Origin of the sequence: Rhizorhapis suberifaciens (assembly GCF_014200045.1) — a bacterium.
Taxonomy (GTDB): Bacteria; Pseudomonadota; Alphaproteobacteria; order Sphingomonadales; family Sphingomonadaceae; genus Rhizorhapis; species Rhizorhapis suberifaciens.
This window is the reverse complement of the sequence record NZ_JACHOV010000004.1, coordinates 226,628-268,105: the sequence shown is the minus strand read 5'-3', so window position 1 is coordinate 268,105 and position 41,478 is coordinate 226,628. Positions and strand designations below refer to the sequence as shown.

The 41,478-nt window shown below is 58.3% G+C and carries 43 protein-coding genes, 1 tRNA gene and 2 pseudogenes (1 of these 46 running past the window's edge); 22 read left to right on the top strand and 24 right to left on the bottom strand.

The features are described from left to right. From HNQ99_RS16615 to cofC, 4 genes and pseudogenes are all read left to right on the top strand, one after another. Positions 1-93 (top strand): annotated as a pseudogene (locus tag HNQ99_RS16615) (NADPH-dependent F420 reductase); the annotation flags it as partial. A 49-nt stretch (positions 94-142) separates the two neighbouring features. Next, complete coding sequence (gene cofE, locus HNQ99_RS07215) at positions 143-901, top strand: coenzyme F420-0:L-glutamate ligase (RefSeq protein ID WP_184474953.1); 759 nt, start codon at positions 143-145, stop codon at positions 899-901. Then, a complete protein-coding gene (gene cofD, locus HNQ99_RS07210; RefSeq protein ID WP_184474952.1) occupies positions 898-1,833 on the top strand; it encodes a 2-phospho-L-lactate transferase in 936 nt (311 codons plus the stop codon). Before cofE ends, cofD begins: the two co-directional genes overlap by 4 nt. Beyond that, complete coding sequence (gene cofC, locus HNQ99_RS07205) at positions 1,830-2,414, top strand: 2-phospho-L-lactate guanylyltransferase (protein WP_184474951.1); 585 nt, start codon at positions 1,830-1,832, stop codon at positions 2,412-2,414. The genes cofD and cofC overlap by 4 nt, the downstream gene beginning before the upstream one ends. A gap of 192 nt (positions 2,415-2,606) precedes the next feature. On the opposite strand, the gene HNQ99_RS07200 is transcribed toward cofC, so the two are convergent. Further along, complete coding sequence (locus tag HNQ99_RS07200; RefSeq protein WP_184474950.1) at positions 2,607-3,269, bottom strand: TetR/AcrR family transcriptional regulator; 663 nt, start codon at positions 3,267-3,269, stop codon at positions 2,607-2,609. Between the two features lie 164 nt (positions 3,270-3,433). Next, positions 3,434-4,408 carry an AraC family transcriptional regulator gene (locus HNQ99_RS07195; protein WP_184474949.1) on the bottom strand — a complete coding sequence of 325 codons (975 nt, stop codon included), beginning with the start codon at positions 4,406-4,408 and terminating at the stop codon, positions 3,434-3,436. Between the two features lie 221 nt (positions 4,409-4,629). On the opposite strand from HNQ99_RS07195, the gene HNQ99_RS07190 reads away from it, so the two are divergent. Then, positions 4,630-6,828, top strand: a complete 2,199-nt coding sequence (locus HNQ99_RS07190; protein ID WP_184474948.1) for a TonB-dependent receptor — start codon at positions 4,630-4,632, stop codon at positions 6,826-6,828. 14 nt (positions 6,829-6,842) lie between these two features. Further along, a complete protein-coding gene (locus tag HNQ99_RS07185; protein WP_184474947.1) occupies positions 6,843-7,328 on the top strand; it encodes a cupin domain-containing protein in 486 nt (161 codons plus the stop codon). Positions 7,329-7,368: 40 nt separating this feature from the next. Here HNQ99_RS07185 and HNQ99_RS07180 read toward each other — a convergent pair whose 3' ends face one another. The 5 genes from HNQ99_RS07180 to dgcA form a co-directional block, all read right to left on the bottom strand. Next, positions 7,369-8,241, bottom strand: a complete 873-nt coding sequence (locus HNQ99_RS07180; protein WP_184474946.1) for an SDR family NAD(P)-dependent oxidoreductase — start codon at positions 8,239-8,241, stop codon at positions 7,369-7,371. Positions 8,242-8,447: 206 nt separating this feature from the next. Next, positions 8,448-9,200 carry an SDR family NAD(P)-dependent oxidoreductase gene (locus tag HNQ99_RS07175; protein ID WP_184474945.1) on the bottom strand — a complete coding sequence of 251 codons (753 nt, stop codon included), beginning with the start codon at positions 9,198-9,200 and terminating at the stop codon, positions 8,448-8,450. Positions 9,201-9,443: 243 nt separating this feature from the next. Beyond that, entirely contained in the window at positions 9,444-10,193 is a 750-nt protein-coding gene (locus HNQ99_RS07170) for an SDR family NAD(P)-dependent oxidoreductase (RefSeq protein WP_184474944.1), read from the bottom strand. Positions 10,194-10,236: 43 nt separating this feature from the next. Further along, positions 10,237-11,658 carry an aldehyde dehydrogenase family protein gene (locus tag HNQ99_RS07165; protein ID WP_184474943.1) on the bottom strand — a complete coding sequence of 474 codons (1,422 nt, stop codon included), beginning with the start codon at positions 11,656-11,658 and terminating at the stop codon, positions 10,237-10,239. 150 nt (positions 11,659-11,808) lie between these two features. Beyond that, complete coding sequence (gene dgcA / locus HNQ99_RS07160) at positions 11,809-12,792, bottom strand: N-acetyl-D-Glu racemase DgcA (RefSeq protein WP_184474942.1); 984 nt, start codon at positions 12,790-12,792, stop codon at positions 11,809-11,811. A 26-nt stretch (positions 12,793-12,818) separates the two neighbouring features. Between dgcA and HNQ99_RS07155 the strand changes: the two genes are divergently transcribed. Continuing rightward, entirely contained in the window at positions 12,819-13,211 is a 393-nt protein-coding gene (locus HNQ99_RS07155; protein WP_184474941.1) for a YkvA family protein, read from the top strand. Between the two features lie 108 nt (positions 13,212-13,319). Here the strand turns inward: HNQ99_RS07155 and HNQ99_RS07150 are convergent, their stop codons facing one another. Continuing rightward, on the bottom strand, positions 13,320-13,802 hold the full coding sequence (locus tag HNQ99_RS07150; protein ID WP_184474940.1) for a pyridoxamine 5'-phosphate oxidase family protein: 483 nt from the start codon (positions 13,800-13,802) through the stop codon (positions 13,320-13,322). A gap of 197 nt (positions 13,803-13,999) precedes the next feature. Between HNQ99_RS07150 and HNQ99_RS07145 the strand changes: the two genes are divergently transcribed. Both HNQ99_RS07145 and HNQ99_RS07140 read left to right on the top strand, forming a co-directional pair. Further along, entirely contained in the window at positions 14,000-14,551 is a 552-nt protein-coding gene (locus HNQ99_RS07145) for an NADPH-dependent FMN reductase (RefSeq protein ID WP_184474939.1), read from the top strand. Positions 14,552-14,676: 125 nt separating this feature from the next. Continuing rightward, a tRNA-Gly gene (locus HNQ99_RS07140) sits at positions 14,677-14,750 on the top strand. 112 nt (positions 14,751-14,862) lie between these two features. Here HNQ99_RS07140 and HNQ99_RS07135 read toward each other — a convergent pair. Beyond that, positions 14,863-16,599, bottom strand: coding sequence for a fatty acyl-AMP ligase (locus HNQ99_RS07135; RefSeq protein WP_184474983.1), 1,737 nt, complete (start codon positions 16,597-16,599; stop codon positions 14,863-14,865). Positions 16,600-16,757: 158 nt separating this feature from the next. Here HNQ99_RS07135 and HNQ99_RS07130 point away from each other — a divergent pair, with 158 nt between their 5' ends. Both HNQ99_RS07130 and aat read left to right on the top strand, forming a co-directional pair. Then, positions 16,758-17,288, top strand: coding sequence for a regulatory protein RecX (locus HNQ99_RS07130; RefSeq protein WP_322790335.1), 531 nt, complete (start codon positions 16,758-16,760; stop codon positions 17,286-17,288). Positions 17,289-17,375: 87 nt separating this feature from the next. Next, positions 17,376-18,131 carry a leucyl/phenylalanyl-tRNA--protein transferase gene (aat, locus tag HNQ99_RS16610; protein WP_184474938.1) on the top strand — a complete coding sequence of 252 codons (756 nt, stop codon included), beginning with the start codon at positions 17,376-17,378 and terminating at the stop codon, positions 18,129-18,131. Positions 18,132-18,166: 35 nt separating this feature from the next. Here the strand turns inward: aat and HNQ99_RS16945 are convergent. The 7 genes and pseudogenes from HNQ99_RS16945 to HNQ99_RS07090 all read right to left on the bottom strand — a co-directional run. After that, a pseudogene (locus HNQ99_RS16945) lies at positions 18,167-18,334 on the bottom strand (DUF2155 domain-containing protein); the annotation flags it as partial. A 224-nt stretch (positions 18,335-18,558) separates the two neighbouring features. Then, entirely contained in the window at positions 18,559-18,942 is a 384-nt protein-coding gene (locus HNQ99_RS07115; protein ID WP_184474937.1) for an NADH:ubiquinone oxidoreductase subunit NDUFA12, read from the bottom strand. 40 nt (positions 18,943-18,982) lie between these two features. Next, the gene (locus tag HNQ99_RS07110) at positions 18,983-19,909 is read right to left on the bottom strand and encodes an EamA family transporter (protein WP_184474936.1); all 927 of its coding nucleotides are present in this window, start codon (positions 19,907-19,909) and stop codon (positions 18,983-18,985) included. A 15-nt stretch (positions 19,910-19,924) separates the two neighbouring features. Further along, entirely contained in the window at positions 19,925-20,566 is a 642-nt protein-coding gene (gene queE / locus HNQ99_RS07105) for a 7-carboxy-7-deazaguanine synthase (RefSeq protein WP_184474935.1), read from the bottom strand. Further along, positions 20,563-21,252, bottom strand: a complete 690-nt coding sequence (gene queC / locus HNQ99_RS07100) for a 7-cyano-7-deazaguanine synthase QueC (protein WP_184474934.1) — start codon at positions 21,250-21,252, stop codon at positions 20,563-20,565. Before queC ends, queE begins: the two co-directional genes overlap by 4 nt. A gap of 217 nt (positions 21,253-21,469) precedes the next feature. Next, positions 21,470-21,820, bottom strand: a complete 351-nt coding sequence (locus HNQ99_RS07095; protein WP_184474933.1) for a DUF3617 domain-containing protein — start codon at positions 21,818-21,820, stop codon at positions 21,470-21,472. A 214-nt stretch (positions 21,821-22,034) separates the two neighbouring features. After that, positions 22,035-23,552, bottom strand: coding sequence for a fumarate hydratase (locus tag HNQ99_RS07090; protein WP_184474932.1), 1,518 nt, complete (start codon positions 23,550-23,552; stop codon positions 22,035-22,037). 329 nt (positions 23,553-23,881) lie between these two features. Here HNQ99_RS07090 and HNQ99_RS07085 point away from each other — a divergent pair, with 329 nt between their 5' ends. Continuing rightward, on the top strand, positions 23,882-25,144 hold the full coding sequence (locus tag HNQ99_RS07085; protein WP_184474931.1) for a serine hydrolase domain-containing protein: 1,263 nt from the start codon (positions 23,882-23,884) through the stop codon (positions 25,142-25,144). A gap of 164 nt (positions 25,145-25,308) precedes the next feature. Here the strand turns inward: HNQ99_RS07085 and dxs are convergent, their stop codons facing one another. The 3 genes from dxs to HNQ99_RS07070 are packed head-to-tail and all read right to left on the bottom strand — an operon-like array spanning position 25,309 to position 28,177. Then, entirely contained in the window at positions 25,309-27,234 is a 1,926-nt protein-coding gene (dxs, locus tag HNQ99_RS07080; protein ID WP_184474930.1) for a 1-deoxy-D-xylulose-5-phosphate synthase, read from the bottom strand. A 49-nt stretch (positions 27,235-27,283) separates the two neighbouring features. Beyond that, positions 27,284-27,742: a Fur family transcriptional regulator gene (locus HNQ99_RS07075; RefSeq protein ID WP_184474929.1), complete on the bottom strand. Its 459-nt coding sequence runs from the start codon at positions 27,740-27,742 to the stop codon at positions 27,284-27,286. Positions 27,743-27,790: 48 nt separating this feature from the next. Continuing rightward, complete coding sequence (locus HNQ99_RS07070; RefSeq protein ID WP_246414697.1) at positions 27,791-28,177, bottom strand: MerC domain-containing protein; 387 nt, start codon at positions 28,175-28,177, stop codon at positions 27,791-27,793. 97 nt (positions 28,178-28,274) lie between these two features. Here HNQ99_RS07070 and HNQ99_RS07065 point away from each other — a divergent pair, with 97 nt between their 5' ends. From HNQ99_RS07065 to HNQ99_RS07040, 6 genes are all read left to right on the top strand, one after another. After that, the gene (locus tag HNQ99_RS07065; RefSeq protein WP_184474928.1) at positions 28,275-29,312 is read left to right on the top strand and encodes a COX15/CtaA family protein; all 1,038 of its coding nucleotides are present in this window, start codon (positions 28,275-28,277) and stop codon (positions 29,310-29,312) included. Beyond that, positions 29,309-29,623, top strand: coding sequence for a divalent-cation tolerance protein CutA (gene cutA / locus HNQ99_RS07060; protein WP_184474927.1), 315 nt, complete (start codon positions 29,309-29,311; stop codon positions 29,621-29,623). Before HNQ99_RS07065 ends, cutA begins: the two co-directional genes overlap by 4 nt. 137 nt (positions 29,624-29,760) lie before the next feature. Continuing rightward, positions 29,761-30,240: a 50S ribosomal protein L13 gene (rplM, locus tag HNQ99_RS07055; protein ID WP_184474926.1), complete on the top strand. Its 480-nt coding sequence runs from the start codon at positions 29,761-29,763 to the stop codon at positions 30,238-30,240. Then, the gene (gene rpsI, locus HNQ99_RS07050; RefSeq protein ID WP_184474925.1) at positions 30,240-30,761 is read left to right on the top strand and encodes a 30S ribosomal protein S9; all 522 of its coding nucleotides are present in this window, start codon (positions 30,240-30,242) and stop codon (positions 30,759-30,761) included. The genes rplM and rpsI overlap by 1 nt, the downstream gene beginning before the upstream one ends. A 286-nt stretch (positions 30,762-31,047) precedes the next feature. Then, the gene (locus HNQ99_RS07045) at positions 31,048-32,133 is read left to right on the top strand and encodes a hypothetical protein (protein WP_184474924.1); all 1,086 of its coding nucleotides are present in this window, start codon (positions 31,048-31,050) and stop codon (positions 32,131-32,133) included. Beyond that, complete coding sequence (locus HNQ99_RS07040) at positions 32,134-32,811, top strand: hypothetical protein (RefSeq protein ID WP_184474923.1); 678 nt, start codon at positions 32,134-32,136, stop codon at positions 32,809-32,811. It abuts the gene before it with no gap. A gap of 167 nt (positions 32,812-32,978) precedes the next feature. On the opposite strand, the gene HNQ99_RS07035 is transcribed toward HNQ99_RS07040, so the two are convergent. Continuing rightward, positions 32,979-33,800: a diacylglycerol/lipid kinase family protein gene (locus HNQ99_RS07035; RefSeq protein ID WP_184474922.1), complete on the bottom strand. Its 822-nt coding sequence runs from the start codon at positions 33,798-33,800 to the stop codon at positions 32,979-32,981. A gap of 96 nt (positions 33,801-33,896) precedes the next feature. On the opposite strand from HNQ99_RS07035, the gene HNQ99_RS07030 reads away from it, so the two are divergent. After that, the gene (locus HNQ99_RS07030) at positions 33,897-34,706 is read left to right on the top strand and encodes an NTP transferase domain-containing protein (RefSeq protein ID WP_184474921.1); all 810 of its coding nucleotides are present in this window, start codon (positions 33,897-33,899) and stop codon (positions 34,704-34,706) included. Positions 34,707-34,776: 70 nt separating this feature from the next. Here HNQ99_RS07030 and HNQ99_RS07025 read toward each other — a convergent pair whose 3' ends face one another. Next, positions 34,777-36,108, bottom strand: a complete 1,332-nt coding sequence (locus HNQ99_RS07025) for a lipopolysaccharide biosynthesis protein (protein ID WP_246414689.1) — start codon at positions 36,106-36,108, stop codon at positions 34,777-34,779. A 161-nt stretch (positions 36,109-36,269) separates the two neighbouring features. Here HNQ99_RS07025 and HNQ99_RS07020 point away from each other — a divergent pair, with 161 nt between their 5' ends. Then, entirely contained in the window at positions 36,270-37,028 is a 759-nt protein-coding gene (locus HNQ99_RS07020; RefSeq protein ID WP_184474920.1) for a phosphocholine cytidylyltransferase family protein, read from the top strand. Here HNQ99_RS07020 and HNQ99_RS07015 read toward each other — a convergent pair. From HNQ99_RS07015 to HNQ99_RS07005, 3 genes are all read right to left on the bottom strand, one after another. Further along, complete coding sequence (locus HNQ99_RS07015) at positions 37,010-37,444, bottom strand: HIT family protein (protein ID WP_184474919.1); 435 nt, start codon at positions 37,442-37,444, stop codon at positions 37,010-37,012. The genes HNQ99_RS07020 and HNQ99_RS07015 overlap by 19 nt on opposite strands. After that, a complete protein-coding gene (locus tag HNQ99_RS07010) occupies positions 37,441-38,499 on the bottom strand; it encodes a CDP-alcohol phosphatidyltransferase family protein (RefSeq protein WP_184474979.1) in 1,059 nt (352 codons plus the stop codon). Before HNQ99_RS07010 ends, HNQ99_RS07015 begins: the two co-directional genes overlap by 4 nt. Positions 38,500-38,734: 235 nt before the next feature. Further along, complete coding sequence (locus HNQ99_RS07005) at positions 38,735-39,892, bottom strand: glycosyltransferase (RefSeq protein ID WP_184474918.1); 1,158 nt, start codon at positions 39,890-39,892, stop codon at positions 38,735-38,737. A 218-nt stretch (positions 39,893-40,110) separates the two neighbouring features. Here HNQ99_RS07005 and HNQ99_RS07000 point away from each other — a divergent pair, with 218 nt between their 5' ends. Together HNQ99_RS07000 and zapE are read left to right on the top strand one after the other, a co-directional pair. Beyond that, on the top strand, positions 40,111-40,896 hold the full coding sequence (locus HNQ99_RS07000; protein WP_184474917.1) for a succinate dehydrogenase iron-sulfur subunit: 786 nt from the start codon (positions 40,111-40,113) through the stop codon (positions 40,894-40,896). Positions 40,897-40,902: 6 nt separating this feature from the next. Further along, on the top strand, positions 40,903-41,478 hold the 5' portion of the coding sequence (zapE, locus tag HNQ99_RS06995) for a cell division protein ZapE (RefSeq protein ID WP_184474916.1). 537 nt of this gene lie beyond the right edge of the window; only the first 576 of its 1,113 coding nucleotides appear in the window; the start codon lies at positions 40,903-40,905; its stop codon lies beyond the right edge, outside the window.

The window sequence follows — 41,478 nt, the reverse complement described above, 5'->3', positions numbered from 1 at the left end:
GCCGCCGCAGAAGCCCTCACCTCCATCCTCATCTTCATCAACAAAAACTACAACGCAGGCGACGCGGGTATTCGGATTACGGGCAACCTGTGATAGCAACGGGCAAATTCAAGCACCCCCGCAAGTCGAGCCAATTTGCCCAATGATACAAATCCATCCGCTGACCGGAATTGACGAAGTTGAACCAAATGCTTCGCTCGATGACCTTCTCGCCGACAGAATAATCGCCCTGGGCCTGGCGCCCTTCCAAGAGGGCGATATTCTAGTCGTAACTCAGAAGATCGTGTCGAAGTCTGAGGATCGTTTTGTCGATCTGGCGAAGGTCGAGCCCGGGGCCGAAGCCCTTCGCCTGGCGGAAATCACCGCCAAGGATCCGCGACTGGTCGAAGTCGTGCTCTCTGAATCTAGCGCCGTGCTTCGGGCGGTTCCCCATGTGCTGATCACGCAGCACCGATGCGGTCATATAATGGCCAATGCGGGTGTCGATCGCTCGAATATTGGCGGCCGGGACGGCGATCTTGCCCTGCTGCTTCCACAGGATTCAGACGCCTCGGCCGAACGCCTGAGGGTAAGCTTGTCGACGCGGTTCCCGCAGGCGCCCGCCGTGGTGATTTCAGATAGCTTCGGACGCCCTTGGCGGATGGGCGTCGTCGGCGTTGCGCTGGGGGCGAGCGGGCTGCCAGCACTTCTCGACAAAAGGGGCGAACATGACCGCGACGGCCGGGCGCTCGAAGTGACCCAGATCGCGCTCGCCGACATGGTGGCTACGGCCGCCGGGCTGGCGATGGGCGAGGGAGCAGAGGGGGTGCCCGCGGCGCTCGTGAGGGGATTGAGCTGGCCTGAAGGGGCACGCCCCGCATCGGCGCTAGTACGGCCCTTGCAGGAGGATCTGTTCCGATGACGGGGCGGGTTGTAGTCCTTACCGGCGGCGTTGGCGGGACCAAACTGGTTCTTGGCCTCTACCAGGTCATGCCGCCCGAGCGGATCACGGCAGTTGTGAATACCGGCGACGATTTCGAGCATCTGGGCCTCTACATCTCGCCCGATGTGGACACCCTGCTTTACACTCTGTCAGGCAAGGCAAATGTTGCTCAGGGTTGGGGCCGCGAGGATGAAAGCTGGAGCTTCATGACGGCGCTACGCTCGCTGGGCGGGGAGGACTGGTTCCAGCTGGGCGATGGCGACCTTGCCCTGCACATGCTGCGCACAATGCGGCTGCGCGGGGGCGAAACCCTTTCCCAGATCACCGCCGACTTCGCACGTGCCTGGGGGGTAGGGGTGGACATATTGCCCATGAGCAACGATCCCGTTTCCACGGTCGTGACCACCGGCGAGGGCGATCTGCCGTTCCAGCGCTACTTCGTCGAGCGCCGTTGCGTCCCGGCGGTGAGCGCGATACGGTTCGATGGCGCCACGGCGGCCCGGGCCGCACCCGGTGTGGTTGAGGCAATCACTGATCCAGCCACAGACGCCATTTTGATCGCGCCGTCCAACCCCTATCTCAGCATCGATCCCATCCTCGCTGTGCCCGAGATCCGCACAGCCCTGGAAAAACGAACGGCACCCGTGGTCGCGGTCACCCCGATTGTCGGCGGTAAGGCCGTCAAGGGGCCCACTGCGAAAATGATGGCCGAACTGGGTGTTCCCGTCTCGCCGGCCGCTATCGCCAACCATTATGCCGGGATTATCGACGGAATGCTTGTCGACGAACGCGATGAGGCCGAGGATATCGGCATTGAAATGAGTGCGGCGGACACATTGATGATCACGCTCGCGGATCGCAGCAGGGTTGCGGAGGCGGTGCTGGCGCTCGCCCAAAGACTGCGCCGATGATTTGGACCGCGGTAATTCCCTTCAAGGGAGCCGCCGAACGCAAGACCCGCCTTGCCGGTATCCTCTCACCCGATCAGCGGCGAAAGTTCAGTCAGCGCATGTTCGAACATGTGCGCGATGTCCTTGCCGCCTGTGTCGAGGTCGATGAGGTGGCCTTGCTCTCGGATGTTCCTGCATCGGGCTGGGGAGGCCTCTTTTTTCTGGATGAAGGCCGCGGTCTGAACGCGGAGCTTACCGCCCTGGCCCTCAGTCGACCGGGCCGGCCAATGCTGATAATACATGCGGACCTGCCGCTCCTTCACCCGCCGGACATTTCTGTTTTGCTCGCGGAAGCCGAGAAGGCAGGCTGTGCGATAGCGCCGGATCGCAACGGCAGTGGCACCAACGCGCTTGCCTTCGTCGACCCGGCGGGGTTTGCCTTCCATTTCGGGACGGACAGCATGGCACGCCATCTCCGCGCGAGCGGCGGTCGGGCCAGCATCGTTAAGCGCGAAGGTCTCTCGTTCGATATCGACACGCCGGAAGACTATCGTGAGGCATGCCGCATCGCGCCGGACGTTATGAAACAGGCGGTGTCATAGCGCCCTTGGCGCGCCGGCTGCGAGGTAAGTAAACGCTCGGCTTTACCCGTTCGACGCGCGCAGCGCCTCCCGCAGATGCGGCCGGCGGCAGCGTGGCGTCTTTCCTTGTCTTCGCGTGCGATTCTCATCGACTCCTCGGCACCGTGATTAGGTAATATATTTTCACGAAGACGAAGCCGACACCTTATGGCGTCAAACCAAAGCCTCTGCCTTTGCCTCTGCGTCCAATATTTCCCGGACAGCCTCGTGCAGGCGGGAAATATAGGTTTGGCTGGCATAAGGTTGAACGAGACTGATATGGTGGATGCAGCAATCGTAGACAGCGGCAGCACGGCCTCGGGCTTCATCAAAGCCTGAACGCACCGTCCCAAGACGGTTTACCCAGACGGCCCACATGTTTTCGCCAAGGACCCGCGGGCTGTTGGGCGCAATCATCGGGGAAATATCGCCGCAGGCAATGGCATCTTCGATGCGCTGTATGGACCCTTTTATAGCGGTTCTCATAATGCGCTGATAGCTTTCGGCGATGCGCGCATCGGTCGCTGTGAAATAGGTGAGCGATTCGAAAAAGAAATGATAACGCCACATCAAGCTGAACAAGTTCACGACATATCGCGCCAACTCTTTGGAGCCCGGGTTTCGGGGACTGGCAAGCACTTCGGCTGCTTCCGCTTCCAGCCTGTCGATCAAGGAGTAGAGAATGTCCTGCTTTCGCGCAAAATGGTAGGTCAGGTTCCCCGGACTTATCCCCAGGTCCGATGCGATTTTGTAAATAGGAACCCTGTCGACGCCATTGCAGTTAAAAAGCTTCAGGGCTGTTGAGAGTATCCGTTCAGGTGTGGATTCGCCGCTCAATTCTGTGCCCTTATTTTACTTGGATTTAGTACCCAGGTTTATCGATAGATATGGTCGCGTCAACCTTGATGGGCGATCCCGCGGTCGAGATTTGGCGCCTGGAGCGCATTTCCGAAACGCTGCTTCAGGGTGCGGACTTCTTGTCCAAAATGGGTTGTCGGTCTTCAATGTTCATTGAGCCATTCAGAGACAGATGCTCCGGTCCAGCGCCTGAACGACCGCCGGAAGCTGCCGCAGTCTTCAAAGCCAAGCTCGTGCGCGATCACCTTGCTTGCCTTGCCTTGGCGAAGCAAATACAACGCCCGCACATGTCGGTAATCGTCCAGAACTTCATGATAGCCATTGCCTTCGGCCGCGAGATGCCGCTGCAGTGAGCGGACACTCATGCCGAGTAAATTGCTGGCCCGAGAGAGGTCGAGCGGTCCTTCTGCACGAAATAGAGCGCCCAGCCGATCTGTAAGTGATCCCTCGAAGCTGCTCCAGCTTTGACGGCATAGCTCGTCGCATATTCTAAGCAGATTGACATCGGCCGCCGCAATCTGCCGATCCAGATCGGCCCGTGTCCCTTCGACGAAGGGAACGGGACAGTCGAACATTAGCTCGTCGGCCTCCAGTTGCGCATAGGCCTCCTGTCGTCGCGGCTCGGGACCTTGAAACCCGATCCGGCGCAACCGGATGCGATGTCCGCTCAAGTTGAACACTGACTGCGTAAAGCCGGCCAGAGTGGAGGACACGCAGAAATTTTCCGCGTTCAGCGGCAGCGGATAACGAGCATGGAACGTCATGCGCCATTCGTCGCCCAGGACTTCGAAGGCGCCGCTCAAAGGATATCCGATATGGCCGCAATATTCGACCCAGTCCGCCAATAGCTCGCCGACCGTGCCACAATTGCTTAGCCGGTAGCCAAGCAAGCCCAGATATTGCAGCTTGATCGATCGGCCACATAGGATTGCGAAGTCCTCAGGAGCGTTCTCCGCGACGATGGTGTACAGCTCCGCCATTTTAGTGTGCGAAACAGGCTGCTGGGCTAGGATTGCCTCGAAGCTGACGCCTGAATCCTTCAGGAATGCGCGGGGATCCAATCCCAGTTCGGCCAGGCTAAGCAGATCGCCTCGTAATTTCGTGGGCGCAACCAGCATAGTTGTTCCTCCCTAAATGCGCTTCGGTGATTGCTTGGCGCGTTCTGCACTATTTTTGGCGTCTAGGACCTAGATTGTAAAGTTGCCTCTGATTGCCTCTCGCACGATTGTCACGGCGAAATTGGTCATGCCGTTTTCATGGGTTTTCAGGCCCTCGTGAACCAGCACGTCCGCCACTTGAAAACAAGCGAAATATTGCGCGTAGTGAGGAGAGGGGGCAAATGAAATATATCCTGGGGGGCAGCCTGATGCTGCTGGGTATCGTTCCGGCAATGGCGCAAGAAACACCTGAACAGGCTGCGCAGCCGGAGGAGATCGTTGTCACCGCCACAAAGGCAGGCCAACGGCTTGATCGGGCTCCGGTCGCCGCCAGCTCAATCGACGCAGGAGAGCTCGCGCGATTGCATGTTCAAAGCGTGCGCGATGCACAGGTTCTGCTGCCCTCGGTCGTCTATAATGACAGCGGCGGGTCGGCGCAGGTCTATATCCGCGGCATTGGTTCCAACTCAGCCTATGCGGGCCTGGAATCGAGTATCGGCACTTATGTCGACGGTGTTTATCTCCAGCGTCAGGTCGGCGCTTCGGTCGATGTCGTGGACCTCAAGAGCATTGAGGTGCTGAACGGGCCGCAGGGATCGCTTTATGGCCGCAACGCAACCGGCGGGGTCGTGCTCGTCAACACTAACGACCCCACCCAGCGCTTCGAAGGGATGGTCAGGATAGAAGCCGGGAATTTCGGACGTCTGGGCAGTGAAGCCATGCTGAACATCCCGATCAGCAGTGACCTGGCTCTGCGCGTGGCTGGAAAATATACCCACCTTGCAGGCTATACCCGCAATGTCGCCAATGGCGATCGGCTAAGTGGCTTCGATGCCGGCACGGTGCGTGCGAAACTCAAATGGACACCTGGCAGCCGTCTAACGGCGATCGCTTCGGTGGAATATCACAAGGAGTTGAACGATCCGCTGGCCCGCCGCACGCTGGTGACGGCGCCTCTGTGCGTGTCCTGCGCCGCGTATGGCACCACTCCCCCGACGGATTTCTACAAGGTCGATCAGACGAAGACGCGGAAGACCGACATTCATTATCTCGCCGGCACACTGAACCTGAAATATGAAGGCGACGGTTTCGACGTTGTCAGCGTTACGGGCGTTCGCGATTTTCATTATGCCATCTTCGTCGATCAGGATTTCGCGCGCGGCGACCTCTACAACAGCCGTGCCGAGGAATTTGGCACGACCTTGACGGAAGACGCCTATGTCCGCACCCGCTTTGACGGACCGTTCAACTTTCTTGCCGGCTTGAGCGGCGAACTTGACAAGGACAGCCTGCTGATCCGCGTTTTTGGAAGCGCATTCGGCCCGCTGCAGGATGCAGGCGGCACCACCCGGGTGAAACTCGCGTCAATCTCCCCTTATGGCGAAGCCTATCTGAAGCTTTCGGATTCCCTTAAGCTGACCGTCGGTGGCCGTTACAACATCGACACCAAGAAGCTGCGGGCGATCAACAATGCAGGCAGCACCATCGCATTCGGCGCCGTGCCGTTCGTGGAGCAGAAGATCACATTCCGCAACTTCACACCGCGCGTCGTGCTGTCCCGCGAAACCCCGACCAGCACGATTTATGCAAGTTACAGCAAGGGCGTAAAGAGCGGCGGCTATAATAGTCCGGCCTTCACGCCGCTCGACCCGCTGCGGCCGGAAGAGCTAACCAGCTATGAGGCCGGGTTGAAGGCGAATGGCCTTAATGGACGCATTCAATTCTCCGCCGCCGCATTCTATTATGACTACAAGGATATCCAGGTCAGCTACGTCAATGCCGCAACGGGCGGCATCGGCGCCCAAAATGCCGCGAGCGCGCGCATATACGGGCTGGAAATGAACACCTCCTTGCGGGTTACGGACGCATTGACGCTGCATGCCGGCGGCCTCGTAGAAAGAGCACGCTTCCGCCACTATACCGGGGCGGCGATCTACTGCCCCAAGGCCGATGCATCGCCCGGCTATCCTGGCTGCCCAGCACCCGTCGATGACGTGGGCCTAGCCCCGGGTACGGCCGATCTTTCGGGCGGCCGAATACCACGTGCACCCGAACTGTCCTTTTCGGTCGGTGCGAATTATGGTTTCCCGATCACAGATGAATGGAAGGGCACCATCACTGCCAATGATCGTTATACGAGCGACTATGACTTGTTGCCCGGTGCGGGCGGGCCGCTGCGCCTCAGCCGACAAAAGGCTTATCATTTCGTGACCTTGGGCCTGTCATTCGAAAATGAGCAGTCCGGCGTGGAAGCTCGCCTTTTTGTCAACAATGTAACGAAGGCTCGCTATTTTCTGGATGTGACGACTTCGGCATTCGGGGTCGCCGGATCGGCAGCCGCGCCGCGCACTTTCGGCGGCTCGCTCGCCTATCGGTTCTGATGAGGAGTATGAGTATGAACGCCTCTACAACAGAAATTCACGACGAGCATGCCGTCCGGCGCATCCCATCGGACGACGTGCCCTGGCTGCCTTACGCGTTGATACCCAATACCTTCTTCCGCGTGTTGCAGGTGGATGAGGAGAATAATATCGTTGTCCTCAACTTTAAAATGCCACCTTGGACGGTGACCCCCATACATGGCCACCATTGCACGGCCACGGCCTATACGCTGGAGGGTGAGTGGTTCTACGATGACCTATGCTTTCGCGAGGGCGATGTCGCCTTTGAAACGACGGTCGAGGTTCATCAACCGATCACGCGGGAGAAAGGGGCCGTGCTGCTCACCACGCTGATCGGCGGCAAAGGCAATGATAAGCTGCTGGAGGATCACAATGCCGACGGCACCACAACATTGCTGCGCACCCGCCTGTTCAAGGCATGCGAGCGGATCACTCCTGAAGCCTATTCCGCGCTGGATTTTGAGGCGTTGCTCGGCTGACACCGGTCACCCAGGCCAATGCCCCAGGTCAGTCGAACATTTACGCGTTGGCACGACATCCCGGAAGCAACTGGTTCAGCATCGCATCTACCTCTCGATCCGATGACAATCGCCGTTTTTCAAGGAGATCCACTGCTCCACCAAGGGGATAGCGTGTTTCCGGATTTTTGCTCTCGAGCGCTCCGACGATCGTCGCGGCAACCTCGTCTGGCGTAAGCGCTATCGCATCGGCGGCTGCCGAAAAGGCTTTTTGCTGTGCAAAATAGTCGCCATAATTTTCTCGCCCCTGTTCATCCAACTCGGCCAGTCGAGAATCGAGCAGGGCACCGAAACCATGCACCATGTCTGTGGCGATCGCGCCGGGTTCGACAAGCGACACGGACACGCCCCACTGACCAGCTTCGAGCCGCATGGCATCGGCCAGTCCTTCCAAGGCATATTTCGAGGCCGTGTAATATCCTAGAAGCGGAAATGCGACCTTGCCCGCCATCGAACTGACGAAGATGAACCGACCTTTGCTCTCTCTCAAATAGGGCAGGCATAGCTGGTAGATCACAAGATTGGCGACCGCGTTGATTTCCATTGCGCGGCGAAACACTTCAATCGGCGTCGTTTCCAAAGGACCACAAGGGTTCACGCCAGCGCAACCAACCACGGCAACGAGCGGGCCGCCGCTGCGATTAAGAGCCTGGCTCACCTGGGCCCTGCCGGTTTCAGCATTGGAAAAATCGGCGACGAACCAATCAGCATTCTCCAGGCCCTCGGCCTTTGCATTGTCGAGATCGGCTTGGTTCAGCGCTGAACCAAGCACCCCATATCCTCGCTCCAGCAATTGCCGAACGAGGGACCTTCCTACGCCCCCCGAAGCACCTGTCACCAGAATCTTGCCCGAAGATGAACCCGTATCAGCCATGATTATCTCTCTTCTCAGTTTCTTGTTCGAACAAAGGGAAAGCCTTCGACCGTGCCGGAGTCCGGTAGCCCACTGCCGCCGAAATTAGATGTTCGGTAGAAGGGCGGCTGCGCTTAATATCGTTGTCCTCAGTCCCCTTAGCATGCACATAGGACCTATATACTACCGAAAATTGGCAGGCAAGAGTCGGTACCGTGTGCCCGCTCCTATTTGGAGCGCCAGCCTCCGTCGACACGAAGCACCGTGCCAGTGATGAAGCTGGCGGCATCCGAAGCCAGGAACAACACCGGCTCAGCTATCTCTTCTGGTTCCGCAAATCGACCCAGAGGCGTGACTGCCTTGACCATTTCCTCCATTTGGGAAACATTTTCCATTTCATCGAATATATTCGTGCGGACTCCCCCAGGGGCCACTGCATTGACCCGTATACCAGCGGCGGCTGCCTCGCAGGCGAGTTGGTTGACCAGCCCCGCAACACCGTATTTTGACGCCGTGTAGGCCGCGCCGCCAGCCATGCCGCCGAGGCTGGCAACCGATGCGGTCATGACAATGTTGCCCTTCGTCCGACTGAGATGCGGAAGGGCGGCGCGAGCGCCATAGAAGCAGCCGGAGAGATTAACGTTGATAATCTTGTGCCACAACTGATCCGTGATTTCGTTGCATGAAGCCCCTTTGTCGATAACGGCGGCGTTGCTGAAAAACACATCAACTTTTCCGAAATGCGAGACCGCATTGTCAAACATGCCCTCGACTTGGGTGGCGTCGCTTACATCGACCTTGTAAGCTTGAACCTTGTCCGACGTTTTCTTGATGAATTCAGCCGTTTCGAGGGCGCGATCTTCGCGTATATCGGCTACCAACACATCTGCGCCTTCCCGTGCGAACGCGATTGCCGTGGCCCGACCAATCCCCGATCCGCCACCGGTGACAATCACCGACTTATTCTTGAACCGTTGCATTGGCATCTTTCCCTCCTTCGGCATGTATCGTCGATGACGATGCAGTCGTCTCGAACATTTGCCTTTCTGCCTTCGCGCAATTGCATTTGCCTTTGCAAGCGTTTCGACCGTGGTTCTTCGAAATTGCTGCTGACATGTTGAGCGCTATAGCGGGGTAAAAATCTGCTTGGGGCAGTGGCTGGTCGAGAAGGAAGTGCTGGCTTGTAAGATCACACAATTCTTTGGTGCTAACGGATCAGCGTTTTATAATTCCACGCAACCACCGTCGACAAAAAGGTCGACGCCGGTGATGAAGCTTGCCTCCTGGGAGGACAGGAATAGAACGGCGCGCGCTACTTCATCGGCCTCGCCCATGCGCTTCATCGGAACCGCCGCGATCATCGTCTGGCGCAGACCATCGACGGCAATGCTGTCCATGCCGGCATTCCGATTCATCAGGGGTGTCTCGATTGGGCCTGGACTGATCATGTTGACCCGGATGCCGTCATCCACCAGTTCCTTGGCCATGATCCTGGCGACGGCTCGTAGTCCGGCTTTAGCGGCGGCATAGGCGGTATTGCCTGGCAAGGCGAGTACGCTGCCGATGGACCCGGTGAACAGGATCGATCCGCCCTTTGTCATCAGCGGCAGCGCCTTTTGCGCCGCGAAGAAGCAGCCCCGGCAGTTGATGTCGTTGATATGATCCCAAAGCTCAGGCGTCAGTTCACGGGCGGGCGAAAAACCTCCAACGCCGGCATTGACAAAAAGGGCGTCAAGCGTGCCGTGCCTTTCCTTGATCGCCGCTATTACCGGATCAAGGCTGTCCGGATCGGAAACGTCGGCACGGAAGGCCGTACAGGCACCGCCGATTTCAGTTTTTGTCGCGTCCAGCGTCCGCTGATCCCGACCGGTGATGAAAAGATTTGCCCCTTCTCCGGCAAAGGCTCGCGCTGACGCCTGCCCAATGCCACTATTGCCGCCGATGACAAGCACGGTCTTTTCGTGAAAGCGCAACGACGCCTCCTCTGTTGTTAGGGAAGGCGCCGCCACCGGATTATTATTGCGCTGGTTCCAGCGCAACGGCGTTCACGATCCGCGCCTGGGTATATTCATGCAGGCCTTCCTGCCCCAACTCGCCGCCGAAGCCGGACTGCTTGGCGCCGCGGAAAGGAATATTGGGGTCGATTGCCAGATGCTGGTTGACCCAAACAGTGCCGGATTCGATCTGCATCGCCACTTCCATAGCTCTGTCCAGATTCCGGCCCCAGACGGTGCCAGCAAGACCATATTCGGAGTCATTGGCCCGAGCGATAACGTCATCTATGTCGCTATAGGACAGCACCGGCAGCACCGGCCCGAACTGTTCCTCTTGCACCAGTCGGGCATCTTCCGGCAGATCGCGAACGATCGTAGGCGGAATGAAATAGCCTGGGCGGTCCAGCGCTTCGCCCCCGGCGATGACATTGCCCTTCTCCCGGGCATCAGCCAGGAATTCCTTGATCTTTTCAAACTGCATACGGTTTTGAACGGGGCCTATTTGCGCGCCCTGGCGCGCGCCGTCGTCCACCACGGCCGCGTTGGCCAGCCTTGCTAGTTCGTCGCAGAACGGATCATAGATGGACTCCGGCACATAGGCGCGCTTGACGGCCACGCAGATCTGGCCGGCATTGGTCATCGCTCCCTGGAAAACCTTGCCGGCGATCTCCACCGGATCGACATCGTCAAGCACGATAGCGGCGTCGTTTCCGCCCAATTCCAGGGTGACCCGCTTTACCGTCCCGGCCGCGGACTGCATCACCTTCTTGCCGGTAGCGGTGGATCCGGTGAACGCGACCTTGGCCACATCCGGATGGCTGGTGAGGGCGGAGCCGAGATCGTTCTCGTCGCAAATGATGTTCACCACGCCGGCTGGCAGGATCTCGCGGCAAATATCGCCGAACAACAATGACGTAAGCGGCGTGGTCGGGGCCGGTTTCACAACCATGGTGTTTCCGGCAAGCAGCGCGGGACCAAGCTTATTCATAAGCAGGATAAGGGGAAAGTTCCAAGGCGTGATCGCGGCGACGACGCCCAGCGGAGCACGGTGCTCAACGACGGTGGAACTGCCTTCCTGCCGCAGCACTTTAGGTTCAAGCCGCATGGAAGCGAAAGCTTTGAGCGTGAAGACACTGCCCATTACCTCATTCATCGCCTGATTCAGCGGCTTGCCCTGCTCCTGGGTTAGCAACCGGGCAAACTCCTCCGCTCGCGACTGCAGTTGATCGGCAAGAGCGTTTATGGTCCCCGCCCGCTCCTCTATAGGCTTGCGCGACCAAGCCGGGAATGCGGCTTTGGCTGCCTCAACTGCTTCATTCAGAAGAGCTTCGTCGGCACGGGGGCATTTGGCAAAGGCCTCTCCTGAGGCAGGGTTTACAATATCGAAGGAAGCTCGGCCGCTTTCCGCGCGACCCGCCACCAGCATATGAAAAGACTGAGTCATTCGATGTGCTCTCCCATTCTCCAACGGCAGATCAGTCCCTGGATCTGACTTTGTACGCAACATATACGTTTCTAAAACAATATCTAGCGCAAATGAGCCGTTCCAATATTCGGTTCGCGCTCGAATGACCGCCAGCACACCGAAAAAACGCTATTCGCCGTCGCCCCAAAGAGTGCCGGGATGAAGCAAGCCACCCTCCTGGCCAAGCCGTCCCTGACGATCCTTGGCCAATAACAACGCGCCGTCCAGATCCACCCATTTGGCCTTCTGCCCCAGCAGAAAGGCCGGAGCGATGCTCAGCGACGTGCCCAACATGCAGCCGACCATTATGTCCAACCCGCGCATCCGCGCCTTTTCCGCAAGCAACATCGCCTCTGTTAAGCCTCCGGCCTTGTCGAGCTTGATATTGACGGCCTGATAGCCCTCCAGACGGTCGAGGTCCTCATGCGTATGGCAGCTTTCATCGGCGCAGAAGGGAATGGGAGATTTGAGGCCGATCAACAGATCCTCCTCGCCCGCCGACACCGGTTGTTCGATCAATTCCACGCCGAATGCGGCCATGGCGTGGGCTTCCGCCTCGATATCCAGATCGTCCCAGCTTTCATTGGCATCAACGATAAGCCGCACATCCGGGGCGCCCTTACGAACCGCCGCTACCCGTTCCCGGTCGCCTTCGCCAGTGAGCTTGCATTTAAGCAGCTTGTATGTCTTTGCCGCTTCCCGCGCATCGGCTTCCATCTGGGCAGGGTCGGCGAGGCTGATCGTGAAGGCGGTGACAAGCGCCTTGGGCTGTGGAAGCCCGGACAGTTGCCATACTGGTTTGCCCGCCTGTTTCGCCTCCAAATCCCACAAGGCACAATCGAGCGCGTTCCGCGCTGCGCCCTCCATCATGCTGTCAAGGAGGTCCTCGCGCGTGATCTTCCGTCGCTGCTTGCCCCGCATCAAAATAGATTCGGCGCACAACTCCGCCGTTTCGCCCTCATAGTAGATCGGCGTGCCTTCGCCCCGGCCCACATAGGCGCCGTCGGTCACTTCGCAAACGACGACATCGACGTCCGTTTTTGCGCCTCGGCTGATGACAAACGCGCCGTTGACTTTCCAGCGCTCGACCTTTGCGGAAATTATTTCAATCATGGTTGTGCAGCCTTAAAGGAGAAGGAATGGAAGGCAAACCCAAAGCCGGTCTTAAAGGATTTATTCACGGCGTGCGCGTCGATGCACATGCGGTATGGCTGGCGGTTCGTGATCCGCGAACTCCAATGCCGATACGCATATTCGGCGCATTGGTTGCCGCCTATGCGCTGTCCCCTATCGACCTTGTTCCCGACTTCGTGCCTGTGCTGGGGCTGGTGGATGATCTTTTGATCCTGCCCATTGGCATTTGGCTGTTCACGCAACTGATACCGCCACGGCTCTGGGCCGAGTATAAGGCCGTCGCTGAAGCAGAGACCAGACGGCCGGTCAGCCGCGCCGGCGCCGTCATCATTGTCGCGGTGTGGACCGCGCTTGCCATATTGATCTTCTTTATCGTAGCGAATTGGCAGTTTTATTGACGCTCAGTCACGAGTCTAGGAATCAGACGCCCAGGCCATGAAATGCTGCTTCGGCGAATTACAGGCATCCTCTGATCAAAGGTCGGCAAGTCAAAGGCTTAGTTGTCGCTATTCCTTTATCACGGTTGTGCCCACGTGGGCGTGGCTGCCTTCTTCGCCAGTATTGATCTTGCCGCCGAACAGCATTTTCAGCCTGCCGGAAAGGGATATGTCAGTTTCCCATAGTTCGGCGTCTTCAATGTCAAAGCGCAGGAGCGCCAGATTGGGATCATTCTTTCCTCCGGAGAACCAGGACTCGGCCTCATTGGACCAAAGCTTGTCTATGATCGCTCGATCATTATCGATGCGGGCGAGGCCGGAGAGACAGGCGAAAAAGTCCTGACCCTTGGACACGAACTGCGCCATTGCCTTTCCGCCTCGGGCCATCCGATTGTCCTTGCCGATGAAAAAATACAATCGGTCGGCCTGATCCTTGTCCAGTTGCACCGTCAGGGGTTCGCTATGCCCGCCGCCCTCCAGCCCTATCATTACATAGGGTCCTTCCTCCATATTCTTCCAGAGATGTTTCTTTAATTCGCCAATATCCGACATCGTCATCCTCCTGTAGGGTTCGAATTTCAGAACGCAGCTTGGTGGGAATGTTTCCGCTAAGCTGAGATGCAGGGCGTGCGCGGTCGTTGCCGCCAATGATTATCCCCCATAGCGTTCCATGGCTGGACTCAGGATGAGCGGACGTTACTGGACAAAAAAGAATATTGGAGCCACTGTCTCCCAACGATGGAGTATTTATGACGGCTATCTTAGGCCTATCAGGCAGCCTTCGGCGCTATTCCTATAATTCCGGACTGCTTCGCGCCGCCCAGGCGCTAATGCCCGAGGGCGCCAATCTGGAGATTGGATCGATCGCCGCGGTGCCGCTCTATAATGGCGATGATGAAGAGGCGAGCGGCATCCCGCTGGCGGTATCCCAGATTAAGGATGCAATCGCCAAGGCGGACGGCCTTCTATTGGCTACCCCGGAATATAATAATAGTGTCCCCGGGGTGTTCAAGAACGCCATTGACTGGTGCTCGCGACCGCCGGCGGATATCAAACGCGTCTTCGGCGGCAAACCAGTCGCCGTCATCGGAGCCTCATTGGGAGGATTCGGAACGATACTGGCGCAGAATGCGTGGCTACCGGTGCTCAGAACCCTTGGAATGGAATTGTGGACAGAAGGGCGTTTGATGCTGTCAGGTGCGGGCAAAGCGTTCGACGCCCAGGGGAACCTCACCGATGAGACTGCACGCGAGCGCCTCAGGGAATATGTGGAAGGGTTTGTGACGGCACTTTCCAGATGACTGAAATTCACAATGTATATGTTGACGACGCGGCCATAGTCGTGGCAGTTGGCGGTCGTCTTGCAGGACGGCATGTGAACCGCCCTGAAAACGGATGAAGCTGAAGGGTCAACGCCCTTTGAAATGCGGGTATAGCTCAATGGTAGAGCACTAGCCTTCCAAGCTTGTGATGCGGGTTCGATCCCCGCTACCCGCTCCAGCTTTTCCGTCATATTTGATGCACGAACCGCCCTTATGCCGATGCGGCTCCGTCGGAATCCCGAAAATAATGTACAGGGCGGCAGACTGCCCACACCGCGCCGGCTGTTCCTTCAGGCTGCGACGTCGTAAGGTTGAATTTCGCCCGAAAGGTAGAGGTTCCTTGCCTTTGAGCGGCTGAGTTTGCCTGAACTTGTCCGGGGCAAGGTGCGCGGCGGGACCAATTCCACGACGCAGTTCATGCCAGTGATCGAGCGGACCTTGTCGCGAATCTGGTCACGCAGGCGGCTTCTTTCTTCATTGTCCGACGTGCGGCAATGTACCAGAACGGCAGGGGTTTCTTCCCCGCCCGGCGTCGTGATCGAAAAGGCGGCGATGTCGCCTGCCTTGAACCCAGGCAATTGCTCCACGGCCCATTCAATGTCCTGCGGCCAATGGTTTTTGCCATTGATGATGATCATGTCCTTGGCGCGGCCCACGATGTAGAGATACCCTTCGGACATATATCCCATGTCGCCGGTATCGAGCCAGCCGTCGACGAGGCAGGCTGCCGTGGCCTCTGCGTCACGGAAATAGCCGGTCATGATCGAGGGCCCTGCGGTCCACACCTTGCCGATCGCTTTTTCGGGAAGAATGGCGCCGTCCTCGTCGCGAATCTCCACGACCATGTCCTTTGCGGGTTTGCCGCAGTTGACGATGGCGCGGTAGCGGGGTGGGCGATCCTCTGCTTTGTCCCCGCCCGAAAGGTCGGTTTCCTCAACCAGTTCCACGACAATGCCTTCACCCGGCGGCATGATTGTGACCGCCAGCGTGGCTTCCGCCAGGCCATAGCTCGGCAGGAAGGCAGAGGCGGAAAAGCCTGCATCCGAAAAAGCGTCGACAAAGCCCTGCATCACGTCAGGCCGGATCATGTCCGCGCCGTTGCCGGCTATCCGCCAGCGCGACAGGTCGAAACGGTCTGATGCCTTGGTTTGGCTGGACATGCGGCGTGCACAGATGTCGTAGCCGAAAGTCGGAGAATAGCTGATGGAGGTGCCGGAATTGCGGCTGATAAGATCAAGCCAAGCAAGCGGACGCCGCGCAAAATCCTCCGTTTTGAGATAATCCACCGACACCTGATTGGCGACTGGCGAGAGGAAGCAGCCGACCAGCCCCATGTCATGATACCAGGGCAACCAGCTGATGCAGCGGTCGCTGTCGGTCAGTTGCATGCCATGGCTATGTGCCGAAAGATTATTCAAAAGCGCATGGTGTGTTACCGCAACCCCATGGGGGAAACGCGTGGAACCGCTGGAATATTGCAAATAGCAAATATCGTCGGTGCTGGCCTGCGGCAGGGGCGTCTGGTAAGCCTCAAGCGCCAGGAACCCTTCATAGGTGCGGCCTTCGACCTTGCAGGCGCGGGCGGCGTCCCCGGCCATGTCGGCCAGTTCGGCTGGATAGAACAGCATCCGGGGGTCGCAGCTTTTCAGCTGAACCGATAATTGATCGATGTAACTTTCCTTGCCGCCAAAGCTGGTGGGCAATGGCAATGGCACCGGCCACGCGCCAGCATAGACAATGCCGAAGAACATCGCCGCGAAATCCGTCGCGGTCTCAGCGACCAGTGCGATCCTGTCCTGTGGACGAACGCCATGACCGATCAGGCGATAGGCACATTGCAACGCATCTTCGCGAAGCTCGGAAAAGGGGTAGGGACGAGCGAGATTGCCGCGCGGATCATGAAAGTTGAAGCCGCGCTGGCCACGCGCGGCGTAATCCAGCGCTTCACCGAGCGTTTCGAAATCGGAAAAGCGCCGCGGCAGGCCGTCAATTGTCGGCGTTGCAGACGGTGCGGCGTCCCGAACCATCACTTTGGCATTCTGCAATTCCGGTCGCTCCCTTTAATATCCGAAACCGGCTGTCTTCCTGCGCCATGGCGTTGAAACTGTCCAGCCTTTGCTAATGTGCGCTTTTAGACCGGAAGCCGCGTTCAAATTCCGGCCCGACTGTGGCATAATCGTGGCGCGTGACCAGAGACTATATCAAGAAGCAGAAACCTCCCCTGAACAGCGAACGGCTGGAGCAGTTGGCGCTGCATTATGCGGGCCGCTATGCTACGACGCAGGCCAAGCTGGGCGCCTATTTGCAACGTAAGATACGCGAATGCGGCTGGGACGGGGAAAGAGCGCCCGATGTGGTGTCGCTGGTCGCCCGCTTTGCCGATCTCCGCTATGTCGACGATGCCGCGTTTGCGGCCATGCGGACCGCTTCGCTTGGTCGCCGGGGCTATGGCATGCGTCGGGTCGAAGAGGATCTGCGCGCTGCCGGAATAGCCGAGGACGAGCGCGAGGTGGCCAGGCAGCAAGCGGCGCAGGAGCGGTGGCGCGCTGCCGAAACCTTTGCTCGCAAGCGGCGGATCGGGCCGTTCTCGACAGAAGCTGCGGACCGAGAGTTACAGAAGAAGCAGATCGGCGCGTTCCTGCGCGCAGGGCATGATTTCGAACTGGCGCGCCGTTTCGTAAGTGCGCAGCCAGGCGAGGTGCTGACGGAGGAATAGGCTTGACCTTGCAGGCTACCCAAATAACCAGGCCAATTGCTACCCTTGCTACTGGCGCGCATCTGAATCTTTGCTACCCTTTCAGGAATGACGATTGACCTCAATATTCTGCTGCGGGCCTATGCGATGGGGATATTCCCCATGGCCGACAGCAGGGATGATCCTGAGATTTTTTGGGTAGAGCCCAAAAAACGCGCTATTTTACCGCTGGAGGGGCTGCATCTTTCCAGGTCGCTGCGCAAAACGATCCGTTCCGACATATTCCGCGTCACCGCCGACCGCGACTTTCCCGCGGTGCTCAGCGCTTGTGCCGAGGCGACGCCGGACAGGCCGGAAAGCTGGATCAACAGGCCGATCGAGGAAGCCTGTCTTACACTTTATTCGATGGGCTATGCTCATAGCATCGAGTGCTGGATGGGAGAGCGGTTGGTGGGCGGTTTATACGGCATATCGCTGGGACGCGCCTTCTTCGGAGAAAGCATGTTCAGCCGGGAAACCGACGCTTCCAAAGTCGCTTTGGCCTGGTTGGTCGCCCGGTTGAAAGCCGGAGGCTTCGAATTATTGGATTGCCAGTTCATGACCGATCACCTCCGCTCGCTGGGAGCGGTCGAGATTAGTCAGGCGCGCTATCTGTCGTTGCTGGATTCCGCGTTGGCCGGTGCAGGGGCAGCGGCGGTGGGTGCGGCAGGAGGCGCTTCATTGGCATCAGTGCTGCCTTCCGCCGGTAATTTTTCGGCGCTGGACTCGCTTGCCCCGGAGGTTCCTCCAGATTTGCCGACCTTGAGGGTGTCGGGGCCGGCATCGGGCCAATTCATCGTGCAGCTTTTGACCCAGACATCGTAGATTTCGTGCTGTACGACATTGCGTTCGGGGCGTTCCTTGAACAACCAGCCTGAAAAGGCGCGACGCCATTTCTTGTCATTACCTTGCACGTCCAGCTGAACAAAAGCCCCGGTTTCGGGCACTTCTTCCCAGGGGGCAGTCGCTTCGCAGGCGCGCAGGCGGACAATGGCCTTGCCCACGCGAAGGGCTTCGCCAGGTTTCATATTGAGATCGCGTGTCAGGCCGTTGCGCTTGTTGAGAATGCCGATCACAGCTTCCCGTTCGGCCATTGGAGTGCCCGGCAGTCCGGCAATCTGATCGTGGTTAGTGAAGCCAGCGGCATTTTCGATCCTGACCGGACCTTCATTGGTCTGGTTGTCGCTAGGCAACTGATCGTTGCAGCCGACAAGAAACAGGGCAGGCAGGACCGCTCCCACCAGCTGGATCTTCATGATGCGTCGGGGCTCCAGGCTTCATAATCGCCGGTGGCAGCGGCGCGGCGGCCGCCCGCTTCCAGCGCGCCTTGCGGACGATAAGCCAATCGCGTCCCAGTGAGGTTAGGGATCGCCTCCTTCTCCCAGATTCGGGGCGGCGGCAGGAAGCTTTCGGGCACATCGTCAAAGGTGTGGTGCAACCAGCCATGCCATTCCGGAGGAACACGGCTGGCGTCGTTCGAGCCATTGTAGATGACCCAGCGGCGATCATCCTTGCCGCTGTAATAGACATTTCCCAGATGGTCCTCACCCGCCTTAGTGCCGTGGCGGGCGCTATAAAGCGAGGTGCCGATGGTGGCTCCGTCCCACCAGGTGAAGATCTTGCCGAGAATTCCCATGCGCTGCGCTTAGCCGCTTCTGCCGGTGGTTTGCAATGGGCTATCGAAATCCTGATCCAGCGAGGGCCAGGATCACACCCAGGCCTACCAGCATCAATCCAGCGGCCTCCGTTCGCGCCAGCCTTTCACGAAGGTAAAAATGGGCAAAGCCCAAGGTGAAGATTACCTCAACCTGCCCCACGATCCGCACCAATGCGACAGGGGCGGTGGCAAAACCCGCGAACCAAAATGCGGAGCCTAGCGACGCAAGCAGCCCGACCTGTCCCGATACACGCCAACTTGCCGCGATCCGTGCGAACTGTTCCCGCTCACGCCAGAAAAGATAGCCGCCCTGCATCAGCGTCTGCAGGAACACTGTGGTTGCCAGGACGGCCAGGGCCGCTTCCACCTTATCAGCTGTTGCCACTTCAAAGGTGGCGCGTTTTACCGCCACGGAGGTCATCGCAAAAAGGAAGCCCGATGCAATGCCGCACACCGCGGCGGGCTGACCGAGCGCGCGGGTCAGCCCGCCCAGCCCGACATGCTTGCCGCCGACGGAGAGCACAAGTACGCCAGCAACGCCCGCCAATATGCCCAGCCAACTCAATGGGCTTAACGTTTCCCCAAGCAGCACCAAGGCCAGTATCGCGCTCTGCAACGCCTCCGTTTTCGAATAAGCGGTCCCGGCGACGAAATTGCGATAGCCAAAGGCCATGATCAGCAAATTTGTGGCAAGGATCTGCGCCAGCCCTGCCGCAGCTGCGAATGGCAGGAACAAGGGTCCGATGGCCGGAAAGGTATCGCGCGCAATGACACCCTCATAGATTGCAAGCAGCAGCCATGCCACCGGCAGACCAAAGAGATAACGGACCAGTCCGGCCGCATTGACCGACAATGTCGCACGCACGCGTTGTTGCACGGCAGTGCGCCAGGCCTGTAAAACACCAGCGATCAGGGTGGCGGGCAGCCAGATGGGGGAGGTGATCACTCGATCAGATATCCCTTAGCGCAGCCCTTCATATTTGTGCATTTGTACCGACAGCCGCCATTTGGGATGCGCGAGGACAAAATCGATCGCGGCTTTATGATTTGCGTCGGCGCTGGCATTGGCATCGTCGAGTGGCTGGATCAGGAAATGGTCGAAGGACCAGCTTTCGATTTCTGCTGTGTCGCTGCCCGGCTGGGGCCACACCAGTTTGAGTTCATCGCCCGAGCGCTGGACGACCTGGCTCCCTGCCTTGGGGCTGATGCAAACCCAATCCAAATCCGGATGGGCGGGCAAGGTGCCGTTGCTTTCGATGGCAATCTGGAACTGGCGGGCATGAAGCGCCTCCATCAGCGCATCATCGACCTGGAGCATTGGCTCACCGCCGGTCAGGACGACAAAGCGCTGCCCGTCGGCAACTTCACCCCAAAGTGCCAGCGCTGCGTCCGACAATAGCGCGGCGTCGGCGAATTTCCCGCCGCCGTCGCCATCAGTACCAACGAAATCGGTATCGCAGAAGCGGCAGACGGCTTCGGCCCGGTCCTGCTCACGTCCTGACCAAAGATTGCACCCGGCGAAACGGACGAATACCGCGCGCCGCCCAGCCTGAATTCCTTCTCCCTGCAAGGTAAGGAACATTTCCTTGACGGCGTAGCTCATGGCAGCGTCGCATAGATGGTGGGGTCCGGAATGCCCGCTTCTTCAAATCCCTTGTGCCGCAGGCGGCAGCTGTCGCACAGGCCGCAATGTTTTCCGTCGGTGGTCGGATCATAGCAGGACCAGCTCATGCCCGCGTCCAACCCCAGCCGTTGCGCCTCTGCGGCAATTTCCGCTTTGCTCAAATATTGTAGTGGGGCGTGGATTTGGAATGCATTGCCTTCGACGCCGGCGCGCGTGGCGAGCTTGGCTATGTCTTCGAATGACTGGATGAATTCGGGCCGACAGTCCGGGTAGCCGGAATAATCGAGCGCATTCACTCCAATGAAAATGGCCCGGGACTCCCTCGCTTCTGCCAAGCCGAGAGCAAGTGATAGAAAGATGGTATTGCGCGCGGGGACATAGGTGACCGGTATGGTGCTGCCCACGCCGTCCTTTGGCACCTCTATTTCACTTGTCAGGGCAGATCCGCCAAATGTCCTCAGGTTGAGCGGCAGGACGATGTGCGACACCGCATTCAGCGCCCTTGCGATTCGACTGGCCGATTGCAGTTCCAGTCGGTGGCGCTGATTATAGTCGATGGTCAGCGCATGGAGCGCGAACCCCTGTTCCTGCGCAAGCGCGGCGGCAACCATGGAGTCCAAGCCTCCAGACAGTAGAACGACGGCGCTTTTGGGCTGGTCAGGCATGCGTCGGGCGCTACACGCCTGCGGTCCCGTTTTCAAGGGTAGTGCGGATTGTCGGCTGCGCAGGCGTATGACGTTATCCTGCGCGTGCCAGCCCCAAAAAAATCGGGCCGCCATTTGATGGGCGACCCAGTTAGGCTTTGTCAGCCTGATAAGGGAGTAAAGCGTGCCGACACAAGCAGCACTCCGCCTGACTTAAGCTCATTGTTTGAAGATATGGTTAGCGGCATTCGCCCTTACGACGCGCTTCATAGGCAAGAGCGAAGGGTGCTCCACTGGCGACGCCCTGCGTATGGATTTGCACAAGCCGGCTGGTTTCGATCCGCAGCATCGTACGCCCCTGGCCTGCGCCGGGGCAGCTATAATGGACGATTACACTGTTCGCTCGATCCTCAACCACATGAAAGGTGCAGTGTTTGCGCTGGTGGTGCAGTTGCAATAATTGCCTCGGATCACCCAGGCAGATGTTCCGCACTTTTTCCTCTGATGCCCTGGGTGCGGCTTCCCAGGCACCTTTTTCCAGGCTCTGAAGCGCCAATGGCACTGGTGCCTGCGCAAGGGAAGGCGCCATGGGTCCTCCCCAAAGGACAGGCGCCAGTAATGCGCCGCGGAAACGCAATTTAGTCACGCCTAATATTCCCCCTTCACCACGACTCGGTACCCCTCCGGCGAAACTGGTGAACAGAGCTTCTATAATGCGTGCGTCAATAAAAGGGAATTAGGGCAATGTTATACCAAAAAAGGCCGCCGGGCTCACGGATTGAGCCTGCTGGCGGCCGGAATGCTTATGCACCCTCCAACAACTTCTCCCGCTTGATCTTCTCCTGCCACACCAGCGGCGCCAGGTGATGAACACTTTGCCCATCGGCATCGACGGCGACGGTGACCGGCATGTCCTGTACCTCGAACTCGTAGATCGCTTCCATGCCGAGATCCTCAAAGCCTACGACCTTGGATCCCTTGATCGCTCGGGCGACCAGATAGGCAGCACCCCCCACGGCCATCAGATAGGCGGACTTATGGTCCTTGATGGCCTCAATGGCCATTGGACCCCGCTCGGCCTTGCCGACCATTGCAAGAAGGCCCTTTTCCAGCATCATGCGCGTGAACTTGTCCATGCGCGTGGCGGTTGTGGGGCCTGCTGGACCAACAATCTCCTCACCAACCGGATCGACGGGGCCAACATAATAGATGACGCGGCCCTTGAATTCGACCGGCAGTTCCTCGCCCTTGGCCAGCATGTCGGCGATACGTTTGTGCGCGGCGTCGCGGCCGGTGAGCATCTTGCCGTTGAGCAGCAGACGGTCGCCATGTTTCCAGCTTTGCACCAGTTGGGGCGTTAGAGTGTCGAGATCGACACGGATCGCTTCCTTGCTGGGGGTCCAGTTGACATCCGGCCATTCGGAAAGCTTCGGCGCTTCCAGATAGGCGGGGCCTGATCCGTCCAGCGTGAAATGGGCATGACGAGTGGCGGCGCAATTGGGGATCATGGCGATGGGCTTGGAAGCCGCGTGCGTTGGCCAATCCATGATCTTCACATCCAGGATGGTGCTGAGGCCGCCAAGCCCCTGTGCCCCGATGCCGAGCGCGTTGACCTTGTCGAAGATTTCAATCCGCAGTTCCTCGATCTTGTTCTGCGGTCCGCGCTCCTTCAGCTGCGCCATGTCGATCGCGCCCATCAGCGATTCCTTGGCAAGCAGCACAGCTTTTTCAGCCGTGCCGCCGATGCCGATGCCCAGCATGCCAGGCGGGCACCAGCCGGCGCCCATCTGCGGCACCATCTCCAGCACCCAATCGACAATGCTGTCAGAAGGATTCAGCATCTTGAACTTCGACTTGTTTTCCGACCCGCCGCCCTTGGCCGCGACGTCGATGCTCACCTTGTCCCCCGGCACCATTTCGACATGGAGGACGGAAGGCGTGTTGTCCTTGGTGTTAACGCGGCTGAACGCCGGATCGGCCAGGATGGAGGCCCGCAGCGGGTTTTCCGGGTTGCGGTAGGCGCGACGCACGCCTTCATCGACGACCTGCTGCAGGCTCTTGTCGCTGTCGAGGCGGCAATTCTGACCCCATTTTACAAAGACCGTAACAATGCCTGTATCCTGGCAAATGGGGCGATGCCCCTCGGCGCACATACGGCTGTTCGTCAGGATTTGCGCAATGGCGTCTTTGGCGGCCGGACCTTTCTCCGCCTCGTAAGCCACTCCCAAGGCGCGGATATAATCCATTGGATGGTAGTAGCTGATGAACTGAAGCGCGTCGGCGACGCTTTCGATAAGGTCGGCTTCCTTGATGACAGTCACGATGGCGATTCCCTCATTCCCTGCGGATATTGGGCGATGCTTTACTCGCTGGGCCGTGGCTGTCCAGAGCCCGGTGCCGGTTGAATTTGCCAAATGCACGGAAGAGTCATTGATTATTCCGCTTTCCGGCCTGGCTGCGAAAGAGGAGGAGGCCGGCCAGTGGGTGCATTATACAAGCTGACTCGTTTTCCAGTCTGATCGCCGCATTTACCTTGCGGAATGGCCGAAATGCACGGTAGTTTGCCAGGATGAGCAGAAGCCATGGTCGCAGAAGGGTACGGAGAGGGACAAGAGGTGGGTCGACCCGCCGGTTGGGGTTTGCTCGCCTGATGGTCCTTGTCGCCCTCGCTGCTGGGGGCTTGTTCCTTTACCAACATTATGCATCGGATGCGGGCTCCGGCCGCAACGCGATTGCGCGGGCCGCCAACATACCCCTGCCAGAGGCGCAGGCCTGGCGATCGGTGGTCAATTATGATGTCCTCGACGCGCGGCTCGACCGGCTGATGGCGGAACGGGAGATGACGGGCCTCGCCATTGCGGTGGTAGAGGATGGCAAGCTGGCCTTTATCCGTGGCTATGGCGTGACGTCGCAGGAAACCGGCGAGCCGGTCACTCAGCATACCGTCTTCCGCTGGGCCTCGCTGTCCAAGGGCGTTGCCGGCACATTGGCCGCAAAGTTGGCGGCGGAGGGCAAGCTGAACCTCGATCGGTCGGTCGCCTCTTATGGCAGCAGCCTTCGCCTTCCAGGCGGCGCGGAACAGGTGGCGACATTGTCCGACGTGCTTTCGCATCGGCTGGGCCTGTGGAAAAACGCATATGACGGCAAGCTGGAAGGGGGCGGTGATCCGATTGCAATCCGCCATGAACTGGCCGGACTGACGCTGATCTGTCCGCCGGGGTCGTGCCATAGTTATCAGAATATCGCCTATGACACGGCAGGCGAGATCATCGGCAAGGTCACGCATCACAGCTATGCCGAGGCGGTGGAGACGCAGCTTTTCCAACCGCTAGGCATGACTGGAGCGAGCATTGGCCTTGGCGACTTGACCTGCGCGCGCAGCTGGGCGCGACCATATCGCAACGGTTATCCGGTGAAACTCACCGACGCTTATTACAAGGTTCCGGCGGCGGCGGGGGTGAATTCCAATATTGTCGATATGGCACGCTGGATGCAGGCGCAGATGGGTGAGGACCCGTCGGTCCTGCCGCCTAAAGTGCTGAAGGCCATTCACGACCCGCTGGTCGGCACCCTGCGACCCTATGGGAGCACGGCCCTCGGCCGGGCGCTGCACGACCCGGCCTATGGGCTTGGCTGGCGCAGCTTCACTTATGCGGGCCACCGGCTGGTTGGGCATTCGGGCGCTGTGGCCGGATATCGTTCGACCATGATGTTCGATCCCGAAACCCGCACCGGCATCGCTATGTTGTGGAACAGCGAAAGCAGCAAGCCTTTCCGTGCGCAGTTGGAGCTGTTCGACCTTTATTATGGTTTGCCGTTCCAGAACTGGATGGAAATCGATGCCTTGCCGGACCAGCCGGTAACGCCGATGCGCGTGGCCGCGAATGGCACAAGCCAGCGGGCGGCGCCTTAAGTAACTCAGGGGATCGTCCTCCGCATTTTCTCGTTGCGACGATTTTGTGTCGGAGTTGCGCCCTGAAGGCTGAACAGAGGAAGCCGACCGGATCGGCGGTCCGCTCTCGCGATAAGCAGATAGTGCCCCTTGAACAGACGGTTCGATCCAGGAGGACCCTGCTTTTACGCCCGCGCGCCTTCGATCAAGCCGCTATCATTATAGCGCAGGGCCGTCAGCACCCTGTCCACTATACCCGCCGCATCCAGCCCTGCATCGGCATATTGCTGTTCGGGCTTGTCCTGATCCTGGAACATATCGGGCAGACGCAGTGTGCGTAACTTCAATCCTGCGTCGATCAGTCCCGTGTCGCTCGCCATGGTGAGAACATGCGCGCCGAGACCGCCAATGCTTCCTTCCTCGATGGTGACCGCGACGTCATGGCTGGTCAGCAGCCTGCGGATCAGCTCGACATCAAGCGGTTTTGCGAATCGCAGGTCGGCGACCGTTGTCGAAAGGCCCTTGGCGTCCAGCAAATCGGCGGCCTTCAGCGCTTCTTCAAGCCGGGTGCCCAGGGACAGGATGGCTACCTTCTTGCCTTCCCGTACGATGCGCCCTTTGCCGATCGGTAGTTGTTGGGGGACTTCGGGCAGAACTGCCCCCATCCCATTCCCCCGCGGATATCGGAGGGCAATGGGGCCTGTATCGTACAGAGCGCATGTGTGGACCATATGGACCAGTTCCGCCTCGTCCGCCGCCGCCATGACGACCATATTTGGCAATGTGGCGAGATACGTGACGTCAAAGCTTCCCGCATGGGTGCTGCCGTCGGCCCCCACCAGGCCCGCCCGATCGATGGCAAAACGGACCGGAAGATTCTGGATCGCCACATCGTGCACCACCTGGTCATAGGCGCGCTGCAGGAACGTCGAATAAATTGCGCAAAATGGCCGCATTCCCTGCGCCGCAAGGCCTGCGGCGAAGGTCACGGCGTGCTGCTCGGCAATGCCGACGTCAAAACAGCGGTCGGGAAAAGCTGCGGCGAATTTGTCGAGGCCCGTGCCCGAAGGCATGGCGGCGGTAATTGCACAGACCTTTTCGTCGCGCTGTGCTTCGGCGATCAGCGCTTTGGCAAAGACATTGGTGTAACTGGGCGGACCGGGAGGCGCTTTCGCCTGTTCTCCGCTCACCACATCGAACTTTTGGACGCCATGATATTTGTCGTCGGCGGCTTCGGCCGGAGCGTAGCCCTTGCCCTTCTGCGTAACGACATGGATCAGGCACGGACCTTCCGCCGCGTCCCGAACATTTTCCAGCACCGGTATGAGATGGTCGAGATTGTGACCGTCGACCGGTCCCACATAATAAAAGCCGAGTTCCTCGAACAACGTCCCGCCGGTCGCCAGGCCGCGCGCAAATTCGTCCGTCTTTCGCGCCGCGATGTGCAGTGACTTGGGCAGCTTCCGCGCGAGCCGACGCAAAATGTCGCGGACGGACAGAAACTCACGGCTCGACACGATGCGCGCCAGATAGGCCGAAAGACCACCTACGGGCGGGGCGATCGACATGTCATTGTCATTGAGGATGACGATCAGCCGATTGCCAGCCGCCTCGGCATTATTCATGGCTTCATAGGCCATGCCTGCCGACATCGCGCCGTCCCCAATGACGGCTATGGCCTTGCCGGGCTTACCCGCCAGCTTGTTCGCGACGGCAAAGCCAAGCGCTGCGCTGATCGACGTGGAGCTGTGCGCGGCCCCGAACGGGTCATATTCGCTTTCCGACCGCTTGGTGAAACCGGAAAGGCCGCCGGCTTGCCGCAATGTCCGGATGCGGTCTCGCCGTCCCGTCAGAATTTTGTGCGGATAGCATTGGTGCCCAACGTCCCAGATCAGCCGGTCTTCGGGTGTATTGAACACATAATGGATGGCGGTGGTAAGCTCGACCACGCCCAGGCCCGACCCCAAATGCCCGCCCGTGACGCCGACCGCGGAAATGACCTCCTGACGCAATTCGTCGGCGACCTGCCGCAGGCGGTGGGGTGCCAAACGGCGGAGATCTTCAGGCGTCTTCACCTGATCCAGCAAAGGGGTCGCGGGCGATTGAGGCATATTTGGCCCTGTAGCTATTTTTTCCACCACTGTCGAACGGCTCAAAGGCTCATACGCATTTGGCGCAGAGGCCCAGCACTTCCATTACTGGCCGTTGAGGCGAAAATCCATGATCCCGAGCCATTTTTCGGACCATATTGGTCAATGTATCATCGTCGATGTGCGTCGCCTCGCCGCATTGGCCGCAAACCAGGAAAATGCAATCATGGACGCATCCGGGATGGGCATTTGCGATATAGGCGTTGGCGCTTTCCACACGTGTGGCGAGATTGCTTTTCACGAACAGGTCCAGGATTCGGTAGACGCTGTTGGGCGCCACGCGCTTGCCGCGGTTTTGCGAAACCAGATCGGCAATGTCATAGGCCGACGCCGGTTTGTCGAAGCCGGCAAGGACGTCGAAGATCGCCGCGCGCATGTCGGTCCACTGTTCGCCCTGTTGCTCCAGCATGTACTGCGCTGCGCCCGCAAGCGATTCGCCAGTTGGTTCAAGGTGGTGGTGTCGGCCCATAGAGGCCTAGATATAGTTGCGCCTGCGCAAGGGGCAAGAGAGCCGTCCCTAGCGCGCCGCCCGGTAGTTCATGAGATGGCCAACCGCCAATATGGAGACGCCCGTCATGGTAAGTGGCGCTTCCAACCATCCATGGCCCAGGATCAAGGCGCAGCTCATCACTCCAAGGCCAAGGAAACCGATCAGCAGCGGCAACCGCATGCCGTGCGAACGGGCGCCGTGACCAAGCGCGATGGCCGCCAGAAGTATCGCAAATCCCAGCCCGATCTCATGAAACAGGGGCGACAGGAAGAAACCGCCCACCGAGGCAAGCAAGGCGACTATGACGGAGGTGGCTAGGCAATGGGCAAGGCACAGTCCCGACAGCCCGATGGCGATCCGGTCGAGTCGTCCTTCCCTCAGCAATGCCTGAACCATCTTTGTCCCTTCATCCATCAGATCGTCTAAGCACAAACGAGGGTGCGATACAACATATCATTGAAACGTTGCTGCCTCTTGAAAGGTTTCGCTTGAAGGTGCAAGGGCCGCGCTCATGTTGCTCGCGCGCCCCGCATCGCTGTCACCCCGCCCTTTGCAGATTGCCGGGTGGCTCTATGTAATAGCCTTCATGATCTTTCTGATCGTGGTTGTGGGAGGGATTACGCGCCTTACCGAATCGGGACTTTCCATTACCCAATGGCGGCCGGTGTCGGGCGCGATACCTCCGCTCAGCCAGGCCGATTGGATGCGGGAATTCGCGCTTTATCAGGGTACGACCGAATATCAGACGGTCAACCACAGCATGACCTTGGCGGAATTCAAATTCATCTATTTCTGGGAATATTTTCACCGGTTGCTGGGCCGTCTCATCGGCTTGGCTTTCGCCTTGCCTTTCATGTGGTTCGCGTGGAAGCGCGCTATACCGCAGGGCTATGGCTGGCGGCTCGCCGTGCTGCTGGCCCTGGGCGCGCTGCAAGGGGTCATTGGCTGGTGGATGGTCGCCTCTGGCCTCGTGAACCGGATCGACGTCAGCCACATTCGGCTGGCCGTGCATCTGCTCAATGCGCTGCTTATCATGGCAGGGGTGGTTTGGACCGCGTCGGATCTTCAACTGCTTGGCCGTGATCCCGATGCCAAACCAGCGGGCCTGCCGGGGTTCGCCCTGTTTGCGCTGCTCATGTTGGCGGGGCAGATATGTCTGGGCGCTTTCACGGCTGGCTTGAGGGCGGGTTACGCGTTCGATTCATGGCCGCTTATGGGGGACAGCCTGTTTCCCGCGAACGTGCCGATGCTGGAGCCGTTTTGGCGTAACATCGTCGATAATCCGATCATCGTTCAATTTGTACATCGCTGGTTTGCCTGGGCCGCCGCCGCCACGCTGGTGGTGCTTGCTCTTCGCGTTTGGCGAGCCAGAGCCAAAGGCCCTCCCTATGCCGTGCTGACTCTGGTGGCTCTGCAGATCGCTCTTGGAATAGCGACGCTGCTGACCGGCGTCGCCCTCTGGGTGGCGGTCGCTCACCAGGCGGTGGCGGCCCTGCTGCTGATCGCGACGGTTGCCTGTTGCCACAGGCTTGCTACCTTGAGGACATGAAGGGACTCGTGCTCGTCTACACCTTGTTCGGTTCGGCCGAGGAAGCGCACAAGGTTGCCCGGCAATTGGTGACGGAAAAGCTTGCCGGCTGCGTCAACATTCTTCCGCGCTGTACCTCCATCTACCAATGGCAAGGAGAAATGCAGGAGGACGGCGAAACGCCTGTTCTGCTGAAGACCCGTATGGACCAACGCGAACGGCTGATGACAAGGTTGGCTGAGCTGCACAGCTATGAAGTTCCTGCCATTTTGTCCTGGGACATCGAATCGGCTCCCGATTATGCGCGCTGGCTGAGCGGTCAGGTATTATGATACCCGTCATGAAAGGCGCCCTTTCTCTTGACTTCCTGCCGATTCGCTCCCAATAGGGCGCCATAGCGCTGCCTTTGCCGGGCGGCGTTCTTTTGTTTCATTCATCGGGGAATTTACCCCATCAGGAGATTAGGGCCATGAAGGCGCTGATGAAGACCACGAAGCCGGCCACCCCGGCGACAGTGGAAAAGAAATGGCTTCTTATCGATGCCGACGGGCTGGTTGTCGGCCGCGCTGCGTCGATCATCGCCAATATTCTGCGCGGCAAGCACAAGCCGAGCTACACGCCGCATGTCGATTGTGGTGACAATGTCATCGTGATCAATGCCGACAAGGTGAAGTTCACGGGCAAGAAGCTCGCCGACAAGGTCTATTACAAGCACACTGGCTATGCCGGCGGCATCAAGGGTGTTACCGCGCAGAAGGTGCTGGAAGGCCGCTTTCCTGAACGCGTGCTTGAAAAAGCGGTGGAACGCATGATCCCCCGTGGTCCCCTGGGACGTCAGCAGATGCGCAACCTTCGCATTTTTGCCGGTGTCAGCCACCCGCATGAAGCTCAAAATCCGGAAGTGCTCGATATCGCTTCCCGCAACCGCAAGAACAAGGTGGGTGCATAATGTCCGATAACCGCCAGTCCCTTTCCGATCTGAAGGACATCGCCGCCGGCGTCGATGCGCCTGCAGCCACCCTGGGTGCAGAAGCTCCGATTGCTGTTGAGGCTGCTCCCCTGCGCCAGCAGGAGCTGGACAAGCTCGGCCGCGCCTATGCTACCGGCCGCCGCAAGGATGCCGTCGCCCGCGTTTGGGTGAAGCCCGGCACCGGCAAGATCACGGTCAACGGCCGCGACCAGGCTGTTTATTTCGCGCGTCCGACGCTGCGTCTCGTCATCAATCAACCCTTCGACGTTACCGAACGTCAGGGTCAATATGACGTCATCTGCACCGTCAAGGGCGGTGGCCTGTCCGGTCAGGCTGGCGCCGTCAAGCACGGAATCAGCCAGGCGCTCACCAAATATGAGCCGGCTCTGCGCAGTGCCGTGAAGAAGGAAGGCTTCCTTACTCGCGACAGCCGCACCGTCGAGCGTAAGAAATATGGTCGCGCCAAGGCTCGCCGCAGCTTCCAGTTCTCGAAGCGCTAAGCTGGAATCTCCGCTTAAACATTTGGAAATTAAGGAAAAGGGGGTCAGAAATGGCCCCCTTTTTCGTTTGCACGTTCTTAGTACGTGAGATTACACGTGTTCTGGTTTTGATCGCGAAAATGAGCGGCAGCTTACGGATATCAAAACAAGTCAATGCTAACCACTTGGCTGCTTAACAGCAGTGATGCTTTGCGAGGTTTGTCGCGTGGAACTCGTAAAGTCTCATATTCAGCCCGTAATCTGGTGCTATATCTTGGCACCCACGAGATCCCGGGGAGGGGGCGGTATGAGTGATCCTGAGCGTGCAATATCTTTGAAACTAGGCGAGATTGCGAAACAGGCAGCGAGTATACAAAAATCGCTTGATTTGGGGATTGTTAAGCAGGCGCAGGAAGCTCCGAAGCTAACGAAGTCCCTCGATCTTAATGCAATCACTGAGGCAACGCAGCGGTGGCGTTCTGCATTTGTCGAACCGCAAGTATTGAAAGGTATCCAAGATACGATGGTGGTGCGGCCATTTTTGCCGCCATCGTTTACGACCGTAATATCTGATTGGCAGAAAAACAGTCAGGCCATTGCTGAAAGCATTCAGTCAATAGGTAAAGCTTGGCAGGCTACGGTGCAATCGAGCTTGGCACCGTTTCAGCAGGTTTTTGCGCGTATCGCGGAGGAGCGGAAGAAGGCGGAGCTTGTTGAGCAGACGGGTTGGTTGCCGCATTATACGACGCCATTCTACTTGATTGATGTGGAAGAGAGCGACGTAGCAGCAGCTAATGAGGCGATAGCAACGCACTATGCTGAGGCTTGGGATGAGGTCGAAGGCCAGTTTTTAGAAAATCTGGACGGCTATCAGATTGATAACGAGGCCAAGGCAACCTTCAGAGAGGCGCTGAGCGCGCATCGTCACGGTCTATATCGTGCTGTTCCAAGGACGCTTTTTCCAGAGATTGAAAGGGTGGCAAGCAACGAAATATACGGCGGCAAGCGGACGATTACTGAACAGACGCCCAAAGGAAAGCTGAAGGCGTTTGGTATAACGAGTTTGCCAGGCGTCAGTGAGGCTGCACGTGATTTACCAGCAGGCGATTTGCTGTCTTACGAGTTTGGAATGAACTTGTTCACCAAAATGGAAGAGCATCTCTACGCGCGCGTTGGAGAAGACGCAGCGGAGATTTCCAAATTTGCGAATGATCCAGTGCCTAATCGTCACGCATCGTTACACGGCATAATATCATACAGCAGCAGGCAGACGAGTTTGAATGCTTTGATGATGACGGACTTTATGTTTCATCTCATCAGTAAAATGAAGTCATACATCGCTGATGAAGGTGAGGGCGATGAGGATGGCGATGTTGCTGTAAAGGAAAGTTGAGTGCCTTACGCGATATGCAATGCGGCAGTTGATTGGGCAGCGACGGGAACGATGCTGCAAGGCATTGGCACTCTTGGCGGTGTAGGTGCTGTCGTATGGGCTGCGATCAAGGGCGCAAACACATTTGATGCGTGGCGCACGCAGAAGTTGGCTGAGCGTAAGCAAGATCAGGCTGAGCGAATTTTGACGGCGACTTATAAGGCGCGACGCGCGCTTGGATATGTGCGTGGCGTTATGATGTGGGGTCACGAGTTGCACGCTGCTGAAGAGCAGATGAAAGAGAAGGATGGCTGGGACACGCAGACGAAGGAGCGGCAGAAGCGGCTGGTGACTGCTCAGGCATTTTACAACAGGATCAATCGCACAAAGGATGAGCGCGAGGCGCTTGACCAGTGTCTTCCAATGGCGCGAGCATTGTTCAGCGAAGAACTGGAGCAGGCGATTGATAAGCTGAACCATCAATTTTGGATCGTGCAGGTTGATGTGGACAGCTACGTTGACGACGAGGGCGGCACAGACGCTGAATTCACGAAAAAGCTTCGTCGTGGAATGTATGCGATCAAACCACCAGAAGGTGAGGTCAATGAGGTCACGGAGGCAATGGAAGCTGCCGTGGCGACGATTGAACGGACTTGCTTGCCAGTTTTGCGTTTGGAGGCCAGTGCAGCGGCGAGCTAGGCGAGCCTTTACACGTTTCTTACACGCAAAATTTTGGATCTCTTTAACATTTTGAAAAAACGTCGGAATTTTGAGGACCATTTTAGCGAAGCGCTGATCAGCCGCGAGCATATCTCACTATGGAAAGGGCGGTCCGATGGGGCCGCCCTTTTTGTTTCGGCAAAACTTTATTTGCGCGTCGCAATGAATCGCAATGGGCATGCCCCTAATGTAAAGCGGCAGGGACTGGCTGCCTCCGCCTGCTCGCCATCTACCAGCAGCGCGAAAGCCCCCTCTCGTCTCAACACGACTTCCGGGGTGCAAATCAAAGGCGTGTGGGGTCCTTCGCGAAAATCGCCCTTCAACCATGCCCAGCCATGTTGCAGCAATTCCGCCGCCGTACCGGCATGGATGCCGTTGACTCTCAGTCCCTCCGCCTGGGGATCTACAAACACCGCTTCGAATTCGCCCTCAACGCCGTCTACCGACACCGGATCGCCTTGCAGCGTTTCCTGCAGCGCTTGCGGTACGGATTCGATCAGACCGCCCACGTTCAACTGCCGCATGTCCTCCCGGACCTCGCCCCAGGCCGCTGTTGGCCCCGCGACAATACCCACCAGCGACCTCAGTCCATGCCCTTGCGCTACCGGCAGAATTGCGCGTTGCGCTTCCGGCTTCAGCGCGGCCTCCAATATCGCTAGCGGCTCCCGCGCCCCATGCAATTTGCGCGACAGCAGGTTCATGGTGCCGCCCGGCAGGACCAGAAGGTCGCCTTGCCAGCCCTCCAGCGCATCTACGGCCATGCTTACCGTGCCATCGCCCGTGAAGATGACAATCAACTCCGTTCCGGACGCTTTTGCTTCGGCGGCATCGGGTAGTGGATCATCAGGTAGAGAGATTATGCGGACTATGTCGCGGCTATATTTCGCAACTGTTTCTTCAATAGCGTCGCATAGGGCGGGGTCGTGGCTACCGCTTGTTCGATTCGCTATAAGCCAGGGCTGGACCATGCCGAATATAACGTAACATCGTGACAAAAAGTGCCCGACGGTCGGCTTGCCTTTTGGAATGACAACATACATGCAAATGCCGATGAAAGGGCGTGAATGAAGCTTGAGCATGGCGAGACAGCGACGAAAGGCATTTGCGCCATTGTCCTGGCCGGCAGCAGGCCCGGCCGCGATCCAATGGCGGATGCCGCTGGCGTACCGCTGAAAGCGCTTGTTCCTGTTGCGGGAGAAACGATGCTGTCCCGCGTTGCGCGGACGCTCCTCACGCATCGCGAAATCGGGGGCGTCCTGATACTCGCGCAAGATACGGAATTGCTGTCCCGCTCCAGCGGCGATGCCCTATGGCAGGCTGATCCGCGCGTGCAGTTCATCGCCAGCGGTTCCGGTATCAGCAGCTCATTGGCCGCCGCCCTCGGCAAGGACGCATATCCCGCGCTGGTCACAACGGCGGATAACGTGCTGCTGACCCACGCCATGATCGACAGCTTCATTGAGGGCGCAACAAAGGCGGACGTGGCCGTCGGCATGGTCGAACGCCGCGTGTTGCTCGACCGTTATCCCGCTTCCCGCCGGACCTGGCTCAAATTTCGGAAGGGCTGGTGGTCCGGGGCGAACCTGTTCTGGTTTGCCAACGACAAGGTGCAGCCGCTGCTCTCGCTCTGGCAGAGCGTCGAACAGGACCGCAAGAAAGGCATGAAGATCGTCGGAGCCTTCGGGCCGATGCTGTTGCTTGGTGCCGCCTTCCGTGTGTTGACGATCCACCGGGCCGCCGCAATGGCTGGCAGGCGCCTTGGTCTTAATGCCCGAATTGTCTCCATGCCCCAGCCAGAGGCCTGCATCGATATCGATAAGCCGGCCGATTTGGCGATGGCGGAGGCCATACTTCATCAGCGGCTTCCTGTTTAGAGCGGGTGGGTAGACGTGTCGCGACTTCGCTCGACACGAACGAAAAGTGGCACACGCCCGGTGCTCTGGTCTAAGCCGCCTCGCGCATTTTGCGCGCATATCGCCGCGCTGCAATGCCCAGCATCAAAACGCCAGTGACGGCAACGATCAGATTGGAGGTGGCGGCCCCTGCGGCGCCAAGCCTTGGCAGCAAAAGCGCAAGAGCAGTCAGTAACAGCAGGGCGTTGATCAAACGGATCGCGACTATGCTGCGTGGGTGCCCCGTCGCCATCAGCAACGGCTCAAAGCTGACGCCGATCAATTCGATGGAGGCGGCCATGCCAAGCAGCAGGAGAAGCGGGTAGGCTCCAGCAAACTCCGGGCCTGCCATCAACAGCAGCAGTGGCTTGCCCAGAACCACTATCAGCGCGATGATGATGCCTCCGGCAATGATCGCCAGCCGGTTGGTTCGCCGAAACAGCTTGCGCAATTTTTTGGCGCTTTGCCCGGCATGTACCTTCGCCAGCTCGGCGAAGATGGCGCGTGAGAGCAGGCCGGATATCTTGGTGAGCGACATGCTGAGTTGATGAGCCAGGCGATAAAGGCCGGCCCCCGCAGCTCCAACAAAGAAGCCCACGAGCAGGACAGAGATCTGCCTGCTGAGCGAACCGACGGTCGTGCTAAGGTTGGTAGCTGTAAGGAAGCTCATGATTCCCGCATTTTCATTCCGCACCTGAAGGATGCCCGCCCGCTCCCATTTGCCGATACGAGCTTTGGCTGTCCGCAGGGCAAGGTCCCAGTAGGTAATGCCGCAGACCAGTTCCGCCGCTGCCCAAGCGACCAGAAATGCCGTAATGCCGGGGGATGTGATCCATGCGATCAACGCTCCAGCCATCCGGGCGACAGGAATCATGGTTTCGGCAAGCGCCCCCGCATCGAAGCGGTCGAACAGTCGCAATATGCCGGTAGGCGTGGATCGAATCGTGAGCAGTATGACGGCGCAATAAGCGACAGCCTGCATCGCTATTTCCCGAGTCCACCCGAAAGCGGGGCCAAGCCACATCGCCACGCCCGCGGCTATCGCGCATCCCGTTAAAGCCCCCGCCATATCGATAGCGATGCAAAAGCCAAAAAGCCGTCCTAGGCGGTCGTAATCCTTTTTGAGGACATGCCCCTGACCATATTTGACGATGACCTGCCAGCTTTCAAAGCTGACGATCGTGCTGATCGCCTGCGCAGTGCTTAGGATCAGCGCAAACTGGCCAAAGCCCGATGGCCCCAATGTCCGTGTCACTATGGCCAGATAAGCAAGACTGAGCAGTGCGCCTACGCCCTTGCCACCCAGCAGCCATGCGGTATTGTGTAGAATCCGCGCAAGAGGACTGTCGCCCATGATCGAGGGTGGTTTTCCAACGGGAACCATAGGCCTGTTCTTTTCTGCCGTTCCGCACTGGAAAGGATCAGGATCGTAAGTCGACATAATGGAGCGGCAGGCACTTGTCGATGTACCGTTTGCCGCCGGCCATGACCCCTTAACGAGCCCGTTGAGTCATTTGCGCCGGTTCATTCTGCTGAGGAACTTCGATGACGATCAGCAAAGCCATTATCCTAAGCGCCGGACAAGGATCACGCCTGTTGCCGCTCACATCTGATATGCCTAAATGCATGATCGATTTCAACGGCCGCACATTGATCGAATGGCAGTTAGACGCGCTTAAGGCGAACGGCATCCGGCATATATTAATAGTGACCGGATTCCGAACACAACGGGTGGAATCGCATCTGGCGCAGGTGAAGGGGGTGGAGATCGAAACGATCTTCAATCCCTTCTATCAAGTCGCCGACAATCTCGGCTCCTGCTGGATCGCCCGGCACGCCATGGACCGCGACTTCATTATTCTGAACGGCGACACCATTGTGTCTGACGAGATCGTGGCGAAGCTAATCGATGGCGCACGATGGCTGATTACCGTGACGATAGATATCAAGGACGCCTATGACGAGGACGATATGAAGGTTCATCGGGAAGGCGAAAAGCTGATGTCCATTGGGAAGCGCCTGAGCGCAGATGTTGCCAATGCGGAGTCCATCGGGATGCTTGCGTTCCGGGGAGAGGGGCCTGCCATTTTCCGCAAGCAGGTGGAAAAGATGATGTGCACCCCCGAAGGCGTTGAGCGCTGGTACTTGCGCGCTATCGACATGCTGGCCCTGGAACAGGAGATCGGCACCGTCTCAATCCAGGGCCTGGAATGGGCGGAAGTGGATTTCCCGCATGATGTGGAGATCGCCCGCGCGCTTACCAGGAAATGGGTGGACGAAGGTCGTTACCGGCTCCGCCAATAGCCCTTCAACCAAGCGACAAGGGCAGGTGTCTCGTCTTCGTTCAGTTTCCTGGCCTGGGATAGGTCAGGCGGGCCGGGCCAGCTGGCATCGGCAAGAGTCAATCCTGCAGCGCTTCGTTCCCCATCATAACGGGGCAGGACGTGGAAGTGGACATGCGGGTCCACCATCATCAGCATCAAATAGTTGATCTTTGCGTGGGAGACAGCCTTGGTAAGGGCGGCGGTCAAATCCGCGGTGACTTGCTTCAATTCCACAAAGGCTTCAGGCGCAAGCTCGCTGAAATCGGTGGCATCCGACTTGGCGGCAAGGATCAGCGATCCCAGCGTCAACTGCGCAGGACGCACCAGCGCGACCCAATGGACATATTCATGCACCAAAGTGGCGGGATAGCCGAAGTTTCGAATAGTTTCGTTCATGCGCCTTGCTCCAGCCAGCTTGCCACTCTGCCACCCCTGACTTTGGCGGAATATGCCTGGGCCAGGCGAACGGCGTGGATCAAGCAGGACAAGGCTGTCCACCATGCAACCAGTTCCAGCCCCACATCCGGACGGTTCAGTATCAGCGCCACGACAAGGATGATCATGTTGGGATTACGCCGCGCGGTAATCAGGCGGAAGATCGAATCGAATTTCTGCCAGACATGGATATGGATGCCGAAAGATCTGATGAATGCTCCTTCAATCAGGCGCTGGACCACATAGCCAATGATTATGACCGCCATGACCGTCAGAAACGCGTCATGGCCAAGACCAAGGCCTACTTTGGTCAGCCCCGCACCCCATGCATACCACCAAAATGGCGGATGGATGAGGTCAATTCCATGATCAAAGATATTCCCCCAGGCCGATGAGGTGATGGTGCAGCGCGCAAGCTTCCCATCGACAGTGTCCAGTACCATGAAGCCGAAGGCAGCCGCGACCCCCGGCCAGTAATTTCCCTGCCAGAACAGCACTGTCGCATAAACGCACAGAACTGCTCCGATTGTGGTGATCATATTGGGCGTCATGCCGATGCGCGCGGCAAATCGCGTCAGGACCAGCGCCAGCTCCGGCCAGAGATATTTGGTAAGGATGTCGGTGACCCCCTTGTAAGCGCCATAATAGCTCTGCCGCTCGATTGACCGAATCGTTGCGGGATTCAGTACCTCCACAAACGGACATTCCAGTTTACGCAAGGAGTCGTTGTAAATTTCCGGGTGCTGGTCATGGTTGATCACGGTAAGAGCTGCAGGCGCCTCGGTATTTCGCGCGAACATGCTATCCAGCCTTGCCGCGTCGCTGCTGGACCTCAGCAGTGCAAGCGCCGGCCTTCCCTTGGCCATCAGCAACGTACCGGGGCTCTTCAATATGTACTGAAACCACAGTGGATCGAAAGCGAACTCCAGATTGACCCATAACACTGGATCCCCTTCCGTACCGGGACTCAGCCTTGCGGCACGGACAAGCCTCCGCACCCGCTCCGCATTATCCATTCCCCAGATTTCCGTGTCGTTATATCCGGCGAAATGAAGCTGGGCTGCTTGGGGCACGAGATATCCATTCCTTTTCTGGCGCAGTGCGCAGGATTGTGGACTCCAACAATCAAGTGGCTTTCAGCTAAAATACAGATCATGTTAGGCCGAATTGTGCGCTTTCACTATCACCCTTCACTCACCATTGTGGGCCTTTAAAAGCTGCCTCATCGCTGAGCCTCAAAACTTTGGCCGATCATTGCAACGCAATAGCTTGTCGATGATAATATGTAAGTAGTTCCACCCACTCGTTCAAACGAGCCTGGAGATTGAGTTCCCCAGCCACTTCCGGTCCCATTGCTGCTCGGTCCCCATTCGATAACTCTGCCATGATACCATGAGCCAGCGCGAGCGGGTCGTCTGGTGCAACGAGAGTTCCATATTGCCCATTTTTCAAAGCCTCCCTGTTGCCGGTCGGGCAATCGGTTGCAACGATCGGCAGCCCACAGACCAGCGCTTCATTCAACGCGTTGCTGGCCCCTTCCCACCGCGATGCGCAGACAAACAGGTCGGCCCTGCTCATCGCTGCGAAGGGATTAGGTAGATAGCCCAGAAAATCCACGTCTTCAGCTATATTGCAAGTCTGGGCAAGGACATGAAGTTTAGCTGTTTCGGCCTTCGAACCTTCACCGATGATGATGAGCCGGGGGCGAACTTCGGGTGATATATGAGCTAATGCCCGGATCAGGACATCGAATCCTTTTTGCCGGGAAATCCGGCCCATGGCTACAATCACTGGGCATGGCTTAGCTTTCCCGAAAAATCGATGATCAAAGGGGTCGGAGGCCAACCGTCGCACGCGGCCGACATCGACGCCATTGGGTATAAAGCGAACATTCAAAGTCGGAAGCGAGCGACTTATTTCGGTGGCTAAATCTCTTGAGACGGCGACGACAAAATCGGCGCCTGCATATTTCCAGCGATGCCCGAGCGGCATGTCGGCATTTCGCCTGCTGCCAGGCCGCATCGATGAATTGCTTGCCCGAATTCCAAAGCGAATCCTTTTTCGCTGGTCGCCGATGCTCATCGCCAGACGCGCCGCGAGATGCAGATGGTTACCCCCGCTCAGGAAAACACTGGGGAGTTCGCGCTGGAGAGTTGCGCTGAGATTTTTTGCGCATAGCAGCATATCAAGTTTGCGGTTTCCCGCTGACCAATGACCGCGTCCAATTTCCACTATGGGTAGGTCCTGCGGAACACGATCAAGCAGCGGCCCCCTTGCCCGGATCGCCCACAGTTCCACAGGTAGCCCCGCCGCTGCCGCCGCTGTCGCGATTTCAATAGAGTTAGCAACGGTGCCACTGGATCGGAAATCATAGTTTCCAATTGCAACCGTACGGCGCGAGGAAGCCATTCGTCTTATCCTCGAAGTTCAACTCGGGTGAGCCCAGCATCCGCCCACCGGCCTAGATCAATATATGGTGGAGCAAACGGTTGCTCCCTTCGTCGCAATTCGGCGCTTCCCGTTTCTCACAGAGGAAACGAAGGCCGATCGACTCACCGCCAATCAAAGAAAGTCTTGCCTTCGTCGCATGTTTGGTTATCGGCAATTCCATCAGATGAGGACGAGATATGGCCGAATTCAGATTGCCGAAGAATAGCAGGATCACCAGCAAGGGGGCGGTGCACAAGGCTCCGACGGACTCGACTCGGGTGAAGACGTTCAAGGTCTATCGTTACGATCCCGATTCGGGCGAGAATCCTCGTTACGACAATTTCGAGATCGATCTCGACGATTGCGGTCCGATGGTGCTTGACGCTCTTATCAAAATGAAGAGTGAGCAGGACCCATCGCTCACCTTCCGCAGGTCTTGCCGTGAGGGTATTTGCGGTTCCTGCTCGATGAACATCAACGGCAAAAACGGTCTTGCCTGCACGACTGCCATCGAAGATTGCAAAGGTGAGGTTCGGATCACGCCGCTGCCTCACATGGACGTTGTCAAGGATTTGGTTCCTGACTTCACCCATTTCTACGCGCAATATAGTTCCATTCAGCCGTGGCTGAAGACCGTCACGCCCGCACCTTCGGGCAAGGAGCGGTTGCAGTCGCCGGAGGACCGGGCAAAGCTTGACGGGCTTTACGAGTGCATCCTGTGCGCGTGTTGCTCGACCAGCTGCCCCAGCTATTGGTGGAATTCCGAAAAGTTTCTTGGTCCCGCCATCCTGTTGCAGGCCTATCGCTGGTTGGCGGACAGCCGTGACGAGATGACGGGCGAACGGTTGGATGAACTGGAAGATCCTTTCCGCCTCTATCGCTGCCACACCATCATGAATTGCTCGAACGTCTGTCCGAAGGGGCTCTCGCCTGCCAGGGCCATCGCTGAAGTCAAGAAAATGGTGGTCGAGCGGCAGATCTGACCCGCAGTGCCATCAACGATCCAGCGCTATCACGCCCTGGTCGCTGCGGGGGAATTGCGGCCTGACCGGGATCAGCTCGCAGCGGCCGAGCGGCTGAACGTCCTTCAGCAGGAACTGGAGGACGTACCGGCTCGGGGCTCGGTTCTGTGGCGCATGTTGGGCAAGGCCCCGGCGCCGCCGCGGGGGCTGTACATGTGGGGCGGGGTAGGGCGTGGCAAGTCCATGCTGATGGACCTTTTTTTCGATAGCCTGAAAATCCATCGCAAGCGCCGCGTCCATTTTCATGAGTTCATGCTGGAAGTGCACGAACGGCTGCGCGATGCCCGCAAATCGGAAAATGGCGACCCGATCCCTCCAGTGGCGGCGGCCATTGCCGAGCATGCGCGCCTTCTGGCGTTCGACGAGATGGTGGTCAATAACACGGCCGACGCCGCTATTCTGTCCCGCTTGTTCACAGCGTTGCTGGACCAGCGGGTTACGGTGGTGACCACCTCCAATCGTCCTCCGCGCGATCTCTACAAGGACGGGCTGAACCGGCACTTGTTCCTGCCCTTCATCGATCTGCTCGAAGAGCGACTGGAT

Coding starts and splice junctions, on each gene's coding strand:
- cofE (WP_184474953.1), top strand. CDS start 143: ATGATACAAATCCATCCGCTGACCGGAATTGACGAAGTTGAACCAAAT.
- rplM (WP_184474926.1), top strand. CDS start 29,761: ATGAAGGCGCTGATGAAGACCACGAAGCCGGCCACCCCGGCGACAGTG.
- HNQ99_RS07045 (WP_184474924.1), top strand. CDS start 31,048: ATGAGTGATCCTGAGCGTGCAATATCTTTGAAACTAGGCGAGATTGCG.
- HNQ99_RS07070 (WP_246414697.1), bottom strand. CDS start 28,177: ATGGATGAAGGGACAAAGATGGTTCAGGCATTGCTGAGGGAAGGACGA.
- HNQ99_RS07035 (WP_184474922.1), bottom strand. CDS start 33,800: ATGGTCCAGCCCTGGCTTATAGCGAATCGAACAAGCGGTAGCCACGAC.
- dgcA (WP_184474942.1), bottom strand. CDS start 12,792: ATGATTGAAATAATTTCCGCAAAGGTCGAGCGCTGGAAAGTCAACGGC.
- HNQ99_RS07065 (WP_184474928.1), top strand. CDS start 28,275: ATGTTGCTCGCGCGCCCCGCATCGCTGTCACCCCGCCCTTTGCAGATT.
- aat (WP_184474938.1), top strand. CDS start 17,376: ATGACGATTGACCTCAATATTCTGCTGCGGGCCTATGCGATGGGGATA.
- HNQ99_RS07020 (WP_184474920.1), top strand. CDS start 36,270: ATGACGATCAGCAAAGCCATTATCCTAAGCGCCGGACAAGGATCACGC.
- HNQ99_RS07095 (WP_184474933.1), bottom strand. CDS start 21,820: ATGGCGCCTTCCCTTGCGCAGGCACCAGTGCCATTGGCGCTTCAGAGC.
- HNQ99_RS07195 (WP_184474949.1), bottom strand. CDS start 4,408: ATGCTGGTTGCGCCCACGAAATTACGAGGCGATCTGCTTAGCCTGGCC.
- queE (WP_184474935.1), bottom strand. CDS start 20,566: ATGAGCTACGCCGTCAAGGAAATGTTCCTTACCTTGCAGGGAGAAGGA.
- HNQ99_RS07085 (WP_184474931.1), top strand. CDS start 23,882: ATGGTCCTTGTCGCCCTCGCTGCTGGGGGCTTGTTCCTTTACCAACAT.
- cofD (WP_184474952.1), top strand. CDS start 898: ATGACGGGGCGGGTTGTAGTCCTTACCGGCGGCGTTGGCGGGACCAAA.
- HNQ99_RS07180 (WP_184474946.1), bottom strand. CDS start 8,241: ATGGCTGATACGGGTTCATCTTCGGGCAAGATTCTGGTGACAGGTGCT.
- HNQ99_RS07150 (WP_184474940.1), bottom strand. CDS start 13,802: ATGTCGGATATTGGCGAATTAAAGAAACATCTCTGGAAGAATATGGAG.
- HNQ99_RS07025 (WP_246414689.1), bottom strand. CDS start 36,108: ATGGTTCCCGTTGGAAAACCACCCTCGATCATGGGCGACAGTCCTCTT.
- HNQ99_RS07010 (WP_184474979.1), bottom strand. CDS start 38,499: ATGGATAATGCGGAGCGGGTGCGGAGGCTTGTCCGTGCCGCAAGGCTG.
- queC (WP_184474934.1), bottom strand. CDS start 21,252: ATGCCTGACCAGCCCAAAAGCGCCGTCGTTCTACTGTCTGGAGGCTTG.
- HNQ99_RS07145 (WP_184474939.1), top strand. CDS start 14,000: ATGACGGCTATCTTAGGCCTATCAGGCAGCCTTCGGCGCTATTCCTAT.
- HNQ99_RS07075 (WP_184474929.1), bottom strand. CDS start 27,742: ATGGGCCGACACCACCACCTTGAACCAACTGGCGAATCGCTTGCGGGC.
- rpsI (WP_184474925.1), top strand. CDS start 30,240: ATGTCCGATAACCGCCAGTCCCTTTCCGATCTGAAGGACATCGCCGCC.
- dxs (WP_184474930.1), bottom strand. CDS start 27,234: ATGCCTCAATCGCCCGCGACCCCTTTGCTGGATCAGGTGAAGACGCCT.
- HNQ99_RS07005 (WP_184474918.1), bottom strand. CDS start 39,892: ATGGCTTCCTCGCGCCGTACGGTTGCAATTGGAAACTATGATTTCCGA.
- cofC (WP_184474951.1), top strand. CDS start 1,830: ATGATTTGGACCGCGGTAATTCCCTTCAAGGGAGCCGCCGAACGCAAG.
- HNQ99_RS07175 (WP_184474945.1), bottom strand. CDS start 9,200: ATGCAACGGTTCAAGAATAAGTCGGTGATTGTCACCGGTGGCGGATCG.
- HNQ99_RS07030 (WP_184474921.1), top strand. CDS start 33,897: ATGAAGCTTGAGCATGGCGAGACAGCGACGAAAGGCATTTGCGCCATT.
- HNQ99_RS07165 (WP_184474943.1), bottom strand. CDS start 11,658: ATGACTCAGTCTTTTCATATGCTGGTGGCGGGTCGCGCGGAAAGCGGC.
- HNQ99_RS07190 (WP_184474948.1), top strand. CDS start 4,630: ATGAAATATATCCTGGGGGGCAGCCTGATGCTGCTGGGTATCGTTCCG.
- HNQ99_RS07000 (WP_184474917.1), top strand. CDS start 40,111: ATGGCCGAATTCAGATTGCCGAAGAATAGCAGGATCACCAGCAAGGGG.
- HNQ99_RS07185 (WP_184474947.1), top strand. CDS start 6,843: ATGAACGCCTCTACAACAGAAATTCACGACGAGCATGCCGTCCGGCGC.
- HNQ99_RS07115 (WP_184474937.1), bottom strand. CDS start 18,942: ATGGGAATTCTCGGCAAGATCTTCACCTGGTGGGACGGAGCCACCATC.
- cutA (WP_184474927.1), top strand. CDS start 29,309: ATGAAGGGACTCGTGCTCGTCTACACCTTGTTCGGTTCGGCCGAGGAA.
- HNQ99_RS07015 (WP_184474919.1), bottom strand. CDS start 37,444: ATGAACGAAACTATTCGAAACTTCGGCTATCCCGCCACTTTGGTGCAT.
- HNQ99_RS07135 (WP_184474983.1), bottom strand. CDS start 16,599: ATGGTTCGGGACGCCGCACCGTCTGCAACGCCGACAATTGACGGCCTG.
- HNQ99_RS07155 (WP_184474941.1), top strand. CDS start 12,819: ATGGAAGGCAAACCCAAAGCCGGTCTTAAAGGATTTATTCACGGCGTG.